This window comes from Bradyrhizobium sp. dw_78, from assembly GCF_018449525.1.
In the GTDB taxonomy this organism is placed as follows: domain Bacteria; phylum Pseudomonadota; class Alphaproteobacteria; order Rhizobiales; family Xanthobacteraceae; genus Bradyrhizobium.
This window is the reverse complement of record NZ_JAAVUS010000004.1, coordinates 1-56098: the sequence shown is the minus strand read 5'-3', so window position 1 is coordinate 56098 and position 56098 is coordinate 1. Positions and strand designations below refer to the sequence as shown.

The following is a 56098-nucleotide window of genomic DNA, read 5'->3' as shown; positions in this document are numbered from 1 at the left end:
ATCACCCCCCTTCAGTGCGCTGCCTTCGACGCGGGACAGCCCGGCTTCCTCGGGCGTCACCTCGAAAGTGCGGATATTGCCGTTTTCGAGGCTGGCGATGAAGGTCGGGCCGGTGAGGGTGATCTCATCGAGGCCGTCCGAGCCGTGTACCACCCAGACCGATTTCGAGCCCAGATTTTTCAGCACCTGCGCCAGCGGCTGGACCCATTGCCGGGAAAAGACTCCAACCATTTGCCGCTTCACGCCTGCCGGGTTGGAGAGCGGACCCAGCAGATTGAAGATGGTGCGGGTGGCAAGCTCGACGCGGGTCGGACCGACATTCTTCATGGCGGGATGGTGCGAGGGCGCGAACATGAAGCCGATTCCGGCTTCGGCGATACAGCGGCCGACATGTTCGGGCGCAATATCGATCTTGACCCCGAGCGACGACAGCACGTCGGCGGCGCCCGAGCGCGACGACAGCGCGCGGTTGCCGTGCTTGGCGACGGGCACGCCACAGCCGGCGAGGATGAACGAGGCGCAAGTCGAGACGTTGACCGATCCGGAGCCGTCGCCGCCGGTGCCGACGATGTCAACGGCGTCGGCGGGGGCGTTGACGCGCAGCATCTTGGCCCGCATCGCCGATACCGCGCCGGTGATTTCGTCGACGGTCTCGCCGCGGACGCGAAGCGCCATCAACAGTCCGCCCATCTGCGAGGGCGTCGCCTCGCCGGACATTACGGCGTTGAAGGCGGAAGCGGCCTCATCGCGTGACAAGGTCGCGCCGGTGGCTACTTTTCCGATGATCGATTTGAGGTGGTCCATCGCGCGCTTTCAGGAAAACGAGGAAACCGGACGGCTCGGCTCAGTTGCTGCCCGCGCCGGTCACCTGCGCGAAGGCGTTTTCGTTGATCGAGGTTCCGATGTCGGACTGGAGCTTCATGACATATTCCGAGATCTGCTCGTCTTCCAGGCTGTGTTGAAGCGAGTCCTTCATCTTCTTGACGTCGTCGGACGCGAGATCGACCGGCGGCACGTTGATGTCGGTCAGCCGAAACACGATCCACTGATCGACGCCGGCGGGAGTCTGGCCGGCGCCGTCCTTGGCGGTGCGAAAGGCGGCGGCGACCACGCTGGCGGGAACGCCGGGCGGGGAGTCCTCGCGTTTGAAATTGGCGGCGGTTTCGACCGCGACGCCGGCGGCGGCCGCCTCGTCGGCAAGCTTGCCGCCCTGTTCGAGCTTTTGCACCATGTCGGTGGCCTTGGCGCGTAACCGGTCGGCGATCTGGTCTTCGCGCCATTTCGCCTCGACCTGGTCCTTGACGTCGTCAAGGCTGCGGTCGCGTGATGGGGTGATCGCCAGTACGTCGTACCAGACATAGCCGCCGTTATACGAAATCGGATCGTTGTCGACGCCGACATCGCTGCTGAAAGCCTGGGTGACGACGTCGAGACCGGGGGGAATGTTGATCGCCGTCTCGCCGTTGGGCTGCCGCCCGGAACGATCGATAGCGTCGATCGTGACGACGGCGAGCTTCAGTTTCTGGGCGGCCTCGGTCACGCTGGCGCCGCCGGCACGCTCGTCTTCCATCTTGTCGCGGAGATCGGCGACCGATTGGCGCGCGCGATCGGCGGCGATTTCCCTCTTCAGGTTCTGGGCGACGCTTTCATAGGATACCGCGGTCCCCGGCTCGATCTTGCCGACCCTGACCAGGGCAACGCCGAACCTGCCTTGCACCGGCTGGCTCACCTCGCCGGATGGTAGCTTGAAAGCCGCCTCGGCGACCGCCGGGTCGAGGATTCCGGATTTCGCGATCAGGCCGAGCTCGACATCGGATGGCTTAAGCGCGCGTTCCTTGGCCAGATCGTCGAACGACGTTCCCGCGGCGATACGGCTGCGCGCGGCATCGGCCTCTTCCACGGTCGGAAACACCATCTGCGAAACCTCGCGCTTTTCCGGGGTTCCGAGTTGGTCGCGGCGCGCCTCGAACAGCTTCTTGGCGTCCTCGTCCGAGACTTCCGACCATTTGCCGATTTCTTCCGGCGTGACCACGACAAAGGCGATCTTGCGATATTCGGGCGCGCGGAACTGGATCTTGTGATCGTCGAAATAAGCGGCGAGCGCTTCCGGCGACGGCGGGTCGATCGTCCCGGCCTGCGCGGCGCCGAGCTTGACGTATTCGATCGACCGTTGCTCGTTCTGGAAACGGCTCAGCGCTTCGATCATGGCCTTGGGCGGCTCGATCCCGGCCGAGATGGTGCCGGCGAGTTGGCGGCGGAGCGAAACCTTGCGCTGGTCGGCGATGTAGCGCTGCTCGGTATAGCCGAATTGCCGGATCGCAGCGGCGAAACGCGCCGGATCGAACGCGCCGTTGGTTCCCTTGAAGTTAGGATCGCTGAGGATCATGCGCATGGTTTCTTCGTTGGATTGTCCGAGCCCGAGGCGCTGCGTCTGCTCGTCAAGCGCGGCCTCGGCGATCGTCTGCTGCAGCACTTGGCGATCGATGCCGAAGGCGCGGGCCTGCTCCGCCGTCAACGGGCGGCCGAATTGGCGGCCGATCTGTTGCAGCCGGTCGGTATAGAGCTGGCGGAAATCATTGAGAGAGATCTCGGTGTGACCGATCTTGGCGACCGTCGATTCTCCGAATCCCCGGAAGATGTCGGCGATGCCCCAGATGCCGAAGCTGACAATCAGCACGCCCATCACCACGGCCATTATGGTTTTGCCGAGCCAGTTTGATGAGGCTTTTCGTAATCCTCGAAGCATGGGTCCAACTTATTTGCAGGAGGGGAACCGGTAGGCCCAAAAGCAATTCGGAGGAATTCAACTCCGAATTCGGCAAAAGGGCATCACCGGGCTGATAAAGCATCATAAAGTGGCAGTCACCCCGTCGCAACCTCGCAGGGGTGGGCCGGTTGACGCGGTTAACGGCTTGACGGCCGCAAAAGCCGGTCTCTGGAACTGGCGCGCGGGCTCTGCTAGCGCATATTCACAAACTGTTGCGGGAATTTCATATGACCGACGCCATTCGGCCGCTGATCGCCGGCAATTGGAAGATGAATGGCCTCAGGGCCTCGCTGACCGAGTTCGAAGCCATGCTGGCGGGCGCGGCCACGGTGGCCGCCAAGACCGATCTTTTGGTTTGTCCGCCCGCGACGCTGATTGCGATTTTCGCCGAAAAGGCGCGCGGCGGCGCCCGGACGATTGCCCTCGGCGCCCAGGATTGCCATCCCGAGGCATCCGGCGCCCATACCGGCGATCTTTCGGCGGAAATGCTGGCGGATGCCGGCGCCACCGCCGTCATTGTCGGCCATTCCGAGCGGCGCGCCGATCATGGCGATAGCGACGCACTGGTCCGGTCGAAGGCGGAGGCCGCCTGGCGCGCCGGCCTGACCGCCATTGTTTGTATCGGCGAAACCCGGGAGCAGCGCGACCGGGGCCAAACCCTCGACATTTGCGGCGGGCAGCTTGCTGGATCGCTGCCGGAGCGGGCTATCGCGGCCAATCTGGTCGTGGCCTATGAGCCGGTCTGGGCGATCGGCACCGGCCTGACCCCGACGGTAAAAGATGTTGAGCAAGTTCATCGGTTTATTCGGGATTCTCTCGTCTCCCGGTTTAACGGGGAGGGGGCCAGGATCCGCATTCTTTACGGGGGGTCCGTCAAACCCTCGAACGCGGCCGAATTGATGGCGGTTGCCAACGTCAATGGCGCCCTGGTCGGCGGCGCCAGCCTGAAGGCTGTGGATTTTCTTGCGATTGCGGCGGGATGTCCCTAGCTAGGGATCTGCCGGCATCGGGGGTGACACAACCCCGTCCGATCGTGTAACACCCGCGCGACTTCAAAAAACCTCGTAAGCCGACGCGCCGCCGCCGGAACTCCGGTTCCCGAAGGTTCGTGACGGAAGGTAAAGATGCAAACTGTCGTTATCGTCATTCACCTCATGATTGTCGCGGTCCTGATCGCGACGGTGCTGCTGCAGAAATCCGAGGGCGGCGGCCTCGGCATGGGTGGAGGCGCCGGCTTCATGTCGAGCCGCGGCACGGCCAATCTGCTGTCGCGCACGACGGCTATTCTCGCGGCCGGCTTCTTCGTGACCAGCCTGTTTCTGTCCTGGCTCGCCAGTTACAACCGTGTGCCGACCTCGATCCTGGGCACGCCGGCCTCGCAGTCGCAGCCAGTGGGTGGCGCCACGCCGGTCGCACCGCCAACCAGCGGCGGTATCCTGGATTCGCTGAAGAAGTCGGACCAGCAGCAGAATCTACCCGCGCCAGCCGTGCCGCAGGCGCCGCAGTCGCAATAACGCGGGGTGGCCATGCAGGATGGCATCTGGCATCCTGCATGAGCGGTCCCCATCAATGCACTGATAATACTTCATTTTCCACGTCACCCACAGCCATGCAGAATGTTTGGCGAGGGGTGCGATTCGTTTTGGCGAATCACAGCACTAGGCTTAAAGGTTGAGTCCCATGGCGCGGTACATTTTCATCACCGGCGGCGTGGTTTCCTCGCTCGGAAAGGGTCTGGCATCGGCGGCGCTTGGCGCCCTGTTGCAGGCACGGGGCTACAAGGTCCGCCTTCGCAAGCTCGATCCCTATCTCAATCTCGACCCCGGAACGATGTCGCCGTACCAGCACGGCGAAGTATTCGTGACCGATGACGGCGCCGAGACCGACCTCGATCTCGGCCATTACGAACGCTTCACCGGCCGTCCGGCCACCAGGGCCGACAACATCACCACCGGCCGTATCTACCAGGACATCCTGACCAAGGAACGGCGGGGCGATTATCTTGGCGCCACCATCCAGGTGGTGCCGCATGTCACCAACGCCATCAAGGAATTCATCCTCGACGGCAATGAAGGCTATGACTTCGTGCTGGTCGAAATCGGCGGCACCGTCGGCGACATCGAGGGATTGCCGTTCTTCGAGGCGATCCGCCAGCTCAAGAACGATCTGCCGCGTGATCATGCGGTCTATATTCATCTCACGCTGCTGCCGTTCATCCCGAGCGCCGGCGAGTTGAAGACAAAACCGACGCAGCATTCGGTCAAGGAATTGCGCTCGATCGGTATCCAGCCGGACATCCTGCTGTGCCGCACCGACCGGCCGATTCCCAAAGAGGAGCGGCGCAAGCTCGGCCTGTTCTGCAACGTGCGCGAAAGCGCCGTGATCGAGGCGCGCGACGTCGACAACATCTATGCCGTGCCGGAGGCCTATCACGACGCAGGCCTCGACGACGAGGTGCTGGCGGCGTTCGGCATCGCGCCCAAAATTCCGCCGGCGCTGCAAAGCTGGCACGTCATCAACGAGCGGGTCCGCAATCCCGAAGGCGATGTCACCATCGCCATCGTCGGCAAATATACCGGCATGAAGGATGCGTATAAATCGCTGATCGAGGCACTGTCGCATGGCGGCATCGCTAACAAGGTCAAGGTCAATCTCGACTGGATCGAGAGCGAGGTATTCGAAAACGAGGATCCCGCGCCGTTCCTCGAACACGTCAACGGCATTCTGGTGCCCGGCGGGTTCGGCCAGCGCGGCGCCGAGGGCAAGATCCGCGCGGCGCAATTCGCGCGCGAGCGCGACGTACCTTACTTCGGCATCTGCTTCGGCATGCAGATGGCGGTGATCGAGGCCGCGCGCAATCTGGTCGGCATCGAGGAGGCGAACTCCACCGAGTTCGGCCCGACGCCGGAGCCGGTGGTCGGCCTGATGACGGAATGGCTGCGCGGCAACGAGTTGGAGAAGCGCTCCCAGGCCGGCGATCTCGGCGGCACCATGCGGCTCGGCGCCTATCCCGCGGCGCTCAAGCGCGGCAGCCGGGTGTCGGGAGTTTATGGCGGCGCCACCGAGATTTCCGAGCGCCACCGTCACCGCTACGAGGTCAACACCGCCTACAAGGACCGGCTGGAACAGCACGGCCTGCGGTTTTCAGGCCTTTCGCCCGATGGCGTGCTGCCGGAAATCGTCGAATATGAGGATCATCCATGGTTCATCGGCGTGCAATTCCATCCCGAACTGAAGTCGCGGCCGTTTGAGCCGCATCCGCTGTTTGCGTCCTTCATTCAGGCGGCGATGGTGCAGAGCCGGCTGGTATAAACTTCAGCTTGGCTCAAGCTGGCTTCGAGGCCAAGCGTCCAGTCATGCGCTTACGTCGTAAAGACGTGCATGACTCACCCAAGACAGCCTTCCGTTCAGCGGCTATAAACGCCACGCAAGAACAGGGAGGCTATCCATGATTTATGAAACCCGCGTCTATCGTTGTCTGCCGGGCCGGCTGCCGGCGCTGTTGAAGCGCTTCGAGACCATCACGCTGAAACTATGGGAGAAGCACGGCATCAAGCAGGCCGGGTTCTTCACCACGCTGGTTGGCGAATCCAACCAGGAACTGACCTACATGCTGGCGTGGGAGTCGCTTGCCGATCGCGACAAGAAATGGACCGCGTTCCAGGCCGATCCGGAATGGATCACGGCGCGCGCCAAGACCGAGGAGGACGGCCAGATCGTTGCCAATATCGTCAACCAGCTGCTGGTGCCGACCTCGTTCTCGGCGGTGAAGTGATCGATCGCGTTTTGCGCGAATTGCAGCGGATGGAGCCCCGGCTTTGATGCCATCAGAGCCGGGCCACGGTCACGGCTTTCGGCTGATCTCACCCTGTGAGGCAAGCCTGATATTCGAAGCCGCCAAAGAGGGTTGATCCCTCGCGCGCCGCCCGGCATGGTCGCGCTCAAAGAGGACGCTAGCTTGAACGCAAACATTTCAGCCGCGCCGGTCGTCAGCGTCGGATCCGTCAAATTCGGCAATGATCTGCCGATCTCGCTCATTGCTGGCCCCTGCCAGCTCGAGAGCCGTGCGCATGCGCTTGAAGTCGCCTCCGCGCTGAAGGAAATCTCGGCCCGGCTGAAGATCGGCCTCGTCTACAAGACCTCGTTCGACAAGGCCAACCGTACCAGCGCTTCCGCCGCGCGAGGCATCGGATTGAGGCAGGCGCTGCCGATCTTCGCTGAAATCCGCTCGTCGCTCGGATTGCCCGTTCTCACCGACGTCCACGAGATTTCGCAATGCGCCGAAGTCGCGGAAGCCGTGGACGTCTTGCAGATTCCGGCATTCCTGTGCCGGCAGACCGATCTGTTGCTGGCGGCGGCCGCGACCGGCAAGGTCGTCAATGTCAAGAAAGGACAGTTTCTGGCGCCCTGGGATATGGCGAATGTGGTCGCCAAGATCACAAGCGCGGGCAACGCCAGCGTGCTGGTCACGGAACGTGGCGTTTCCTTTGGCTACAATACGCTGGTGTCGGACATGCGCGCGCTGCCGATCCTGGCGCGGACCACCGGCGCGCCGGTCATCTTCGATGCGACGCATTCGGTGCAGCAGCCGGGCGGCAAGGGCGCATCCTCGGGCGGCGAACGTGAATTCGTGCCGGTGCTGGCGCGCGCCGCGGTCGCGGTCGGCGTCGCCGGCGTGTTCATCGAAACCCATCCCGATCCCGACCGCGCGCCCTCCGACGGTCCCAACATGGTGCCGCTGCGCGAGTTCGAAGGCCTGGCACGGACGCTGATGGCGTTCGACGCGCTCGCCAAGGCAGCGGACAAAGGCACGGACAAGAATCCAGCAGAGAACGTCGGGCGCTGATGCCGCAGCCAGGTTCGCGGCCCGACGACACACGCCTGCCTGCGGCGATCAATATCATTGCGCTCGCGAGCTTTGCGGCCAGCCTGTCGACGCGGGCGCTCGATCCGGTGTTGCCGCACATCGCCAGCGATTTCGCCGTCAGCATCACGGCGGCGGCGGGCTTTGCTTCCGTGTATGCATTCACCTTCGCTATCGTCCAGCCGGCGCTAGGAGCGGCCGCTGACCTGCTCGGCAAGGTGCGGCTGATGATGGGCTGCCTCGTGCTGCTCGGCCTCGCCAGCATCCTCGGCGCGATGTCGACGTCGTTCTCGCTGCTGTTCGCGACACGGATTCTCGCCGGCATCGCTTCGGGCGGGGTATTTCCGATTGCGTTGAGTTTGACCAGCGACCTCGTCGCGCCGGAAAAGCGGCAGGTCGCGATCAGCCGCACGCTGGCGGGCACGATGACCGGCAATTTGCTGGGCGCCTCGGTGTCCGGCCTGATCGGCGATATGCTTGGCTGGCGCGGCGTTCTCGTCGTGATCGGCGGCATGGTCATTCTGGCGTCGATCGCGGTGGTTGCCGGTTTTCGGGGCACCGATTTGAAGTCGCCGCCGCGAACGAATTTTTCGGCGCTGAAACAGGGCTACCGCACCATCTTCAGCAACCCGAATGCGCGGGTCTGCTACTCGGCCGTGTTCGTCGAGGGTTGCTGCGTGCTTGGATTGTTTCCCTATATCTCCTCGTTCCTGCGCGAAACAGGCGAGACCAGCCTGTCGATCGCCGGCATCGTGATCGCCGGCTTTGCGGTTGGCGGGCTATTCTACACGCTGACCGTTTCGCGTTTCCTGCCGCGCCTCGGCGTCGGCGGGATGATGATCGCGGGCGCGTCGCTGGTGGCGCTGCAACTGGCCGTCGCCGCATCAGGTCCCCACTGGAAATTCCAGTTATTGAGCCTGCTTTTCATGGGCTGGGGCTTCTACATGATCCACGGTTGTCTCCAGGTATTCGCCAGTGAGCTCTCCGTGGAGGCGCGCGCCACAGCGATGTCGCTGCATTCGTTTTTCTTCTTCATGGGACAGACCATCGGTCCGATGGCGTACGGGTTCGGTATCGCGCATACCGGCAAGCTGCCGACCTTGCTGACAGGCGCCGTCGTGATGGTCGTGCTCGGATTTGTTTGCGCGGGGCTGTTGCGGCAGCGGCAGCCCGCGGACGCTTTGGCAAGGCCGGATGTCCAGCCTTAACCCCGCCCGCGATAGGGCGCGACGCCCTGCTCGGGCACCCACATTCCCTTCGGCAGCTGGCCGGTCTGCCAGAACACGTCGATCGGAATGCCGCCGCGCGGATACCAGTAGCCGCCGATCCGCAGCCATTTCGGCTTGATCTCGGATGCGATCCGCTTGCCGATCATCACTGTGCAATCCTCATGGAACGCGCCGTGGTTGCGGAAGCTCGCGACATAGAGTTTCAGCGATTTCGACTCCAGTAGCCACTGGCCCGGCACATAGTCGATCACCAGATGCGCGAAATCCGGCTGGCCGGTGACCGGGCAGAGCGAGGTGAATTCGGGCGCGGTGAACCGCACCACGTAATCGGTATCCCTCTGCGGGTTGGGAACACGGTCGAGCTTGGCCTGTTCCGGCGTCTCGGGCCACTTCACGGCGCGGCCGAGTTGCAGGCCTTCCGATTTCGGCGCGGGCTTCGACGATTTGCGGGGTTTGCTGATCTCCATTGCGCCGTCTTAGAGCTTTTTCGTTTCTGATTGAATCAGAACCGAAGCTCTATCCTCTTTATTTTGACGCGTTTTCTTTACGCGAACCGGTATCCACTTCGCTCGAAAACGCTATAGCCCGTCATGCTGTCCCCGTCACCGGCCTTTTCCGTTTCCATCCGTTGCGGTAGAAGCGGCGCCAACCGCCCCAGATCCCTGATATTTTTCAAAAGAGGCTCCCATGACCGCCATCGTCGACATCATCGGCCGCGAAATCCTCGACAGCCGCGGCAACCCGACCATCGAAGTCGATGTGGTGCTGGAAGACGGCTCGGTCGGCCGCGCCGCGGTGCCGTCGGGGGCCTCGACCGGGGCCCATGAGGCGGTGGAATTGCGCGACGGCGACAAGAGCCGCTATCTCGGCAAGGGCGTCCAGGCGGCGGTTGGCGCCGTGAACGGCGAAATTTTCGAAGCGCTGAGCGATATGGCGGTCGAGGAGCAGGTGCAGATCGACCAGGTCATGATCGATCTCGACGGCACGCCGAACAAGAGCCGGCTCGGCGCCAATGCCATTCTCGGCGTGTCGCTGGCCTGTGCCAGGGCGGCCGCGGAATCCTTCGACATGCCGCTCTATCGCTATGTCGGCGGCACCTCGGCGCGGACGCTGCCGGTGCCGATGATGAATATCGTCAATGGCGGCGTGCATGCCGACAATCCGATCGACTTCCAGGAATTCATGATCCTGCCGGTCGGCGCCGCAACCTTCGCAGAAGCGCTGCGTTGTGGTTCGGAGATTTTCCACACGTTGCGCGGCGAACTGAAAAAGGCCGGCCACAACACCAATGTCGGCGACGAGGGCGGCTTTGCGCCGAACCTGCCGTCGGCCGACGCCGCCCTCGAGTTCGTCATGGCTGCGATCGGCAAGGCCGGTTACAAGGCGGGCGGTGATGTGATGCTGGGGCTGGATTGCGCCGCGACCGAATTCTTCAAGGACGGCGCTTACGTCTATGGCGGCGAGAACAAGACCCGTTCGCGCTCCGAGCAGGCGAAATATCTGGCTGACCTGGTGTCGCGCTATCCGATCGTCTCGGTCGAGGACGGCATGGCCGAAGACGACATGGAAGGCTGGAAAGAGCTGACCGATCTGATCGGCGGCAAGTGCCAGCTGGTCGGCGATGATCTGTTCGTCACCAACGTGATCCGGCTCGCCGACGGCATCAAGAACGGCCGCGCCAATTCCATCCTGGTCAAGGTCAATCAGATCGGCACCTTGACGGAGACGCTGAGTGCGATCGAGATGGCCTACAAGGCCGGCTATACCGCCGTGATGTCGCACCGCTCCGGCGAAACCGAGGATTCCACCATCGCCGATCTGGCGGTCGCCACCAATTGCGGGCAGATCAAGACCGGCTCGCTGGCGCGCTCCGACCGCACCGCCAAGTACAACCAGTTGCTGCGGATCGAGCAGGAATTGGGAAGCCAGGCGAAATATGCCGGCAGGGCCGCGCTGAAAGCGCTTGCGTAACCGGGAGACACCGTCCGATCATTGCCGTTGACGCTGCCGCCAGAGAGTGAACGCGATGACCCAGCCGATGTTGTTTTCTCCGCTCCAGATCCGGGGCCTGCGGCTGAAGAACCGTATCGTCGTGGCGCCGATGCACCAATATTCGGCGGTCGAGGGCTTTGCGACCGACTGGCATCTCGTCAATGCCGGCAAATATGCCCAAGGCGGCGCGGCGCTCGTCATCATGGAATCGACCAAGGTGGCGCGCAACGGCTGCGGCACGGTCGGCGATACCGGCCTCTGGAACGACGCATTCATTCCGAACCTCGCGCGTTGCGCCGCTTTCATCAAGGTGCATGGCGCGGCTGTCGGAATCCAGCTCGGTCATTCCGGCCGTAAGGCGCGGCTGTCGCGGCCGTGGGAAGGCGGCAAGCCGCTGCGCGGCGACGAGCCCGAGATCTTCGACTGGGAAGGCTGGGAATTGGTGGCGCCCAGCGCGGTGCCGCATACCGAGAAATCGCCAGTGCCGCGCGCGCTGTCGCATAACGAGGTGCGGGATCTCGCGGTCAAATGGGGCGAGGCGGCGGTGCGCGCCGACGCCGCGGGCTTTGACGTGCTGGAGATCCACGGCGCGCATGGCTATCTGATCCATCAGTTCCTGTCGCCGGTCGCCAATGTCAGAACCGACGAATATGGCGGCTCCGAACTCAACCGGATGCGGTTCGCGATCGAGGTCGCCGAATGCGTGCGCGCGGTCTGGCCGGCGGAAAAGCCGTTGTTCATGCGGCTGTCCTGCGAGGACGACGCAGGGTGGGGTCCCGACGAAAGCGTGCGTTTGGCGAAGCTGCTCAAGACCAAGGGCGTCGATGTCATCGATTGCTCTTCCGGCGGTACGCTCGCTTATTCGCCGATGGACGGCGTGCGGTCGCAGAAATACGGCTACCAGGTGCCTTACGCCGAGAAGATCCGCAAAGAAGCTGACATCATGACCATGGCGGTCGGACATATCGTGCATGCCGATCAGGCCGAGGCGATCCTGCAGGAGGGCCGCGCCGACCTGACCGCGCTTGCGCGCGAGATGATCTACAATCCGAACTGGCCGATGGACGCGGCGCAGAAGCTCAGTGCCGATCCCGATTTCAAGCTGGTGGCGCCGCCTTATTCCTACTGGCTGGCCAAGCGCGCCAAATCCGCCTTCGAGGGCAACCCGCCGGCACGGGTTGCGGGATCTGACGATCACGCCGCGACAAAGTCTTGAGAAGGAACGGCCGAGGCCGGGACAGGGAGGTTCGCCGTGAATTCCAACGTGCCTAAAACCGGTCTTCAGCTGCGTTCGCTGATCACAAAGAACGGCGAACTCGAAATATCCCTCGTCGAGGTGCCGACGCCCGAGCCTGCGGCGGATGAAGTCGTCGTCCGCGTCGAGGCCACGCCGCTCAATCCGTCCGATATCGGGCTCCTGACCGGCGCCGCCGACATGGCGACGGCAAAGGCATCAGGCACCAGAGAGAGCCCGGTGATCACCGCGAAAGTCCCGCAAGCGGCGATGGGCGCCATGGCCGGACGGCTCGACCAATCCATGCCGGTCGGCAATGAGGGGGCGGGCGTCGTTGTCAGCACCGGTTCGTCGGAAGCGGCGGGGGCGCTGATGGGCAAGACAGTGGCGATGAGCGGCGGCGCGATGTATGCGCAATACCGTTGCCTGAAGGCGCGCGACGTTCTGGCGTTGCCGGAAGGAACGACGGCGGCGGAAGGCGCCTCCTGCTTCATCAATCCGCTGACGGCGCTCGGCATGATCGAAACCATGCGGGGCGAAGGCCACAAGGCGCTGGTTCATACCGCCGCCGCATCCAACCTCGGACAGATGCTCAACAGGATCTGCCTCAAGGACGGCATCGGCCTCGTCAACATCGTTCGCAGTCCGCAGCAGGCGGATATCCTGCGCAAGATCGGCGCCAAGCATGTCGTCGATTCTTCCGCGCCGTCATTCCAGGACGATCTGACCGGCGCGATTGAAGAGACCGGCGCGACGCTCGCGTTCGATGCGATCGGCGGCGGCAAGCTCGCCGGCCAGATTCTGACCTGCATGGAGATTGCCGCCAACAGGAACGCCAAGGTCTACAGCCGTTACGGGTCGAGCGTACACAAGCAGGTTTATATCTACGGCAGCCTCGATCCCGGCCCGGTCGAATTGAACCGGGCGTTCGGCATGGCCTGGGGCGTCGGCGGCTGGCTGCTGTTTCATTTCATGCAAAAGATCAGTCCTGCCGATAGCGCGCGGCTGCGCCAGCGCGTGGTCGCTGAGCTCAAGACCACTTTCGCCAGCCATTACACCCAGGTGGTGTCGCTGCAGGAGGCGTTGCAGCTTGCAAACCTGGCCGCCTATGGCAGGCGCTCGACCGGCGAGAAATTCCTGATCAATCCGAACAAAGCCGTGTGAGATTCGGCTCGCGGCATACCGATCCATGTCGCGTAGCAATTTCACGTAAGTCTTACTTGCGTGCGCGACGAGGCGGCTTGCCTTCCGCCCTCAACGAGGGGACATTCGCGGGCCGCGAACGCGCCTAAATGCGACGCGTGGAGGATGGGAGAAATTCATCATGACTGATTTGAACCGCCGTCATCTGTTGACCGGTGTGGCCGCGATGGGTGCGGCAAGCGTTTTGGGGCCGCTGGGGACACCGGCGCGCGCTGCGGAGCCGCCGGCCGGGGCGCAGGCGCCCGGTTTCTACCGCTACAAGGTCGGTGCTTACGAATGCACCTCGATCAATGACGGTGCGCGATCGTTTCCTCTGCCGGATACGTTCGTGACCAATGTCCCGAAAGCCAAGGCGACGGCGGCTGCGGAGGCGGCCTACATGCCGCAGGGCATGGTGACGGTGCCGTTCAACCCGCAGCTCATCAACACCGGCAGCAAGCTGGTGCTGATCGATACCGGCAACGGCGTCGCCAATCTTGGGCCGACCAAAGGCGCGGTCGGCCGCACGCTGCAAAACCTCGCCGCCGCCGGCGTCGATCCCAAGAGCATCGACATCGTGCTGCTGTCGCATCTGCATCCGGATCACACCAATGGCATCCGCGCCGCCGATGGCTCGATGGCGTTCCCGAATGCGGAGATCATGGTGCCGTCGGTCGACTGGGCGTTCTGGACCAGCGACGAGAACGCCGCCAAGGCCAAGACGGACGTGATGAAGAACTACTTCGCCAATGTGAAGAAGACCTTCGCCGGCATCGAGTCCAAGGTGGCGAAGTACGATTGGGACAAGGAAGTTGCGCCCGGCATCACCTCGATCTCGACGCCGGGACATACGCCCGGCCATACCAGCTTCGTCATCGCTTCCGGCAATTCCAAAATCCTGATTCAGTCCGATGTCACCAACATCCCCGAGTTTTTCCTGCGCAATCCGGACTGGCACGTGATGTATGACGAGAATCCGGAGCTCGCGCAGAAAACGCGTCATAAATTCTATGACATGGCGGCCGCGGAGAAAGCGACGGTGGTGGGCTTCCATTTCACCTTCCCGTGCATCGGCCATGTCGAGAAGGACGGCGCGAAATATCGCCTGGTGCCGTCGGCCTGGAATCCGGTGATCTGATCGTCACGGCGAAGCTTGCGAGAACAGGCTGTCCGGATGGACGGCCTGTTTTTTATTTAAGGCGCTTTCGCCTTTAATTTGCGCGTCCATGCACTTGCATCTTCATCCGATCCGGCTAGGTTGAGCGCCGACCGTTCTGCGTTCGCGCCAACAAGGAAATCCCATGTCCACCCCTCATCACATTGTCGTCATCGCCGGCAGCCTTCGCAAAGAGAGCTTCTCTCTCAGGATCGCCAATGCCTTGACCAAGCTTGCGCCCGACACGTTGAAGCTCGAGGTCGTTACCCTGAACGGCATCTCGTTCTTCAATCAGGATCTGGAAGCTGCGCCGCCGGCCGACTGGCTGGCGTTCCGCGAAAAGATCCAGAAATCGAACGGCGTCCTGTTCGTCACGCCGGAATACAATCGCTCGATCCCCGGCGTGTTGAAGAACGCCATCGATGTGGCGTCGCGCCCCTATGGCAAGAGCTCGTTCCTTGGCAAGCCGGTCGGCATCATCAGCAATTCGCCGGGTCCGCTCGGCGGGATTGCCGCTGCCAAGCACCTGCAGAACATCCTGCCGGGCATTTCCGGCCCGATCCTCGGCCAGCCTGAAATCTACCTGAACGGTGTCGGCGACGCGTTCGATGACAAGGGCGAGTTGATCAAGGAATCGCTACAGGCGGTGTTGAAGCAATATATCGATGCCTACGCGGCCTTCGTGGGCAAGTATCATAAATAGTCATAAATAGACGGGGCCGGCGCACCGCGCTGGCCTTTAGGATTCCATTAACCGGGTGGTTGCATCCTCCCGGTCATGGTCTCTCGCAGCCGACTCAAATCCGTGCTTACCGGTCTCGCCCTCTATGCGATGGCGGCGGCGCTGATCGGCTATTTTGGCGTCAATGCCTATACCGGCAAGTATGGGTTGAATGCGCAGCAGGAGCTCGACCAGGAGATCATCGGTCTGACATCCGAACTGGCGCGCCTGAAGCAGGAGCGCGCCGAGGGCGAGCAGCGCGTCTCGCTGTTGCGGTCGGACCGGGTCGATCCCGACATGCTTGACGAGCGGGCCCGCTATCAGCTCGACTACGTCAATCCCCACGACCTGGTCCGGATCAATCCGAACTAGGGTTTCGTGGCACATTCATCCCTTGCCTCGCTTACACATTTTACTGAACGAAGCTGCCACCCCTGCGTAAGCCGCGGGGCTGGCTTTCGTCGGCCGCGTTTATCGGCGTCAAATTTCAAAACACCGCGAAATCGATCACGAAAATTTCGTGCTACATTGCACTGCGGCATAGCGGAAGTTTCGCAGGCGCACGCAATCCTTTCATGGCGGTTTGACTTGGGCTAGAGAGGGCCAACTTTTCTCTCTCATCCGGAATTGCTATGGCCGCACCCAAGAAAACCGCCGCAAAAGACGCAGGGCAGGACAAAGGCATCGATTCCCCGCCGGAATTCACCAAAGAGCAGGAATTGGCCGCGTTGCGCGACATGCTGCTGATCCGGCGGTTCGAGGAAAAGGCCGGCCAGCTCTATGGCATGGGGGCGATCGGCGGCTTTTGCCATCTCTATATCGGCCAGGAAGCGGTCGTGGTCGGCATGCAGATGGCCCTGAAGCTGGGCGATCAGGTCATAACGGGATACCGCGACCACGGCCACATGCTGGCCACGGGAATGGAAGCCAAGGGTGTGATGGCCGAACTGACCGGCCGTCATGGCGGCTATTCCAAGGGCAAGGGCGGCTCCATGCACATGTTCAGCAAGGAGAAGAATTTCTTCGGCGGTCATGGCATCGTCGGCGCGCAGGTGTCGCTCGGCACCGGGCTGGCCTTCGCCAACCGCTATCGCGGCAATGATTTCGTCAGCATCACCTATTTCGGCGACGGCGCCGCCAACCAGGGCCAGGTCTACGAAAGCTTCAACATGGCGGAGTTGTGGAAGCTGCCGGTGATCTACGTCATCGAGAATAACCGCTACGCCATGGGTACGTCGGTGACGCGCTCTTCGGCCCAGACCGATTTTTCCAGGCGCGGCCTCTCCTTCAATATTCCGGGCAAGCAGGTCGATGGCATGGACGTCCGCGCCGTCAAGGCCGCCGGCGAGGAAGCGATTGCGTGGTGCCGCGAGGGCAAAGGGCCCTATATCCTGGAAATGCAGACCTACCGCTATCGCGGCCATTCGATGTCGGATCCCGCGAAGTACCGAACGCGCGAAGAGGTCGAGAAGGTTCGTCACGACCACGATCCGATCGAGCAGGTCCGCAACCGGCTGCTGGCGGCGGGCGAGAGCGAGCAGAATCTGAAAGCCATCGACGCCGAGGTGCGCGAGATCGTCAACAACGCGGCCGATTTCGCGCAGCACGATCCCGAGCCGGCCGCGTCCGAACTCTACACCGATATTTACCGCTAAGAGCGCAAGCTGACTTCCGGAGCTGTTATGCCAATTCAAGTGTTGATGCCTGCGCTGTCGCCCACCATGGAAAAGGGCAATCTCGCCAAATGGCTGAAGAAGGAAGGCGAGACCATCAAGTCGGGCGATGTCATCGCCGAGATCGAAACCGACAAGGCGACGATGGAAGTCGAGGCCACCGATGAGGGCACGCTCGGCAAGATCCTGATCCCCGAAGGCACCGCCGACGTTGCCGTCAACACGCCGATCGCGACCATCCTCGCCGACGGCGAGAGCGCCTCCGATCTCGGCAAGGTACCGGCAAAGGCCGCCGAATCCGCGCCGCCGGCAGCCGCCAAGGCTGAAGCGCCCGAACCCAAGGTCGAGGCGAAAACACCGTCCGCGCCCAGGGCCGTCACCGATCCCGAAGTGCCGGAAGGCACCGAGATGGTGACGATGACGATCCGCGACGCACTGCGCGATGCGATCGCCGAAGAGATGCGGCGCGATCCCGACGTATTCCTGATGGGCGAGGAAGTCGCCGAATATCAGGGCGCCTACAAGGTCAGTCAGGGTCTGTTGCAGGAATTCGGCGCCAGGCGCGTGATCGACACGCCGATCACCGAGCATGGCTTTGCCGGCATCGGCGTCGGCGCTGCGATGTCGGGCCTGAAGCCGATCGTCGAATTCATGACCTTCAACTTCGCCATGCAGGCGATGGACCAGATCATCAATTCCGCGGCGAAGACGCTGTATATGTCGGGCGGACAGATGGGCTGCTCGATCGTATTTCGCGGGCCGAACGGGGCCGCCGCGCGCGTCGCCGCCCAGCACAGCCAGGATTATTCGGCCTGGTATTCGCAAGTCCCGGGACTGAAGGTCGTCGCGCCGTTCTCGGCCGCCGATTACAAAGGATTGTTGAAGGCCGCGATCCGCGACCCCAACCCGGTGGTCTTTCTCGAAAACGAAGTTCTCTACGGCCATTCCGGCGAGGTGCCGAAGCTGGACGATTACGTCGTGCCGATCGGCAAGGCGCGCGTGGTGCGCTCGGGCTCTCACGTCACCGTCATTTCGTGGTCGAACGGCATGACCTACGCGCTGAAGGCGGCCGAGGAACTGGCCGGGGAAGGCATCGAGGCCGAAGTGATCGACCTGCGCACGCTGCGCCCGATGGATACCGACACCCTGGTTGCTTCCGTGAAGAAGACCGGCCGTGCCGTGACCGTGGAAGAGGGCTGGCAGCAAAACGGCGTCGGCGCCGAAATTGCGGCGCGGCTGATGGAGCACGCATTCGATTATCTCGATGCGCCGGTGGCGCGGGTATCGGGCAAGGACGTGCCGATGCCCTATGCGGCCAACCTCGAGAAGCTGGCCTTGCCCTCGGTGGCCGAGGTGGTCGAGGCCGCCAAAGCCGTCTGTTACCGGTGAAGCATGGCCGGGCCCAAGGAACAGCCATTACCTCCAGATGTCATCGGTCGCGATGATGCCACCGAGGTGCTGCGTGCGTTCGTCCTTGATGGTGGTCTTTCCATCGCTTTCACCCGTGCGTTCGAAGAGCCGGATCTGTGGGGATTGCTGCTGGTCGACATCGCGCGCCACGCCGCCCGCGCCTATGCGCGCGAGAGCGACTACACCGAGGATCAGGCGCTGACGCGTATCGTTGATATGTTCGAAGCCGAAATCGCGCGGCCGACCGACATGGGTAGCACCACGCCGCGGTCGCAACAGGGTCACTGAACGTGGCAATTGAGCAATATCACTTCGATTTCATGGGCGAAGCGATCCGCGAAGCCGAGCTCAGCATCTCGCAGGGCGGCTTGCCGATCGGCGCCGTGCTGACGCGAAACAACCAGATTATCGCCCGCGGTCATAACCGACGGATGCAGGAGAACAACGTCATCCTGCATGGCGAGATGTCCTGCCTGCGCGACGCCGGGCTGACCTCGTTCCATGATACGGTCATGTATACGACGCTGTCGCCGTGTTCGATGTGCGCGGGTGCGGTCGGGCTGTTCAAGCTTTCGCTGCTGGTGATCGGGGAGTCCGTCACCTTTCCCGGCAGCAAGGACATCCTGACCCAGTTCGGTATTCCCTTCATCGACCTTGCCGATGATCGATCGATCAACATGATGAAGTCATGGCGCTCGAATCCAGGCAATGAGCGCCTGTGGCAGGGTGATATCGGTAATTGAACGGATCGGTGATCCAAATCGGGCACGGCGGTGCCCAAACAAGTCTGGTTGGCTTCCTCCACGGTTCGAAGCCAACGCGCAAGAAATAGCTTTTTGAGGTCAGCATGCCGATCAATATCCTGATGCCCGCGCTGTCGCCGACGATGGAAAAGGGCAACCTTGCCAAGTGGCTCAAGAAAGAGGGCGACAAGGTCAAGTCCGGCGACGTGATCGCCGAAATCGAAACCGACAAGGCGACCATGGAGGTCGAAGCGGTCGACGAGGGCACGATCGCCAAGATCGTGGTGCCCGAGGGGACGCAGGATGTCGCGGTCAACGACGTGATCGCGGTGCTCGCCGGCGACGGCGAGGACGTCAAATCGGCCGGCGCCACGCCGCAGCCGCCAAAGGTGGAAGCCAAACCTGAGCCGAAGGCAGAGACCAAGGCGGAGGCGCCGAAGCCGCAACCTGCTGCCGCCAAAGCGCCGGCCTCCGTTTCAACTCCGCCCATTCAGGCAAAGCCGGCCGGTCCGCAAGCCAATGGTCATGACCGTATCTTCTCGTCGCCGCTGGCCCGGCGGCTCGCCAAGGAAGCCGGCATCGAGCTTGGGCGCATCAGCGGCACCGGCCCGCATGGCCGTATCGTCGCGCATGACGTCGAGGAAGCCAAATCCGGCAAGGGGCTGAAGGCGCCGGCAGCCGCGCCCGCCGGTTCACCGGCGCTGGCGCCTTCGATGTCGGACCAGCAGATCCTGGCGCTGTTCGAGCCCGGCTCTTACGAGATCGTGCCGCATGACGGCATGCGGCGCACCATTGCCCAGCGCCTGACCGCGTCGGTGCAGACCATTCCGCATTTCTACCTGACCATCGACTGCGATATCGGCAAGCTGCTTGCGGCGCGCGAGGACATCAACGCCTCTGCGCCCAAGGATGCCGAGAAGAAGCCGCTCTACAAGCTTTCGGTCAACGACTTCGTCATCAAGGCGATGGCGATTGCGTTGCAGCGAATTCCCAATTGCAATGTGAGCTGGACCGAAGGCGGGATGGTGAAGCACAAGAATTCCGATATCGGCGTGGCAGTGGCGATGCCCGGTGGCCTGATCACCCCGATCATCCGCAAGGCCGAGACCAAATCGCTCTCGACCATTTCGGCCGAGATGAAGGATTTCGCCACGCGGGCGCGGTCGCGCAAACTCAAGCCGGAGGAATATCAGGGCGGCACCACGGCCGTTTCCAACCTCGGCATGTACGGGATCAAGGATTTTACCGCCGTGATCAATCCTCCGCACGCCACCATCCTCGCGGTCGGTACCAGCGAGGAGCGGCCTGTGGTTCGTAGCGGCAAGATCGAGATCGCGCATATCATGAGCGTGACACTGTCCTGCGATCACCGTGCGGTCGACGGCGCGCTCGGCGCGGAATTGATCGGTGCCTTCAGGCTGCTGATCGAAAATCCGGTCATGATGATGGTCTAGGCGCCAATTGTCTCATCGATAGCGAAGGCGATCATGCGGCTCGCGGGGGTCTTCATCCTGGCTTTTGTCGCTTCCGCGGTTGCCGGCATGCTGGCCTATGCGGCGGTGTCGCTTCTGCCGGATTGGGACGATGCCGCTGGCCGCGGTCTCGGCGAGGTGTTCCGTCTGCTGTTGACCGCCGGCTATGTGATCCTGGGAATGATCCTCTACGGCTACGCGGTCTGGCGCCGGGCGCGTTCGCGGCGGCTGAAGCGCATGCTTTATGTGCTGTTTCTGGTGCCGTTGATGGTCGTCGTGCTCGGCCTCCTCGATAATGGTGTCCGCCACATCGACTGGCTGCGTGAGGGCGTCGGCCTGGTGCAGATGTTCGCGCCGCTATGGACCGTCGCGCTGGCACAATGGCTGATCCTGCATATATTTCTGTCGCGGCAGACCACGCTTGCGAAAGCCGCTTCCACATGAACATTGAGCACCTTGAATCGGCGCGGCCGTCGCACGACGATCGCTTGAGCTAAATGGAGCCCGTAATGGCCGACACTTCCTTCGACATCGTCATCATCGGCTCCGGCCCCGGCGGCTATGTCGCCGCCATTCGTGCCGCCCAGCTTGGTTTCAAGACCGCGATCATCGAGAAATCCTATCTCGGCGGCATCTGCCTGAACTGGGGCTGCATCCCGACCAAGGCGCTGCTGCGCTCGGCGGAAATCTATCACTACATGCAGCACGCCAAGGATTACGGGCTGTCGGCCGACAACGTCGCATTCGATCCGAAAGCGGTGGTGCAGCGTTCGCGCGGCGTCTCCAAGCGCCTGAACGACGGCGTCGGCTTTCTGATGAAGAAGAACAAGGTCACGGTGATCTGGGGCGAGGCCACGATCGATGCGCCCGGCAAGATCACGGTGAAGAAGTCCGCCGCCGAGGCGCCGAAGGGCGCGCTGGGTGAGGGCGTCTACCAGGCCAAGCACATCATTCTCGCCACCGGCGCGCGGCCACGCGTGCTGCCGGGGCTTGAGCCGGACAAGAAGCTGGTCTGGACCTATTTCGAGGCGATGGTGCCGGACAAGATGCCGAAATCGCTGTTGGTGGTGGGCTCCGGCGCGATCGGCATCGAGTTCGCCTCGTTCTTCCATACCATGGGCGCCGACGTGATCGTGGTCGAGGTGCTGCCGCAGATTTTGCCCGTCGAGGACGCGGAGATCGCCGGCCTGGCGCGCAAGCGGTTCGAGAAGCAGGGCATCAAGATTCTCTCCGGCACGAAAGTCTCGAAGTTGGAGAAGAAGGCCGACAGCGTCGTCGCCACCATCGACGACGGCAAGGGCAAGCCGCAGACGGTCGAGTTCGACCGGGTGATTTCGGCGGTCGGCGTGGTCGGCAATATCGAGAATCTGGGGCTGGAAAAGCTCGGCGTCAAAACCGATCGCGGCTGCGTCGTGATCGACGGCCACGGTAAGACCAATGTGCCGGGCATCTACGCCATCGGCGACGTCGCCGGCCCGCCGATGCTGGCGCACAAGGCGGAACATGAGGGCGTGATCTGCGTCGAGGCAATTAAGGGCCTGCATCCGCATCCGATGGACAAGCTGCTCATTCCGGGCTGCACCTATTGCAACCCGCAAATCGCTTCCGTGGGCCTCACCGAGGCCAAGGCGAAGGAGGGTGGCCGCGAAATCCGCGTCGGCCGTTTCCCGTTCGTCGGCAACGGCAAGGCGATTGCGCTTGGCGAGGATCAGGGACTGGTCAAGGTGATCTTCGACAAGAAAACCGGTCAATTGCTCGGCGCGCACATGATCGGCGCCGAGGTCACCGAATTGATCCAGGGCTATGTGGTCGCGATGAACCTCGAGACGACGGAAGAAGAGCTGATGCATACCGTGTTCCCGCATCCGACCTTGTCGGAAATGATGAAGGAAGCGGTGCTGGATGCCTATGGACGGGTGCTGAACATCTAGCGCCCTATCGGTTCTGATTGAAGAGGGCCGGGCTCTAACATTTTGTTTTGACGCGTTTTCTTCACGTGAACCGGAGCCACTTCGCTCGAAAACGCTATCGCGGTAGAGACCAAAATCTCCCCTCGTCATGCGCGGGCTTGACCCGCGCATCGATCGCCCTTCACAAGAGTCTCGAAAAGAGCGATGGATTGCCGGGGCATAGGCGAGCGGAAGCGACGCCGTTCTTCGAACGGCTATGCCCGGCAATGACCGCGCCAACAGGCCGGCAGCGAATGCGGGCACAGGGAAGAGGCGATCCATGAAGAGCAACGACAATCTGACGATCGATCGCCCGACATTCGTGACCCACCTCGAATGCGCGCTGGAAGGCGATCGCTATGCCGCCGATCAGGTCCACAACCTGTCGAAGGCCGGCAAGCCGCTGTTGGTGCGTTACGATCTGGCCGGTGTGAAGAAAGCGCTGACCAAGGACGCGCTGGCGCAGCGTCCGGCCGACCTGTGGCGCTATCGCGAGATGCTGCCGGTGCGAAAAACCGCCGACATCGTCAGCCTTGGCGAGGTCATGACGCCGCTGATCCGTCTGCCCAAGCTGGCCGGAAAACTTGGCGGCGGTGAAATCATCGTCAAAGACGAGGGGCGGCTACCGACCGGCTCGTTCAAGGCGCGCGGCCTGGTGATGGCGGTGTCGATGGGCAAGGCGCTCGGCATCAGGCACATGGCGATGCCGACCAATGGCAATGCCGGGGCGGCGCTTGCGGCCTACGCGACTTCGTGCGGCATCAAGACCACGATTTTCTGTCCCGCCGATACGCCGGAGGTGAATGTCAGCGAGATCGAGTTGCAGGGCGCGACCGTCTATCGCGTTAACGGCCTGATCGACGATTGCGGCAAGATCGTCGGAGAGGGCAAGGCCAAGGCCGGCTGGTTCGACACCTCGACGCTGAAGGAGCCCTACCGGATCGAGGGCAAGAAGACCATGGGGCTGGAACTCGCCGAACAGCTCGGTTGGGACGTGCCGGACGTGATCTTCTATCCGACCGGCGGCGGCACCGGCCTGATCGGCATGTGGAAGGCGTTCGCCGAACTCGAAGCCATCGGCTTCATCGGCGCCAGGCGGCCGCGGATGGTGGCGGTGCAGGCGGCCGGTTGTGCGCCGATGGTGCGCGCCTTTGAAAACGGCACCGAACATGCGTCGCGCTGGGAGGACGCCCATACCATCGCGTCCGGCATTCGGGTGCCGCAGGCGATCGGTGATTTCCTGATTCTGCGCGCGGTGCGCGAGAGCAAGGGTTTCGCGATCGCGGTGCCGGACGATAAAATTTCCGTCGCGCTGAACGAGGTCGCGCGCGAAGAGGGCCTGTTGCTGTGCCCCGAGGGGGCAGCGACCTATGCGGCCTACAAGCAAAGCCTGGCCGACGGCCGCGTCGACAAGAACGACCGCGTGATGCTGTTCAATTGCGCGACAGGGCTTAAATATCCACTGCCGCCGGTCACGCGCACGCTCGACCGTCATCAGCCGATCGACTACGCCAAGTTATAAGCGGCGCGAGCCAACGCGTCGGATGCTGCGGCTGCGCGGCCGACAGGGAGGAATGCGATGCGCAGGGCGGTGTTCACCGTGTTTCTGGCGCTGCTGGCGTTCGCCGGCACCGCGCGCGCCGACGATTTTCCGTCCCGTCCCATCACTATCGTGGTGCCGTTCTCTGCAGGCGGCCCGTCCGATGCGATGGCGCGGATCATGGCCGAGCATATGCAGCGGACGCTTGGACAGACCATCGCCATCGAGAACGTCACCGGCGCCGGCGGATCGCTCGGGGTCGGGCGCGTGGTGCGCGCGCCCGCCGATGGATACACCGTTGGCTTCGGCCATCTCGGCACCAATGTCTGCAACGGTGCGATCTACAACCTCGGCTACGACCTCGTGACCGACCTTGCGCCGGTGGTGCTGCTGCCGAGCAACCCGATGATCATCGTCAGCAAAAACGCGATACCGGCCAGAACCCTCACGGAGTTGCTGGCCTGGCTGAAGGCGAAGCCGACGCCGCCGACCGCCGGCACCGCCGGGGCCGGGTCGGGAAGCCACATCGCCGGGCTCTATTTCGAGACCATCACCGGCATCAAGCTGCAATATGTGCCTTATCGCGGCACGGCGCCGGCGCTGAACGATCTTGTGGCCGGACAGATCGACATCATCGTCGACCAGACCTCCAATTCGATCGGCCAGGTCCGCGCCGGAACGATTCGCGCCTATGCCGTCACCGCCGGCAGGCGCGTCGAATCGGCAGCCGATATTCCGACCACGGACGAGGCCGGCCTGCCCGGATTTCATATGACGCTGTGGTCCGGCCTGTGGGTGCCGAAGGATACGCCGAACGACGTTATCGTCCGGCTCAACGGCGCCGCCGTGGAAGCCCTGAACGATCCGGCCGTCCAGAAAAAGCTCGGTGGTCTCGGGCTGGATCTGCCGCCGAAAGACCAGCTCTCGCCGGAAGCGCTTGGCGCGTGGCAGAAGGCCGAGATCGCGAAATGGCGGCCGATGATCAAGGCCGCGAAGGTCAAAATCGACTGAAATTCGGGCAGGGATGGCTGGAGTCCGCCGCAAAATGGTTGCCGCTGCGACACGATTGTTGCCGATGTGCAACGGTAAATGAAGATTTAACCCTCATCCCAGACCGCTCTTGCATCCGCCGCTTTTTAGCCACACCCCTCCTTGAAATCTTCTTTCGCAGGCTACCAAAAACAGCCTCGGCGTTTACCGAGGAAACAGGGTCGCGATGGACGCCAGGACCAACATCAAAGACAGGCTGCCCAGCCGTCACGTGACCGAGGGTCCGGAGCGCGCGCCGCATCGCTCGTATCTTTATGCCATGGGATTGACCACCCAGCAGATCCACCAGCCGTTCGTCGGTGTGGCGTCGTGTTGGAATGAAGCGGCGCCCTGCAATATCTCGCTGATGCGCCAGGCCCAGGCGGTCAAGAAGGGCGTAGCCTCCGCGGGCGGTACCCCGCGCGAATTCTGCACCATCACCGTGACCGACGGCATCGCCATGGGCCATGACGGCATGCGCTCGTCGCTGCCGTCGCGCGAATGCATCGCCGATTCGGTCGAGCTCACCGTTCGCGGCCATGCCTATGACGCGCTGGTCGGTCTTGCCGGCTGCGACAAGTCGCTGCCGGGCATGATGATGGCGATGGTCCGGCTCAACGTGCCGTCGATCTTCATCTATGGCGGCTCGATCCTTCCCGGCAATTTCCGTGGCCAGCAGGTCACGGTGCAGGACATGTTCGAAGCCGTCGGCAAGCATTCGGTCGGCGCGATGTCCGATGCCGATCTCGACGAAATCGAGCGCGTCGCCTGTCCGTCCGCCGGCGCTTGCGGCGCACAATTCACCGCCAACACGATGGCGACGGTGTCCGAGGCGATCGGGCTCGCCTTGCCCTATTCCGCAGGCGCGCCGGCGCCCTATGAGATCCGCGACGCCTTCTGCACCGCTGCCGGCGAACAAATCATGCAGCTGATCGTGGCCAATATCCGGCCGCGCGACATCGTGACACGAAAGGCGCTGGAAAATGCAGCCGCGGTGGTGGCGGCGTCCGGCGGCTCGACCAATGCGGGTCTGCATCTGCCGGCCATCGCCAACGAATGCGGCATCAAATTCGACCTGTTCGACGTCGCGGAAATCTTCAAAAAGACACCCTATATCGCCGATTTGAAACCGGGCGGCCGTTATGTTGCCAAAGACATGTTTGAAGCTGGTGGCATACCGCTTCTGATGAAGACTTTGCTCGATAATGGCTTCCTGCACGGCGACTGCTTGACCGTCACGGGCCGCACGATCGCCGAGAATCTCAAAAGCGTAAAATGGAATCCGCACCAGGATGTGGTGCGCCCCGCGGATAAGCCGATCACCGTTACCGGTGGTGTTGTCGGCTTGCGGGGGAATCTTGCGCCTGAAGGGGCGATCGTGAAGGTCGCGGGGATGTCGAACCTGAAATTTAGCGGTCCTGCCCGTTGCTTCGACCGCGAAGAGGACGCCTTCGAGGCGGTCCAGAAGAAAACCTACAAAGAGGGCGAAGTCATCGTGATCCGCTACGAGGGTCCGCGCGGCGGTCCCGGCATGCGCGAAATGCTTTCGACCACGGCGGCGCTGACCGGGCAGGGCATGGGCGGCAAGATCGCGCTGATCACCGACGGCCGGTTCTCGGGCGCGACTCGCGGCTTCTGCATCGGTCATGTCGGGCCGGAGGCGGCGGTCGGCGGCCCGATCGCGCTATTGAAGGACGGCGACCTCATCGAGATCGACGCGGTGGCAGGAACCCTTAACGTGAAGTTGACCGACGCCGAGCTCGCCGGCCGTCGAACCAAATGGAAGCTGCGAGAGACCAACCATACGTCGGGTGTGCTGTGGAAATATGCCCAGCAGGTCGGGCCGGCGGTGGGTGGTGCTGTGACCCATCCAGGTAGTGCGCACGAGAAGCAGTGTTATGCGGATATCTAAGCGTATCATTGTTGCGTTGATGTTGGGGGTCACTCCGGTGGCCTCGCCCGGATTCGCCTTTGATGGCGCGCCGGCTAATCAGGATGCCGCGATCCCGGTCGCGGCGGCCCAGCCCGGTGCGGCGATCGCCCTGAAAAAGGCGCTTCCGCCGTCGCAGCCGGAGGCTTCGTTGACCGCGCTGCAATATCAGGCGGAAGGCGGCCATACCGGCGCCCAATGGACGCTGGGCCGGATGTACGCCGACGGCAATGGCGTCATGCAGGACGATGTCCGTGCCTTCGATTATTTCAGCCGCATCGCCAACGCGCATGCGGAAGACAACCCGTCTGCGCCGCAATCCTCGATCGTCGCCAATGCTTTTGTCGCGCTGGGGCGCTACTATCTCAACGGCATTCCGAACTCGAAGATCTCGCCGGATCCCGAGCGGGCCCGGGAGATGTTCTCCTATGCGGCGTCCTATTTCGGCAATGCGGACGCCCAATATGATCTGGCGCGGCTGTATCTCCATGCCGGCTCGTCGCGGGACGATTTACGCTATGGCGCCCGCTGGCTCGGCCTCGCCGCCCAGAAAGGCCAGCATCAGGCGCAGGCATTGCTCGGTCAGATGCTGTTCAACGGCGATCAGTTGCCGCGTCAGGCCGCCCGCGGGCTGATGTGGTTGACGCTGGCGCGCGACAGCGCCGGGCCGGATGAAACCTGGATCAAGGAAAGCTACAACAAGGCGATCACGAAGGCGTCCGACGACGACCGCGCGATGGCGCTTGAGATGCTCGAACATTGGGTGCAAGGCCGCAAGGACTGATTTTCGTCTTTGCAATTGGGGTGGGCTTCGCGCAGCGGGCCCATCGACCAAAACAATTCAAGCCAACCGGCATGAGCCTCGGCCGCTGGCGCCAACAACTCCACATCCTCATCGCGTTGCAGCGTCTCGACCGCAAACCGCTGGCCCGGTATCTGGCGCAACGCTGCCTCACCGACCTCCGGTATCTTTGAACGATTCCAACAGTGCTGACCTGAAATCGCAATAGGTTGTCCCGTTTGCGTAATGCGGTCATTGCGTGGATTTCGTATTCTGGCTCCGACACTTGGCGCGTTCTATGGGGCCCGACGTGGATTCACTCAGTATCGAGCCCCTGGCGGTTATCTCGTTTATGTCCGCGCCTCCAAACGGCTTCTGCTCCCTCGATGAGGAGCGGGGCAAAAAGCTTGCGCTCGTGACGCGCCTGCTCGCTTAAGAGGATTACCCATGGCTCGCCCTCCCTATAGCCTCTTTCGCGTCGCCGCCGAACGCGTCGAATTGGTGACGCCGCACATGAAGCGGATCACCGTCGACGGGAGCCATTTGCCGGCGTTCCGGGCTGGATTGCCCGCCCAGTGGCTCAAGGTTTTCGCGCCTGGCGGCAACGAGCAGGCCATTGCGGGGCGCGCATATACGGTCCGACGTTTCGATCCGTTGTCGAAGAAGCTCGAACTCGACTTCGTCCTTCACGGAGACAACGGTCCAGTCTCGGCATGGGCGGCGCGTGTCAAACCCGGTGATCCGTTCGAGATCAGCGCCACACATCCGCGCAGCGGCTTTGCCGTCCAAAATTCAACGGAACACTATCTGCTGTTCGGCGACGAGACCGCGCTGCCGGCGATCGGGGGGATTCTCGAAGCTCTTCCGGCGCATGCGCGGGCAGACGTCTTCGTGGAAGTTGACGACGTCGGCGATGAACAAACCATCGACACCGTCGCTGCGGTCAATTTCAATTGGCTGCACCGCAAGGGCGGCGGACGATCTCTGTCCGGGAGTTTAGTGGAAGCCGCAAAAACTCTGGGGAGGCCCGACGAAAATACGGTCATCTGGATCGCGGCGGAGTCGTCAATCGTGACGTCGCTTCGCAAGCAGGCCTTGTCGGATTGGGGTGCTGATCGCCGACGCCTCCACGCTGCCGGCTATTGGAAGCGGGGCGAATCCGATCACAAGGATGATGAAGCCTTCGGGTGATCCGCGCGCAGCGTCAGCCATCGGACAAGATCGCGTCGCTTCGATTCTGATTCAATCAGAACCGAATTTCTAGGCCGCTTCCAGATCCAGATCGGCCCATACCGGCACATGGTCGGATGGTTTTTCCCAGGCGCGAACGTAGCTGTCCACGCCGACATCGATCAGCCGGTCGCCGGCCTGCGGCGACAGCAACAGATGATCGATGCGCAAGCCTGCGTTTTTCTGCCAGGCGCCGGCCTGATAGTCCCAGAACGTATACTGCCCGGGCGCGTCGGTGACGGCGCGCAGGGCGTCGGTCAAACCAAGCCCCAGCAGCGATTGAAAAGCCTCGCGGGTAACCGGGCGGAACAGGGCGTCGTTGGTCCAGGCCGCCGGATTATGAACGTCCGCCGCGGCTGGAATGACATTGAAATCGCCGGCCAGAATAAGTGGCTCTTCCGCTTTAAGCCGTTGCTTCGAGTATTCAAGAAGCCGCGACATCCATTTGAGCTTGTAGGGATATTTCTCTGTTTCCGGCGGGTTGCCATTGGGCAGGTAAAGACAGGCGACGCGCAGCACGCCCTGCTTCAGCGTCACCACGCCTTCCAGGAAGCGCGCATGCGCGTCCTCGTCGTCGCCGGCGAGGCCGGACTTGGTCTCGTCGAACGGCAGCTTCGATAGCAGCGCGACGCCGTTGAAGGTCTTCTGGCCGTGGGTGACGACGTTGTAGCCAAGTTCCTCGATCTCAAGCCGCGGAAACGCCTCGTCCACGCATTTGATTTCCTGCAGGCAGACGATGTCGGGCGAGCATTCCTTCAACCAGCTCAACAGATGTTCGAGCCGCTGCCGGACCGAATTCACATTCCAGGTCGCGATCCGCATGAACGCCCGCGTTTCTAGACGGAGAAGCTGGTGCCGCAGCCGCAGGATGCGGTGGCGTTGGGATTGACCACGCGGAACGACGCCCCGATCAGGTCATCGACAAAATCGACTTCCGAGCCGGCCAGGAACGGCACCGAGGCCGGGTCCACCAGCACCACGGCGCTGTCGCGTTCGATCACCAGATCGTCCTCGGCCTGCGCGCGCTCGACGCCGAACTTGTATTGAAAGCCCGAGCAACCGCCGCCCTCGACGCTGATCCGCAGCATGGCACCGTCGCCCTCGGTCTTGAGGATTTGCCCGATTCGGCGGGCGGCCCGCTCGGTGATGGTGACGGCTGTTGTCATCGCAAGGTCTCCACTGGAGCATGACCCGGAAAAGGCGGGAACCGGCTTTCCGAAAGGAGCATACTCAAACAACGAGATGAGATCATGATCCGGGTTCGCGTCATACCCAATTCATTTGTAACCGGCGCCTGACATAGTTAAGTGCGTAATCTCGTGGAATCAAATGGATAAGGACTAAAAATACCGTGTCGGTCGGAATGGCTGCTCCTCGTTCGGCCTATGCCTGCGACCCCGATCGCAGCCGCGGCCGGCTGTTTGACGAGCCGCCGAGCAAGACCCGCAGCCCGTTCCGGCGCGATTGTGACCGGGTGATCCATTCCACCGCTTTCCGCCGCCTGAAATACAAGACCCAGGTATTCGTGTTCCATGAAGGCGACCATTACCGCACCCGGCTCACCCATACGCTGGAAGTGGCGCAGATCGCCCGCGCGCTTGCCCGGCAGCTCGGCCTCGACGAGGACCTCACGGAAACGCTGGCGCTGGCTCATGATCTCGGCCATCCGCCATTCGGCCATGCCGGCGAGCGGGCGCTCGATGCCTGTCTGCGCGATGACGGCGGGTTCGATCACAACGCGCAGACCCTGCGGGTTGTGACCGCCCTGGAACATCGCTATCCCGAATTCGACGGGCTCAATTTGACCTGGGAATCGTTGGAGGGAATCGTCAAGCACAACGGCCCGCTCGCCGCGCGAAACGGCGATGCGCTCGGACGCTATCGCGAGCGCGGCGTCCCGGTCGGGATTTCGGATTTTGTCGGCGCCTATGACCTGGAATTATGGAGTTTCGCGTCGCTGGAGGCGCAAGTGGCCGCCATCGCCGACGACATCGCCTATGACGCCCATGACATCGACGATGGCCTGCGCGCCGGATTGTTTGAGGTCGACGATCTCAAGGTGATGCCGCTCACGGCCGAGATCATCGCCGGGATCGACCGGCGTTATCCCGGGCTCGATCATGACAGGCGCGGCGCGGAGCTGGTGCGGGAGCTGATTTCCCGTTTCATCGGCGCGGTGGTGTCGGAGGCCGGGCGGCGGCTCGACGCCGCGCAACCCCGGTCGGCCGACGAGGTCCGTGGCTATGGCGAGGCGCTGATCGCGTTTTCGGCGCCGGTGGCGCAGGCCGAAGCCGAGATCAAATCATTCCTGCACCATCGGATGTACCGGCATCCGCGGGTGATGCGGGTGATGGGCGAGGCCGAGACCATCCTGTTCGATCTGTTCGCGCGCTATCAGAACAACCCCGGCGATCTGCCCCGCGAATGGACGCCGCCCGGCGGTCCGGAGGCCGAATCCGGCACCGGGCGCGCCCGGCGGATCGGCAATTTCATCGCCGGGATGACCGACCGTTTTGCCCTGACCGAGCACCAGCGGCTTTTTGACTCGACCCCGGATTTGCGTTAGGCGGCGGCTTATGGCCGAAAAACCCTCTCCCCAGCATCTTTTTGCCGACGTGCTTTCGCGCGTGCATGCGGTTTGCGGCGCGCTGGCCGCCGAAGCCGGATGGCCCGCGGGCATCGATCTGTCGCGCGTGGTGGTCGAGCCGCCGCGCGATGCGGCGCATGGCGACATGGCGACCAACGCGGCGATGGTGCTGGCCAAGGAAGCCAAGGCAAAGCCGCGCGATCTCGCCGAGCAGATCGCAGCCCGGTTGCGCAACGACGATCTGGTTGCCTCGGTCGATGTCGCCGGTCCCGGCTTCATCAATCTCACCTTGAAGCCGTCGGCCTGGTCGGACGCGTTGCGTACGGTGCTGCGCGCGGGCGCTTCCTACGGCCGAAGCGCGGCAGGGGCTATCGGCAAGATCGATGTCGAATATGTTTCCGCCAACCCGACCGGTCCGATGCATGTCGGCCATTGCCGCGGCGCGGTGTTCGGCGATGCGCTGGCGAGCCTGCTGGCGTTTGCCGGTTATGACGTCACCCGCGAATATTACATCAACGACGCCGGCGCACAGGTCGACGTGCTCGCGCGCTCGGCGTTCCTGCGCTACCGCGAGGCGCTCGGCGAGACCATCGGTGAGATTCCGGAAGGGCTTTATCCCGGCGACTATCTGAAGCCGGTCGGGCAAGCACTCGCGGTCGAACATGGCGACAAGCTGCTGGCGATGGCGGAAGCCGCGTGGCTGCCGATCATGCGCGCCAAGGCGATTTCGATGATGATGGCGATGATCAAGGAGGATCTCGCCGCGCTCAACATCAAGCATGATGTTTTCTTCTCCGAGCGCTCGCTGATCGAAGGCGGCAACAACCGCGTCGCCGAGACGATCGATTATCTCCGTTCCAAAGGCGATGTCTACGAAGGACGCCTGCCGCCGCCGAAAGGCGCGCCGGTCGACGATTATGAAGACCGCGAGCAGACGCTGTTTCGCGCCACCGCCTATGGCGACGATGTCGACCGGCCGCTGCTCAAGTCCGACGGCAGCTACACTTATTTCGCGTCCGACATCGCCTATCACAAGGACAAGTTCGATCGCGGCTTCGGCAACCTCGTCGATGTCTGGGGCGCCGATCATGGCGGCTATATCAAGCGCATGCAGGCTGCGGTCAAAGCCGTCACCTCGGGCCAGGCGGCGCTGGATGTGAAGATCGTCCAGCTCGTCAAGTTGCTGCGTAACGGCGAGCCGGTGAAGATGTCGAAGCGGTCCGGCGATTTCGTTACGCTGCGCGAGGTGGTCGACGAGGTCGGTTCCGACGCCGTGCGCTTCATGATGTTGTTCCGCAAGAACGATGCGGTGCTGGACTTCGACCTCGCCAAGGTTCGTGAGCAGTCCAAGGACAACCCGGTGTTCTATGTGCAGTATGGACATGCCCGCGGCTATTCGATCTTCCGCAACGCCCGCGAGGTGATCCCGGACCTGCCGGACGAGATCGATGCGCGGGCCGCCTTCCTGGGCGAATCGGCGCTGGAGCGGCTGACCGATCCGGCGGAACTCAGCCTGCTCAGGCAGCTTGCTTTGTACCCGCGATTGATTGACGCAGCGGCCGCGGCCCACGAGCCGCACCGAATCGCCTTTTATCTATATGATTTGGCCAGTGAATTTCATGCACTTTGGACGAAAGGCCGCGATTTGCCCTATTTACGCTTCATTATCAATAATGATGCAGAAATCACGAAGGCGCGACTGGCCATGGTCCAGGGCGTCGTCTCGGTTCTGGCATCGGGGTTGGCCGTTCTTGGCGTCCATGCCCCGGACGAGATGCGGTAGGCGGGGGCAATTCCCTCAGATGGGGGTCTGTGGGGGTATCTGGCGGCCGTCGACCCGTCTGCTATGACGGGTTGTCGGCTTTCCTTTCCCGAGGGGACGCATCATCACGATGGCTGATCGATATCAGAACAGACCTTTTCCCGGCGGCGACAACTATCATCGCGGCGACGATCCTCATGAGTCGTCACGGATCGAGAGCGATCCGCTGGCCGAGCTTGCGCGCCTGATCGGCCAGACCGATCCGTTTGGCAGCGCCGCCACGGGCCGGAGCCAGCCGCCGCCGAGAGCCGTCGCGCGGGAGCCTTACTATCCCCCGGCAGACTATTCCCCGGCAGAGCCGGAAGATCCGCCTCCGGCGGGGCCTCCGCCCTGGATGCAGCGTGCGACACGGCAGGAAGCGACGACGCAGAACTATACCAGCCAGAACTATCCGGATCAGGACGATCTGAATCAGCATGACCCGAATCAGCGCTACGCGGGTCAAACCTACCCGGCGCAACATCATCCGGCTCAGCACTACCCCGCTCAGCATTATCCGGATCCGGGTCGAAACTATCCACGCGAGGATCATCCCGGAGCTGAGCATCCGCTGCGCCGATATGCGGCCCAGCATCCCGAGCCCGCGCAGGGCTACGATCCGGCGCCGGCTTTCGCCCCGGCTGAGCCGCAGCTTGATCCGTCCCGGTACGACGAGGCGCTGTTTGGCCAGATCGAGACCGGCAGACAGGAAGCGCAGTACGGGCAGGCCTATTCGGACGACCCGTACGTCTATCAGGACGGCTACGACGACAGCGTCGAGGAGGAGGCCCCGAGACGTCGCGGCGGTCTTGCCACCGTCGTGGCGGTTCTCGTCCTGGCGGTGGTCGGGACGGGCGCCGCGTTCGCCTATCGCACCTATCTCGGATCGCCGCGCAGCGGCGAGCCTCCGGTCATCAGGGCGGATACCAGCCCGACCAAGATCATCCCGGCGCCTTCCGACGGAAGCGGCAAGATGCCGGATCGTCTCGCCTCCGCCGACAGTTCGGAAAAGATCGTCCCGCGCGAGGAAGCGCCGGTCGACGTCAATGCCAACGTCAATTCCGGGGCGCGGATGGTGTTCCCGCCGCTGAACCAGAATCCGAATCCGCCGCCGGTCGCGAGCGTGACTTCAAGCGCGCTGCCGCCGAATGCCGGAAATGGCACGGTCGCGAACAGCCAGCCGCGCAAGATCAAGACGTTGTCGTTTCGGGGGGATGACACCGACGCTTCCACGGCGCCCGCGACGCCGCCGCCTGCGCCGGAGCCTTCTGCGGTAAGGTCGATTCCCGTCACGCGTCCGGCGGCCATTCCGAGAACCCCGGCGGCAGCGGCCAACGCCAATGCTTCGGCTTCCAATGCGCCGCTGTCGCTGGCGCCGCAGCCGGCCCAGACGGCTCCTGCACCGGCGCCGCGTACCCAGGTCGCGACCAGCACTCCGGAGCCGATCGCGCCCAGCAGCGTGCCGGGCGCGGTCGCGAGCGGCTACATGGTGCAAGTCTCATCGCAGCGCAACGAGGCCGATGCGCAGACCTCCTACCGGGTGCTGCAAGGCAAGTTCCCTGCCGTGCTGGGATCGCACTCGCCCGTGATCCGGAAGGCTGATCTCGGCGACAAGGGTATCTATTACCGCGCCATGGTCGGGCCGTTCGGGTCGTCCGAGGAGGCGTCGCAGTTCTGCGGCAGCCTCAGAAGCGCGGGCGGCCAATGCGTCATCCAAAGGAATTGATGGCGGTTTCCTTGACCCCTCAGGGCGCGCGGGCTAATCGGCCGCATGAGCACGCGCGCTTTCATCACAGGCATCTCCGGGATGGAATTGAGCGCTGCCGAGCGCGAATTCATCCGCTCCGAACGGCCCTGGGGATTTATTCTTTTCCGGCGAAACGTCGAAGAGCCGCGGCAAGTCGCTAAACTGGTTCAAGAATTACGGGATGTTGTCGGCCATCCGGACGCACCGGTCCTGATCGATCAGGAGGGCGGCCGGGTGCAGCGCCTGCGCCCACCGAGCTGGCCGGCCTATCCGGCAGGCGCGGTCTTCGGCGCGCTCTACGACATCGATCCCGCGCTCGGGCTGCTGGCGGCGCGGTTGAGCGCCCGGCTGATTGCGGCCGATCTGGCCGATCTCGGAATCACCGTTGATTGTCTGCCGCTGGCGGATGTGCCCGTCGATGGCGCCGACAGTGTGATCGGCGATCGGGCCTATGGAACCGAGCCCGGCAAGGTCGCAGCGATCGCGCGGGCGGTCGCCGAAGGCCTGGAGCAGGGTGGTGTATTACCGGTACTCAAGCACATTCCGGGACATGGCAGGGCTACGGCGGACAGCCATCTCAGCCTTCCGACGGTCGATACGCCTAAAATGGAGCTGGAACGGACCGATTTTGCCGCGTTCCGGCCATTGGCGGACTTGCCGATGGCCATGACCGCACATGTTGTGTTTAGCGCGCTGGACCCCGCCCATCCGGCGACGACTTCTGCGACAATCATCGAGCAGGTGATTCGCGGCGGTATCGGGTTCCAGGGTTTGTTGATGAGTGATGACGTGTCCATGAATGCGCTGGCGGGGTCGATCGCCGAGCGGACCCGGTCTATCATCACCGCAGGCTGCGACATGATCCTGCATTGCAACGGCCTATTGGATGAAATGCGGGCGGTCGCCGGCGAAGCGCCGGAATTGTCCGGCAAGGCGCTGCAGCGGGCCAGGCGGGCGCTGGCGTCGCGCAAGGCGCCGCAACCGTTCGACCGGCTCGCCGGGCGGGCGCAACTGGATGCCCTGATTGATCGGGCAGGGATGAATAGCGCATGAGCGCGGAAATTCTGTCATTTGAAACCGGGCGGCCCGCCGCCGAGCTTGCCGAAGGCGAGCCGTCGCTGGTCGTGGACGTTGAGGGCTATGAAGGCCCGCTCGATCTGTTGCTGGCGCTGGCCCGGCAGCAGAAGGTCGATCTCGCCAAGATTTCCATCCTGGCGCTGGCGGATCAGTATCTGGCGTTTATCGAAGAGGCCCGAAAAATCCGCCTCGAACTCGCCGCCGACTATCTGGTGATGGCGGCGTGGCTGGCGTTCCTGAAATCGCGCCTGTTGCTGCCCGAACCCGCAACCCCTGACGGTCCCAGCGCCGAGGAAATGGCGACCGCACTCGCCAATCGCCTGCGCCGGCTCGAAGCGATCCGTGAAGCCGCCAACCGGCTGATGAATCGTCCGCAGTTTCAGCGCGATATTTTCCCGCGCGGCTGTCCCGAGTCGATCGCGGAAATCAAGCACCCGAAATTCACCGCGACCCTGTTCGATCTGCTCTCGGCCTATGCCGTGCAACGCCAGCAGAATGTGCTGACGACGGTGCATCTGGCCAAACGCACGGTGTGGTCGCTGGCCGAAGCGAGGGCCACGCTCGAGCGTCTCGTCGGGCTGGCCGAGGACTGGGGTTGCCTCGACGACTATCTGATGAGCTACGTCGCCGACTCCTCGCAAAAGGCCACCGTATTTGCCTCGAGTTTCGCCGCCGCGCTGGAACTGGTGCGGGAAGGCGAAATGGAACTGAACCAGAAAGAGGCGTTCGCGCCGCTCTATTTCCGGAAGCGTGTGGCGCAAGCATCCGGCGCAATGTCGGCGCCCGATGTGACGGCTGAGTAAAGTGGAAGGAGACCAAGCCATGGCAAGCCTGGCGGAAAAACGCATCGAAGACGCGGAGGAGCGGCCTGTTGATCCGCAGGCGCGGCCCGAGGAATTGCGGCTCCTGGAAGCGTTGCTGTTTGCCTCCGCCGAACCGCTCGACCAGGCCGCGCTTGCCAAACGGATGCCCGAGGGCGTCGATATCAAGGCGGCGCTGTTGCAGTTGCAGGCGGACTATGCCTCGCGGGGCGTCAATCTCGTGCGTGTCTCCAACAAATGGACGTTCCGCACGGCGGGCGATCTCGCTTGGCTGATGACGCGTGAAAGCACCGAGACGCGACGGCTGTCGCGTGCCGCGATCGAGGTTCTGGCGATCATCGCCTATCACCAGCCGGTGACGCGTGCCGAGATCGAGGAAATCCGCGGCGTGATCACCTCGAAGGGAACGCTGGACGTGCTGCTCGAAACCGGCTGGATCCGGCCGCGCGGTCGCCGCAAGACGCCGGGCCGTCCGCTGACATTCGGAACGACGGAGGCCTTCCTGTCGCAGTTCAGCCTGGAGGCGCTCGGTGACCTGCCGGGGCTGGAAGAGCTGAAGGGGACGGGATTGTTGGATTCCCGGTTGCCGACCGGCTTTACGGTGCCCAATCCGTCGGATGATCCGTCCTTGCGGGAGGACGAGGATCCGCTGGAGCCGGGCGATGATCTGGAACTTGCGCTGGCGCCGGCTGTCGAACCTGAAAAGGGCGAGGGAAGCTAGTTTCACGGGGGCATGTCCCTGGCCCGTAGCCACACCGTTCCAGGTTAACAATAGCGAACGGGAGGTCGTCCCGAGCTGGATTTGCCGCGGCTTAAGTCCTTGTTTTTGACACCTCCGGAGCCTACTTTGCGGTGAGGGCGAGGCTGGGCGGTTCGCCCGGACGTTTGGAGGATTGCAGGATGGGTTCGCTTAGCATTTGGCACTGGATCATTGTGATCGCAGTCGTCCTGCTGTTGTTCGGCCGCGGCAAGATCTCGGATCTGATGGGCGACGTCGCGCAGGGCATCAAGGCATTCAAGAAGGGCATGCAGGACGATGACACGACTGCGGAAAAGCCCGAGCCGGTGAAGTCGATCGATCATGGCGCGGCATCTTCCACGGCGGCGCGGACGGACGTCGGCAGCAAGGCTGTCTGAACGGGACTGCGGCAAAGCCGTCGCGGCGGGTGATCGCCTCGCGTGAGCGGAAATTTCCATGTTTGACATCGGGTGGAGTGAACTGGCCCTCATCGCGGTTGTCGCGCTGATTGCCATCGGCCCGAAGGAATTGCCCGGTGTGCTGCGTACGGTCGGGCAGTGGGTGGGCAAGGCGCGGCGGATGGCCGCCGAATTCCAGGGCCAGTTCCAGGAAGCCATGCGCGAGGCCGAAATGGCCGACCTCAAGAAAAGCTTCGACGAAGTGAAGGAGGCCGCGAGCGGCTTCACGAAGGGCGGTATCATGACGTCGCTGCAAAAGGACGTCACTAGCGCCCTGCGTATCGACGATTTCGACAAGCCGCTGGATTCCCAGTCGGCGCCGGCCTCATCGGATGCCGGCGCGTCGGCAATTCCATCGATGCCGCCCCCGGGAGTTTCCCCTGAAGCCGAGGTCCGCGCGACCGCTGGCGAACCGCTGGCGATCACGCATGACGCCGAGCCTCCATCCGCGCCGCAGGATAGCCCGCCTGCCGAGCCTGACGCCCTCAAGGACGCCCGCGCGTCATGAGCGCCGAAGATATCGAGGCCAGCAAAGCACCGCTGATGGACCACCTGATCGAGCTGCGTTCGCGGCTGATCAAGGCGCTGCTCGGCTTTGGCGTCGCCTTCATCTTCTGCTTCTTCTTCGCCAAGCAGATCTACAACGTGCTGGTGTGGCCCTTCGTCTGGGTCGCGGGTCCGGAAAACTCCAAATTCATCTACACCGCGCTGCTCGAATATTTCATTACCCAGTTGAAGCTGGCGCTGTTCGGCGCGGGCTTCATCTCGTTCCCGATCGTGGCGACGCAGATCTACAAATTCGTGGCGCCCGGCCTCTACAAGCATGAACGCGGCGCGTTCCTGCCCTATCTGATCGCGACCCCGATCTTCTTCGTGGCGGGCGCGATGCTGGTCTATTTCGTCGTATTCCCGATGCTGATCCGCTTCTCGCTCGGGATGCAGCAGGCCGGCGGTCCGGATAGCGCGCAGATCCAGTTGCTGCCGAAGGTCGGTGAATATCTGTCGCTGATGATGTCGCTGATCTTCGCCTTCGGCATCGCGTTCCAACTGCCGGTGATCCTGACGCTGTTGGGACGGATCGGCATCATCACTTCCAAGCAATTGCGCGACAAGCGCCGTTATTTCGTCGTGGTTGCCTTCGTCATTGCTGCCGTGCTGACACCGCCCGATGTGCTGAGCCAGGCCTCGCTCGCGATCCCGCTGCTGGCGCTCTACGAAGGCTCGATTATTTCCGTGCGCATCGTGGAGAAGAGGGCCGCTGCCGCCAACGCCGCTGCCGCTTCGCCGCCCCCCGCGACCCCGCCGCCACCGGCCGCCGATCCCGCGGAGTAGGGCGGACGGGGAGCGCCTAGCGGCCTCACGGTTCTACCGCTGACGCTCTGGAATACTGGATCACCCGCCTTCGCGGGTGATGACGGATATGGTACTGCAAGCCCGCTGTAAAATGTCAACGTATACGTCGTTTGACGACTAAGGGCTCAGGACTGAACCGCCATGCACGACATCAAATCGATCCGCGAGAACCCCGAGGCTTTCGACGCGGCGTTGAAGCGGCGCGGGCTGAAACCTTTGTCCTCGTCGCTGCTGGCGATCGACGAAAAGCGCCGCGCGGCGATCCTGGCGTCCGAACAGGCGCAGGCGCGGCGAAACGCGGCATCCAAGGAAATCGGCGACGCCAAGAAGGCAAAGGACGAGGCCCGCGCCGCCAAGCTGATGGCCGAGGTCACCGAACTCAAGACCACGATGCCGCAGCTCGAACAGGCGGCGAAGGCGGCCGACGAGGAGCTGGCGAAAGAACTCGCCGCGATTCCGAACCTGCCGGCCGACGACGTTCCCGAGGGCGCCGACGAGCACGGCAATGTGCAGCGTCATATCTTCGGGGCCAAGCGGCATTATGCCTTCACGCCGAAGCTGCACGACGATCTCGGCGAAGCGCTCGGCTACATGGATTTCGAGAGCGCCGCAAAACTGAGCGGCGCGCGTTTTGTGGTGCTGAAAAAAGATCTGGCAAGGCTGGAACGCGCGATCGGCCAATTCATGCTCGATCTCCATACCAATGAGCATGGCTATACCGAAATCAATCCGCCGTTGCTGGTGCGTGACGATGTGATGTTCGGTACCGGGCAATTGCCTAAGTTTGAAGACGATCAATTCTGGGCCATCAAGGGTGAATTGCTGGCCGCTGCTGACGGCAGATTGCGTACCGAGCGCCTCGGTCTTATTCCCACCGCCGAGGTACCGCTGACAAATCTCGTCCGCGAATCCATCGTCGACGAAAAAGAATTGCCGATGCGCCTGACCGCGCTGACGCCGTGTTTCCGCGCCGAAGCGGGCGCGGCGGGGCGCGACACCCGCGGCATGATCCGCCAGCATCAATTCACAAAAGTCGAGCTGGTTTCGGTCACTACGCCGGAGGCGAGCAAGGATGAGCATGAGCGGATGCTGGCCTGCGCCGAGGAAGTGTTGCGGCAGCTCGATCTGCATTACCGGGTGATGGTCCTGTGCTCCGGCGATATGGGTTTTTCGGCGCAGAAGACCTACGACATCGAGGTCTGGATGCCGGGCCAGGGCGAGGGCGGGGCGTATCGGGAAATCTCGAGCTGCTCGGTGTGCGGCGATTTCCAGGCGCGCCGGATGGATGCGCGCTATCGCGGCAGCGACGGCAAGCCGCGCTTCGTCCACACGCTGAACGGTTCCGGCACCGCGGTCGGCCGTGCCTTGATCGCGGTCATGGAGACCTATCAGCAGCAAGACGGCTCGATCGCCGTGCCCGATGTGTTGCAGCCCTATATGGGCGGGCTGAAAGTGATCTCCAGGGAAGACTCGAAGTAGGGATCATCCCCGCCGGTCTGAACCGGCGGGTCGTTGTCGAGGAAAATCTATCCGCAGAGCTGAACGGGCCGAATGCGCCAGCCGTGGCGGGTCCGCACCCGGCGACGAATGACGTAGCAGTCGTCATCATCATAGTCGTTATAGGCGTAGGGATAGTAGTCGTCGTAATACGGGCCGAAGCCCAGCCCTATGAACGCATGCCGGCGGAAGCCGCCATGAAAGCCGCCACCGTGGAATCCGCCGCCGTGAAACCCTCCGGCGAAGCCACCGTGAAAGCCGCCGCCAAAGCCGTGGCCTCCGCCGCCACCATGACCGCCGCCGCCGCCGCGGGCTGAAGCTGCTGTCGGTTGAAGCAAGCCGACGGCTGCCGCCGCCAACAGCACCAGTATCGATTTCCGCATCGTAAGTTCCTCCACCTTTCGGAAGACGTCGCTCCCGAGATTGAGGACACTTGTCCCCCGCGATTATTCGAGCGCCCGACAGTCAACTGAGCGTGACACAATCCGCGCGCGAGCAGCTCCGAACGCATGGTTTCGGAACGCGTGGCTTGGGCAATCATGGCTTCGGCAATATCGGCTTGCGAGTGGGTTCGCTGTTGCGAAGGCGCGGCCTCGCGCTATCCTTGGCGTCGGCCTGCGGCGAATATTTTGCAGGAAACGAAGTTTTTTGAAAAATGCCTTTGCACCGCGACATCTATTGGCTCGGCCGCCAATGGGCCGTGACCGGCTACGGCATGCAGGCGGTCAACCAGAAGCGGCATGGCAGCTTCGACGTCGAGGCCTCGCGGCTTTGGGACGATGCCGTGCTGGAACGGTTGCGCACGGAAGATTGGTTCAACGCCGAGGACTTCAACAAGGGGCTGACCATTGCCCGGGCGCGTCATCCGCAACCGCTGCGGCAGGCCGAGCCGCCGCGAGATTCCGTTCCGCCACCGGAGCAGGGCGCCCACGCGCCGCCGAAAGCGGAGGTCACACCCGGGCCGCCGGCACAGGCCGCCGCGAAATTCGACTGGCGCGTTGGCAGCTGGCCGGCGAAATTCACCTCGCTCTGGCGCGTTCGCGCCAAAGGCTGACCGGACGCTCCTGCGCCCGCGCCGGTCGCGGATGGCTGTTCTGCCGGTATTTTCAGGGTTTGCCTCGGCCGCGCGGGGCGGATAAGACGGCACAGCGGCCATTCGTGGAATCGATCGAAAAGGGCATTCATCGGGATGCGAATCCTCTGCACCAACGACGACGGCATCCACGCCCCCGGTTTGAAGATCGTCGAGCAGATCGCGCGCGAACTGTCCGACGACGTCTGGGTGGTGGCGCCCGAGCTCGATCAGTCCGGCGTCTCGCATTCGCTGTCGCTGAACGATCCGCTGCGGCTGCGCGAAGTCGGCCCGCGGCATTTCGCGGTGCGGGGCACGCCGACCGACTGCGTGATCATGGGGGCGCGTCATATCCTCGGCGAGACCCGGCCGGATCTCGTGCTGTCGGGCGTCAACAGGGGCCGCAATGTCGCGGAGGACGTGGTTTATTCCGGTACCATTGCCGGCGCGCTCGAAGGCACGATACTGGGGCTGCCGTCATTCGCGCTGTCGCAGGAATTCAGCCTGGAGACCCGCAACGCGCCGCTATGGGATACCGCGCTGAAATTCGGCCCCGAGATCCTGCGCAAGGTGATCGCCGCCGGCGTGCCCAGGGACACCGTGATCAACGTCAATTTCCCGTCCTGCGCGCCCGATGAGGTCGTTGGCGTACGGGTGACGCGGCAGGGCAAGCGCAATCTCGGTTTCCTGAAGATCGACCAGCGCCGCGACGGCCGCGGCAATCCGTATTTCTGGATCGGGTTCGAGCGTTTGACCAAGGCCGACACGCCGGCTCCGGGCACCGACCTCGCCGCGCTGGCCGGCCGTTACGTGTCGGTGACGCCGTTGCGGCTCGATCGCACCGACGAGGCGTTTTCCGAAGCGCTGGCGGCGACGCTGAAATAGGCCTGTTCCGTCGTTGCGGGGAGCCGCAGCAATCCAGTCTTTCTCTGGCTTTGGATTGTACTTCGCGAAGCCTGTCATCGGACGGCGCTTCGCGCCGACCCGTTGGCTCACAATGACAAGGGCGTTCGTCTAAGCCGCGTGGCTTGCCAGCACCGTATCGATCGCCTTCGCCAGGGTTTCGATCGGGAACGGCTTTTGCAGCGCAGGACGGTCGCGATATTCCTCGGGAAGGCCCGACGAGCCATAGCCGGTCGCGAAGATGAAGGGGCGATTGCGTGCCTTGATCAGGTCGGCGACGGGGGAAATGACCTTGCCGTTGACATTGACGTCGAGAATGGCGAGGTCGAATTCAGCGGATTGAGCGAGCTTCATGGCTTCGCCGATCTCGCCGGCTTCGGCCGCAACGCGATAGCCCAACTCTTCCAGCATGTCGGCGACCATCATTCTGATCATCACCTCGTCTTCGACGAGGAAGACAGAACCGCCGGGTGACCGCGTCGCAGTCATGATACTATCCTCGCCCCATCCATAAATAGAGGTTGGCAAATAACACCGATTTCCGCAACGTCAACGTAGGCCGGCGGGACCTGAAAAGGCAGCCGCCGCACGCGATTTTGTCCGATTATAGGGGTGTAGCTCAAGCCAGGGGCAAGGTCCCGGCACTTCGAGGTTCCGCTGCGGGAATGCTCATTTGAGGAAATTTATTCCTTAATCGGGCGGGCCATGCTGCATCGGCCCGATCTGGTTTGAGTTGCACGAGCCTGTTTAACGCGCCTGTTTCCCACGAGAGCGAGATGTCCGCTGTGCAAAATCCGCCGGAAAAGATGATGTTTCAACTCACGCTGCGGCGGCGTGGGATCAGCGATCAGGCGGTGCTGCGCACCATGGAGGAGGTCCCGCGCGAGCTATTCGTCGAGCCGGGCGATCGCGAGGACGCCTATCGCGACAGCGCGCTTGGCATCGCCTGCGGACAGACCATCAGCCAGCCCTTCGTGGTGGCTTACATGACCGAGCAGTTGAAGCTTCAACGAAATCACCGGGTGCTGGAAATCGGCACCGGCTCCGGTTACCAGGCCGCCGTGCTGTCCCGGCTCAGCCGGGAGGTGCTGACGGTTGAGCGTTACCGGACGCTGGCCGACGCCGCCCGGGCGCGGCTCGAGACGCAGGGTTACGACAATATCGAGGTGATGCTGGGAGACGGCTTCGACCTCGTGGGGGTGACGGGCACTTTCGACCGCATCATTGTCACCGCGGCGATGGAGCAAATTCCGGAAACGCTGACGGACCTGCTTGAGTCCGATGGCGGCATCCTGATCGCGCCGATCGGCCCGCAGCATGGCGCCCAGACCCTGGTCCGCATCGTCAGGACGGCCAGCGGTTTGGAGCGCAAGGACTTGGTGGACGTACGTTTTGTACCCGCTTTGCCGGGTATCGCCCGTGAGTTGTAAATCTCGAGGATCGGCTGTCCCGCCAACATCTTATTCGCAGGGTTAAGCGGTTGTTTACTGGCGACGTGTTTACTCAAAACCGTATTTAGTTGCGTACAAGTGAGTAACCATGTCCCGTGTCGTCGAGTTGCTTAGCTCGCGCCGCGTACCGCAGGTCGCGGCACTGGCGCTGATGTCGATCGGTGTGGCCGGCTGTAGTGCCGACATGTCGACTCGCCTGTCGCAAAGCTCCTTTTCCAATGCATCGCAGTCGGAAGCCACGGGTTCGGTGCCGCCGGCCTCGGTCGGGCCGCGTGACCTCCCGCAATATTCGCGTCCGCCATACCAGTCGTCGGCGCTGCCGCCGGCGGTTTCGGCGCCACAATCCTATCCGGCGCGGCAATCCTATTCTTCGTCGGCCGAGGGCGTTTCCGGAGGAGGGCGCGGAATAGGCTCCTACGCGCCGCCCGCCCGGCAGCCGCTGGAGTCGACCGGCAGCGTCGCGCCGCGCTCGGTCGCGGCCGTTCACAAGCCGGAACAGGGCGGCATCAAGATCATCGTCGGCACCAGCGATACACTCGACGTGCTGGCGCGCCGCTACAATGTTTCGCCCGCCGCCATCATGCAGGCCAATGGCTATAAGGGGCCGCGCACGTTGTCGCCGGGCCAGCAACTGATCATTCCGCGACCGATGGCGACCGCAGTCGCCGCACCTGCCTTGGCCGTTCCGGCCAGCAGGCCCGTTGCGGTCGCAGGCGCGGCGTCGTCCGTCCATTTCGTCAACCGGGGCGATACGCTGATGAGCATCGCCCGCCGCAATCATGTGTCGCTAACTGAACTGGCCAGGGCGAACGGCCTGGAGCCATCCGCCAAACTCAGGCTCGGCATGAAGATCATGGTGCCCGCCAGGTCGGCCGCGATGGCGCCGCCGCCCGCGCAGCCGATGGCTGTCGCGACCGCTCAACCCATTGCCGCGCCGGTGCCTCCCGTCACCAGGGTGGCGGCCGTGGCCGGCGAAACCCCGCAAAAGGCGCGGTTGGCACAGTCCGCGCCGTCGCCCGAAGAGCCCGCGGTCGAAACGCCGGTCAAGGCCGCGGAAGCGACCGGGGCGCTGCCCACGTTCCGCTGGCCGGTGCGTGGCAAGGTCATTACCGCTTACGGCGCCAAGACAAATGGCAAGGCCAATGATGGCATCAATCTGGCTGTTCCCGAGGGCACGCCGATCAAGGCCGCCGACGATGGAGTCGTGGCCTATTCGGGCAATGAGCTCAAGGGCTACGGCAATCTGGTCCTGATCAGGCACGCCAATGGGTATGTCACCGCCTATGCCCATGCGAGCGAACTGATGGTGAAGCGCGGCGACACCATCAAGCGCGGCCAAGTCATTGCTAAATCGGGCCAGTCGGGCGAGGTACAGTCGCCGCAGCTTCACTTCGAGATCCGCAAGGGATCCTCGCCGCTCGATCCGCTGCAATTCCTCAACGGGGCGTGAAGCGCTGGTTCGTCATTGCCGGGCTCGACCCGGCAATCCATCTGCAAAGATGGCTTTCTTCGAAGACCGATGGATACGCGGGTCCAGCCCGCGTATGACAAATTGGTTGCTGCTACTTCCCGCTCAGCCTCACGCCCAGCCGTCCGGCCAGTTCCTGCGTGAACTGCCAGGCGACGCGCCCCGAGCGCGAGCCGCGGGTGGTTGACCATTCCAGGGCTTCGCGTTCAAGTTCTTCTTCCGCGAGCTTGATGCCGAAATGGCTGCAATAGCCTTTCACCATTGCGAGGAATTCATCCTGGCTGCAGCGATGAAAGCCGAGCCACAATCCGAAGCGATCGGACAACGATACTTTTTCCTCGACGGCTTCGCCGGGATTGATCGCCGTCGAGCGCTCGTTTTCGATCATCTCGCGCGCCAGCAAATGGCGGCGGTTGGAAGTGGCGTACAGGATCACGTTGTCGGGACGCCCCTCGATGCCGCCTTCCAGGACCGCCTTCAGCGATTTGTAGGAAGCATCGTCGCCGTCGAACGAAAGATCGTCGCAGAACACGATGAAGCGGAAACGGGAGCTGCGCAGCAACTCCATCAGTTTCGGCAGGCTTTCGATATCCTCGCGATGAATTTCGATCAATTTCAGCCGGTCCGCGGCTTTGCGGTCGGCATTGATGTTGGCGTGCGTGGCCTTCACAAGCGAGGATTTTCCCATGCCCCGCGCGCCCCAGAGCAGCGCGTTATTGGCCGGCAGTCCGTCGGCGAAGCGCTCGGTATTCTCGATCAGGATATCGCGCATCCGCTCGATGCCCTTGAGCAGGCCGAGGTCGACGCGGCTGACGCGCGGCACCGGCGCAAGCCGTCCCTCGGGGTGCCAGACAAAGGCGTCGGCGCTGTCAAAGGGCGCGGTTGGTTCGGGCGCCGGTGAAGCGGCCGAAAGATGCGCTGCGATCGCCTCGAGCGCGCGCGCAATCCGTTCCTCGGCACCTTGTTTCGGTGGCGTGGGGAGGCGTTTTGTCGCCGCGACCGGTGTTTTCCGCGCGGCCATTTTGGTGGCGGCACGAGAGGCGGCTTTATTAGGCTTTTTTGACATTTTGGGGGTTCCTCATGGCGCACCCATATCGGGCCTTTCCGGAGGCCGCAAGTTACTCAAAGGAATGGTAAATGAACGGGTTGGCGGCGTTGCAATTGGGACCGCGGCCGCTATAGTCCGCGCGAATTTGCCCGGACCGGCCAGGCGCCATTGCGTCGCCGGTTCATTCCCTACGCCCGCCTTACGAGGATTGTCCGCATGCTGATTACCCCTGCGTTTGCCCAGACCGCGGGTGGCGGCGATACCAACAGCATGTTGATGTCGCTTTTGCCGTTCGCTCTGATCTTCGTCATCATGTATTTCCTGATCCTGCGGCCGCAGCAGAAAAAAGTGAAGGACCACGCCGAGCTGGTAAAGAACATCCGCCGCGGCGACACCGTGGTGACGACCGGCGGTCTGGTCGGCAAGGTGACCAAGGTGGTCGACGACGACCAGATCGAGTTCGAGATCTCCGACGGCGTCCGGGTGCGGCAAATGCGTCAGATGATCTCGGGCGTGCGCACCAAGGGCGAGCCGGCCAAGGGTGACAGCGCCAAGGAAGATAGCTCGGCGGGTTAGTGCGTTTTCGAACGACGCGCATTGCAGATTCTGACAGGTCAACTCGATGTTGTATTTCACGCGGTGGAAGGCGCTGGCGATCATCCTGACGGCGCTGGTGGTGTGCCTTTGTGCCGTTCCGAACTTCTTCCCGGAAGCCACCGTCAAGGGCTGGCCGGCCTGGGCCCAGCGCCGTCTCGTGCTTGGCCTCGATCTGCAAGGCGGCTCCTATCTGCTGCTGGAGGTCGACTCCAACTACGTCAAGAAGGATAAGCTCGACCAGGTTCGCGACGACGTCCGCCGGACGTTGCGCGAGGCCAAGATCGGCTACACGGGTCTGGCCTCGCGTCCTGACAGCGTCGAGGTGCGTGTCAAGGATACCGATCTGCAAAACGCGCTGTCGAAGTTGCAGGATCTGTCGCAGCCGCTCACCGGCCTGCTCGGTTCCAACGGCCAGCGCAGCCTGGATGTTTCCGACGCCGGCGGCGGGCTGATCCGCCTCGCCGTGCCGCAGGCCGCCATCACCGAACGGATCCGGCAGACCATCGACCAGTCGATCCAGATCGTCGAACGGCGCGTCAATGAACTCGGCACCGTCGAGCCGCTGATCCAGCGCCAGGGCACCGACCGCATCCTGGTTCAGGTGCCGGGCCTGCAGGATCCGACCCAGCTCAAGAACATCCTGGGCAAGACCGCCAAGATGGAATTCCGCATGGTCGATACCACGGTGCCGCCGGATCAGGCTTTGCAGGGCAGGGCTCCGCCGGATTCCGAGGTGTTGATGAGTTCGACCGCGCCGAAGATTCCTTATGTCATCAAGAAGCAGGTTCTGGTCTCCGGCGGCGACCTGACCGACGCGCAGCCCGGCTTCGACCCGCGCACCAGCGAGCCGGTCGTCAATTTCCGCTTCAACAGCGCGGGTTCGCGCAAATTCTCGCAGGCGACGTCCGAAAATGTCGGGCAGCCTTTCGCGATCGTGCTCGACAATGAAGTGATTTCGGCGCCGGTGATCCGCGAGCCGATCACCGGCGGTTCCGGGCAGATTTCGGGCAATTTCACCGTGCAATCGGCGAACGATCTGGCGATCCTGCTGCGTGCTGGCGCGTTGCCGGCGCCCTTGACCATCATCGAGGAGCGTACCGTCGGTCCCGGACTCGGACAGGATTCGATCGAGAAGGGCGAATTGGCCGCCTATGTCGGCTCGATCATGGTCATCGTGTTCATGCTCCTGACCTACCGGCTGTTTGGCGTGTTCGCCAACATCGCGGTTGCGATCAATGTGGCGATGATTTTTGGCCTGTTGTCGTTGTTGAGCGCGACGCTGACCTTGCCCGGCATCGCCGGCATCGTGCTGACGGTCGGCATCGCCGTCGATTCCAACGTGCTGATCTATGAGCGCATCCGCGAGGAATTGCGCGGCGGGCGCACCGCGATCTCGGCGATCGACGCCGGCTTCAAGCGGGCGCTGTCGACCATCCTCGATTCCAACATCACCACTTTCATCGCCGCGGCGGTGCTGTTCTATATCGGCACCGGCCCGGTGCGCGGCTTCGCCGTGACGCTCGGCATCGGCATCATCACCACGGTCTTCACCGCGTTTACATTGACCCGGCTGATCGTCGCGGGCTGGGTGCGTTGGAAGCGGCCGCAAAGCGTGCCGATCTAGGGCATGATCCCGAAAAGTGGATACCGGTTTTCGGACGAGATCATGCCCTCACACAATAAAGCGAGGCATATGACCCAGCGTGGCTGGATCATATGCCAGGGAATGCGGAGCCGGTCGTGACACATTTCGTTTTGCTGGGGCTGGGCGCCCTCATCGTCGTGCTGACGGTCGTCAGTTGTTTCGGCTGGCTGCCGTCGCTGCGGATCGTGCCGGACAACACCCATTTCGATTTCACCCGTTTCCGCCGCATCAGTTTTCCGATTTCGGCTGTGCTTTCGATCGTCGCCATCACGCTGTTCTTCACCCACGGCCTGAATTTCGGCATCGACTTCAAGGGCGGCACGCTGCTGGAAGTTCGCGCCAAATCGGGCACGGCCGATATCGCCGCGATGCGCGCCAGCCTGTCGACGCTTGGGCTCGGCGACATCCAGTTGCAGCAGTTCGGCGGTCCCGACGAGGTATTGATCCGGGTTGCCGAACAGCCGGGCGGTGATGCTGCTCAGCAGGATGCGGTGCAGAAGGTCCGCGGCGCGCTCGGCGATGCCGTCGACTACCGCCGCGTCGAAGTGGTGGGACCGCGCGTATCAGGCGAATTGCTGGCCTATGGCATGCTCGGGCTGATGCTCGCGATCTTTGCGATCCTGATCTATCTCTGGTTCCGTTTCGAATGGCAGTTCGCGCTGGGCGCCATGATCGCCAACGTCCACGACATCGTGCTGACCATCGGTTTCATGTCGGTCTCGCAAGTCGATTTCGACCTCACCAGCATCGCGGCGCTGCTGACGATCCTGGGTTACTCGCTGAACGACACGGTCGTGATCTACGATCGCATCCGCGAAATGCTGCGGCGCTACAAGAAAATGCCGATGCCCGAATTGCTTAATGAATCCATCAATTCGACATTGTCACGCTCGATCATCACCCACGTCACCGTGACGCTGGCGCTGCTGGCGCTGCTATTGTTCGGCGGCAACGCCATTCACAGCTTCACCGCCGTCATGATGTTCGGCGTGGTGCTGGTCGGCACCTATACCTCGATCTTCATCGCGGCGCCGATCCTGATCTATCTTGGCGTCGGCAGTCACCGGGAAGACGCGCCGGAAAAACCATCGAAGAAGTGATCCATGCCCGACCGTTCGGACGCTCCGCATCTTCCGAGATCGGCGCCGATCGAGGCCTACGGCAAAGGCGGGTTCGCCTTTGACGATATGTCGCATCGGGGCTCGCTGCTGTGCCTGCCGGATGCGATCTGGGCCTGGCCGGTCACCAAACCCGAGCAGATCGACCGGGATTCGCTGCAGCGTGTGTTCGCGGCGGCCAACAGCATCGATACGTTGATCGTCGGCACCGGCACTGAGGTCTGGCTGGCTCCATCGGAGCTTCGCGAGGCGCTGCGTGCGGTGAAGGTGGTGCTGGACACGATGCAGACCGGGCCTGCGATCCGTACCTACAACATCATGATGGGCGAACGGCGTCGCGTCGCGGCGGCGCTGATCGCGGTGCCATGACGGATACTGCTGCGGCCACGGATGCACCGGCCTTCTGCGCCGAACTGGTCCGGGCCCATGATTTTGCCCGCTACGCCTCGACGCTGTTCGTACCGGCCAACCAGCGCCGATCACTGCTCGCGCTCTATGCCTTTGACATCGAGATCGCCCGAATCCGCACCCAGGTCACCCAGGCGTTGCCGGGCGAAATGCGCCTGCAATGGTGGACCGACATGCTGGCCGGCGCCGGCCACGGCGGCGTCGAGGGCAATCCGGTCGCGGCTGAATTGCTGCTGGCGATCCGCAGCACACGTCTGCCGGCCGAGCGGCTGTCGCGCCTGATCGAGGAGCATCAATTCGATCTGTACAACGATCCGATGCCGACGGTTGCGGCGCTGGAAGGCTATCTCGACGACACGGTGTCGGTGATGTTTTCGCTCGGCGCGCAGATCGCCGGCTGGCAATCGGAGGAGATCGAGCACCTCGCAAGCCACGCCGGACTGGCGCAGGGCATGATGCAGGTGGTTGCGGCGCTGCCGTTTGACGCGTCGCGGCGTCAGTTGTTCCTGCCGATGCAATGGTTGCAACAACATGATGTGACGACGGAAGAGGTGTTCGCGGGTAAGCAGACGCCGAAGCTTCGTGCCGTGCTCGATCAACTCGTCTCTGACGCGCAGAAGCATCTTAAGACGGCGCTCTCGCTGCTGGAGAGCGTGCCGCCGGAGATCAAGCCGGTCTTCCTGCCGCTGGCGCTGGTCCGCCGCGATCTCGAACGGATGTCGCGTCCGGACTTCGATGCCTTCGTGCCGCGCGCGCCGTCGCGGCTGCGCACGCTATGGACGCTGTGGCGCGCATCAAAGTCGCGGGTGTTTTCGTAGCAGCGGATCAGTGCGACGGCGTCGGGATGTCGCCGGCCTCAAAATTAAACCGGTCGCGCAAGTTCTTGCGCGATTCGAGGATGCTCTTCAGAAACGCGCGGTCGGTCTCATTGGCTATCATCGGCTCGATCAGGTCGATCTGGTTCATCGCCACGAGCTGCAGGATCTCGGTACGCGGCTTGCCGCTGCTGTCGCGCGGTAATGTCCGCACCACCTGGATATGTTCCGGCGGCTTTGGCCCTTTGGCTGCGGCAAGCTCGTTGTGCAGTTGCGCCTCCAGCGTGGTCCGGTCGGCTTCGACGAAGGCATAGAGCCCGACGCCGGCGCGCCGGTCGGCGAACGCCACAATGGCGGTGTCGCGAACATCGGGATTGCGTTTGATCAGATCGACCAGAACCGGGGCATCATTGACCAGTCTTCGGCCGCCGCCTTCGCGGTCGGTAAAATTGAACACGCCGCGGGTGATGGCGCGGTAGACCTTTTTGCCGGTCATCAGCCAGAGCCGCGCCGCAAAGGATTTGCGCGCGAGAATCTTGCGCTCCATCGGCGTCAGCGCTTCCGGCGCGTAGCTGCGCTTGTGCTTCAGCAGATGCCGGAGATCCTCATAGGCCGCGATGCGAAACAGCCGGCTCCGCGTCCGAAAGCAGGCTGCGAGCTGGAAGTCGGTGAGATAGGCGCGCCCGTCAGTGCCGCGCAGCCAGTTCTGTTCTTTCGCAAGATCGTTATGGCAGATGCCGGCGCGGTGCAGCTTGCGCAGCGCCTGCTTGGCCGAGCGGAAATAGGCGACATCGCCGACCGGCTTGGCGAGATGCAGCGCCACGCCGTTGATGAATCCGCGCACCAGCGCCCGCCGGCCGGCCCATAGCAGTTCCGGTCCGACATGCAGGTCGCGCGCGAGCGCGAGGGCGCGGCGCTCGCGTGCGAACAAATGGTGCGCGAGAATAAAGGACCACCACGGCACCTGATCGAGCCGGCGCAGCACCGCATCGGCCTCGCCATTGTCGCCGCGAAACCGGCCGCGCTCGACGGTTGAAAACACGTCGCGCTTCAGCAGCACGCCTTCGGTCCATCGCGCCGTCAGCACAGCGACATCCTCTTTGGGCAGTTTCATGGAGAACTCACGCCGCCGCTTGAACGTGCAGGCTGTCCGCGATCCAGCGATCGAGATCGGCCAGCGCGCGGGCGCTGATGGCCTGTTTCTTGGCGACCGTCTTTTCATTGCCGCGCAGCCGGCTGCCATCCGGATTTTTGGTCGGCGGATTGGCAAGTGGCGGAAACAGCCCGAAATTGACGTTCATCGGCTGGAACGAACGTGGGCCGGCGTCGATAGTTTCGATATGGCCGCCGGTGATATGGCCGAGCAGCGATCCGATCGCCGTGGTTGCCGGTGGCGGAGCCAGCTCCCGCGAACGGGCTTCCGCGGCGGCGTAGAGGCCGGCGATCAGGCCGATGGCCGCCGATTCCACATAGCCTTCGCAACCGGTGACCTGTCCGGCAAAGCGCAGCCGTGGCTGCGTCCGCAGCCGCAACCGGGTGTCCAGGAGCTTTGGCGAGTTCAGGAAAGTGTTGCGATGCAGGCCGCCGAGCCGGGCGAATTCGGCGTTCCCAAGCCCGGGGATGGTGCGGAAGATACGCTGCTGGGCCCCGTGCTTCAGCTTGGTCTGGAAGCCAACGATATTGTAGAGCGTGCCGAGCTTGTTGTCCTGACGCAGTTGCACGATCGCATGGGCCTTCACAGTGGGGTTGTGCGGATTGGTGAGTCCGACCGGCTTCATCGGGCCATGGCGCAAGGTCTCTGGCCCGCGCTCGGCCATCACCTCGATCGGCAGACAGCCGTCAAAATAGGGCGTATCGGTTTCCCATTCCTTGAAGTCGACCTTCTCTCCCGTCACCAGGGCGTCGACGAAGGCGTCGTATTGCTCCTTGGTCATCGGGCAATTGATGTAATCGGCGCCGGTACCGCCGGGACCGACCTTGTCGTAGCGCGACTGAAACCACGCCACCGACATATCGATCGAGTCCTTGTGTACGATCGGTGCGATCGCATCGAAGAATGCCAATGCATTTTCGTCCGTCAATTCGCGAATCGCTTCCGCGAGCGGCGCGGAGGTGAGGGGCCCGGTGGCGACGATGACGTGGCGCCATTCGGCCGGCGGCAGGCCGGCGACCTCGGTGCGGTCGATCTCGATCAGGGGATGGTCGGTAAGGGCTTTGGTGACGGCGGCGGAAAATCCGTCGCGGTCCACTGCCAAGGCGCCCCCGGCCGGCACCTGGTTGGCGTCGGCGGCGCGCATGATCAGCGATCCCAGGCGCCGCATCTCGGCGTGCAGCAAGCCCACGGCATTGTTGGCGGCGTCGTCGGAGCGAAACGAATTGGAACAGACGAGTTCGGCTAGTCCATCGGTCCGATGGGCTTCGGTCATTCGTTCGGGGCGCATCTCGTGCAGGACAACGCGGCTGCCGGCGCTGGCGGCCTGCCAGGCTGCTTCCGAGCCGGCCAGGCCCGCGCCGATGATATGCAGGGGTTCAGAGGGGTTGATGCCAGTCATCGCGCAGGGTTAGCGCTTTTTCCTGCGCAGTGGAATGCGCGAACGCCGAATACGACAACGCCCGCGCGGGGCGGGCGTTGTCCGTCGGTCAGTCAGCGAAAATTGGGTCAGCCGTTATAGGTGCCGGCTGCAACGCGCTGAATGTCCGAACGATCCAGGCCGATATCGGCCAGTTCGCGATCACTGAGCGCAGCCAGTTCAGCGAAATTGCGCTGATAGTCGCGGAACGCACGAATCATACGGATGAGCGAGAGCAACATCGATTATCTCCTTCGTCTAAGCGATTCAGCGCTTGGAGGAACGCTTCATCGTTGAAATGAATATAGACGATTATATCGCACTGCAACAGAGTTTAATGTTGCGATGCAGCTAGGCTGGAAATGCATAACAAGGACAGGAAGTGATTAACCCTCCGGCACAGCCGCCTCGACCTTGAGCGACAGAAGCTCCTTCGCCTGGAGATCTCAATAAAAGTCCTGTAAAATCAATTGAATAAGGCGATAGTGACGTGCGCCGTCGCCTCCTGCGGGAGGTGGGAATTCTGGGCAACGAATTCCAGGGGGGAAGCTATTCTCCAGGAACCGGGTAAACCGAGGTCCTTATGCGCTGACCGCATACGACGGTTAATGAATAAAGAATCAGATCTTAAGAATCGGATGTCATCCATTATCTGGAATACCGAATCGGAATCTGGCGGAACCTTCGTTAACCTGCGACGGCAAAGGCACGAAGCCGCGCGTCCCGAAACATCAATAGCCTGGATGGGAGGTTTTACGGCGCGTGCGAAAGCTGGGTCGCGAAATAGGCGATCGTTCGCGCGTAGACATCGCTCTTGTTCCATTGCTGGATCACGCTGAAGTTCGGGCTGCCGGGCTCCCAGCCCTTGCCGCGTTGCCAGCCGTAAGAAGCGAGATAGTTCGCCGTAGAGGCCAGCACATCGGGGGCGCTATGCAGGAGATCGCGGCGGCCGTTGCCGTCGAAATCGACCGCGTATTTGAGATAGGACGACGGCATGAATTGGGTCTGGCCGATTTCGCCGGCCCAGGCGCCGTGCATTTCCGAGGCGGCGAGATCGCCGCGGTCGATGATGCGCAACGCGTCCAAAAGCTGCGCGCGGAATTCGTCCGAGCGGCGGCAATCATAAGCCAGCGTCGCCAGCGAACGCAGCGTCGGAAACTTTCCGATATTGACGCCGAAATCGGTTTCCAGGCCCCAGATCGCGACCAGCACTTCGCCCGGCACGCCATAGGCCTCCTCGATGCGCCCGAGCACCGATCCATACTGCTTCATCATGTTGCTGGCGCGCGTCAGCCGCGGCGGCACCATGCGGCCGGAGAATTCCTCAAAACTCTGGTTGAAGACGCCTTGCGAATGATCCCGGGCAATCACCGACTTGTCCAGCGTCACGCCGTCCAGGCCGGACGCGATCGCTGGCTGAGAAATACCCTTGGCGGCGGCGTCGCTCTTGAAGTCGCTGAGCCAGGTCTCGAAGTTGCCGGTGTCGCAGGACGCGGCCAAGGCGGCGGCCGGCGACAGCATCAAGGCGCTGGCCGCCAATGCTCCTAAAAGAAATCGGGAGGTCAGCAAAGATCGCACGGAAATCGCTTCGCCGTTGAAGATAAATCGCAGAATCCATGAAATGCCCGCGGCAACCGCGGCCAAAACAAGGCCCGCCCGATCAGAGTGCAACGGACAGGGCGGAGAAGCAATCCACGGACCGGATGGCTTCTCTCATTATCATCAGGATTTGATCGCCGCCGGCCGGCCACAATAACCTGCTGGCTCGACGTCAGGCGTCGCGGCTCTTCCTGCACGTCATTCCTCCGTCATTTCGCTGCGGCTAAGTTGGTTCCGGCGTCCTGGTGCCGCATTGGCAACCAGATTCGAGGCGATAAACTCGTGGCGGCCGGGCTGGCACGTTTGTCCGCCAACGGCGTTGTTGTTCGGTCCTTCGCCGGATCCTTGTCTTCATTGCATTGGGAGCAAACGATGAGCATTTTCGGAAAAATCATGGGCGCGATCTTCGGCTCGCACGCCAG

Annotated in this window: 56 protein-coding genes (1 of these 56 cut by a window edge); 44 read left to right on the top strand and 12 right to left on the bottom strand. The window is 62.9% G+C overall.

Going from position 1 to position 56098, the window contains the following annotated elements; genetic code table 11:
- Both trpD and HB630_RS12080 read right to left on the bottom strand, forming a co-directional pair.
- On the bottom strand, window positions 1-804 hold the 5' portion of the coding sequence (trpD, locus tag HB630_RS12085) for an anthranilate phosphoribosyltransferase (protein ID WP_213772492.1). It extends 210 nt beyond the left edge of the window; the window shows 804 of its 1014 coding nt (coding positions 1-804); it begins with the start codon at window positions 802-804; its stop codon lies off the left edge, out of view.
- Between the two features lie 40 nt (window positions 805-844).
- Window positions 845-2746 carry a peptidylprolyl isomerase gene (locus tag HB630_RS12080; protein ID WP_213772491.1) on the bottom strand — a complete coding sequence of 634 codons (1902 nt, stop codon included), beginning with the start codon at window positions 2744-2746 and terminating at the stop codon, window positions 845-847.
- A gap of 248 nt (window positions 2747-2994) precedes the next feature.
- Here HB630_RS12080 and tpiA point away from each other — a divergent pair, with 248 nt between their 5' ends.
- The 6 genes from tpiA to HB630_RS12050 all read left to right on the top strand — a co-directional run bounded on the left by tpiA (window position 2995) and on the right by HB630_RS12050 (window position 8839).
- Window positions 2995-3756 carry a triose-phosphate isomerase gene (tpiA, locus tag HB630_RS12075; RefSeq protein ID WP_213772490.1) on the top strand — a complete coding sequence of 254 codons (762 nt, stop codon included), beginning with the start codon at window positions 2995-2997 and terminating at the stop codon, window positions 3754-3756.
- Between the two features lie 135 nt (window positions 3757-3891).
- Window positions 3892-4281 (top strand): preprotein translocase subunit SecG, encoded by a 390-nt coding sequence (gene secG, locus HB630_RS12070; protein WP_213772489.1) that lies wholly within the window; start codon window positions 3892-3894, stop codon window positions 4279-4281.
- Window positions 4282-4447: 166 nt separating this feature from the next.
- Window positions 4448-6079 carry a CTP synthase gene (locus tag HB630_RS12065; RefSeq protein WP_213772488.1) on the top strand — a complete coding sequence of 544 codons (1632 nt, stop codon included), beginning with the start codon at window positions 4448-4450 and terminating at the stop codon, window positions 6077-6079.
- 136 nt (window positions 6080-6215) lie between these two features.
- Window positions 6216-6542: an NIPSNAP family protein gene (locus tag HB630_RS12060; RefSeq protein WP_213772487.1), complete on the top strand. Its 327-nt coding sequence runs from the start codon at window positions 6216-6218 to the stop codon at window positions 6540-6542.
- Between the two features lie 183 nt (window positions 6543-6725).
- Window positions 6726-7613: a 3-deoxy-8-phosphooctulonate synthase gene (gene kdsA, locus HB630_RS12055; protein ID WP_213772486.1), complete on the top strand. Its 888-nt coding sequence runs from the start codon at window positions 6726-6728 to the stop codon at window positions 7611-7613.
- The gene (locus HB630_RS12050; RefSeq protein ID WP_213772485.1) at window positions 7613-8839 is read left to right on the top strand and encodes an MFS transporter; all 1227 of its coding nucleotides are present in this window, start codon (window positions 7613-7615) and stop codon (window positions 8837-8839) included. The genes kdsA and HB630_RS12050 overlap by 1 nt, the downstream gene beginning before the upstream one ends.
- Here the strand turns inward: HB630_RS12050 and queF are convergent.
- Window positions 8836-9321, bottom strand: coding sequence for a preQ(1) synthase (gene queF / locus HB630_RS12045; protein ID WP_213772899.1), 486 nt, complete (start codon window positions 9319-9321; stop codon window positions 8836-8838). The two genes, HB630_RS12050 and queF, sit on opposite strands and share 4 nt — an antisense overlap.
- Window positions 9322-9547: 226 nt before the next feature.
- Here queF and eno point away from each other — a divergent pair, with 226 nt between their 5' ends.
- The 18 genes from eno to HB630_RS11955 all read left to right on the top strand — a co-directional run bounded on the left by eno (window position 9548) and on the right by HB630_RS11955 (window position 28863).
- On the top strand, window positions 9548-10831 hold the full coding sequence (gene eno, locus HB630_RS12040) for a phosphopyruvate hydratase (protein ID WP_213772484.1): 1284 nt from the start codon (window positions 9548-9550) through the stop codon (window positions 10829-10831).
- 55 nt (window positions 10832-10886) lie between these two features.
- Window positions 10887-12068, top strand: coding sequence for an NADH:flavin oxidoreductase/NADH oxidase (locus HB630_RS12035; protein ID WP_213772483.1), 1182 nt, complete (start codon window positions 10887-10889; stop codon window positions 12066-12068).
- Between the two features lie 48 nt (window positions 12069-12116).
- The gene (locus HB630_RS12030; protein WP_213772898.1) at window positions 12117-13250 is read left to right on the top strand and encodes a zinc-binding dehydrogenase; all 1134 of its coding nucleotides are present in this window, start codon (window positions 12117-12119) and stop codon (window positions 13248-13250) included.
- A 160-nt stretch (window positions 13251-13410) separates the two neighbouring features.
- A complete protein-coding gene (locus tag HB630_RS12025; protein WP_213772482.1) occupies window positions 13411-14406 on the top strand; it encodes an MBL fold metallo-hydrolase in 996 nt (331 codons plus the stop codon).
- A gap of 163 nt (window positions 14407-14569) precedes the next feature.
- Window positions 14570-15127, top strand: coding sequence for an NAD(P)H-dependent oxidoreductase (locus HB630_RS12020; RefSeq protein ID WP_213772481.1), 558 nt, complete (start codon window positions 14570-14572; stop codon window positions 15125-15127).
- 75 nt (window positions 15128-15202) lie between these two features.
- Window positions 15203-15517: a septum formation initiator family protein gene (locus HB630_RS12015; RefSeq protein WP_213772480.1), complete on the top strand. Its 315-nt coding sequence runs from the start codon at window positions 15203-15205 to the stop codon at window positions 15515-15517.
- A gap of 260 nt (window positions 15518-15777) precedes the next feature.
- Complete coding sequence (pdhA, locus tag HB630_RS12010; RefSeq protein WP_213772479.1) at window positions 15778-16800, top strand: pyruvate dehydrogenase (acetyl-transferring) E1 component subunit alpha; 1023 nt, start codon at window positions 15778-15780, stop codon at window positions 16798-16800.
- A 27-nt stretch (window positions 16801-16827) separates the two neighbouring features.
- Window positions 16828-18207: a pyruvate dehydrogenase complex E1 component subunit beta gene (locus HB630_RS12005; protein WP_213772478.1), complete on the top strand. Its 1380-nt coding sequence runs from the start codon at window positions 16828-16830 to the stop codon at window positions 18205-18207.
- A gap of 3 nt (window positions 18208-18210) precedes the next feature.
- On the top strand, window positions 18211-18516 hold the full coding sequence (locus HB630_RS12000; protein WP_213772477.1) for a DUF5076 domain-containing protein: 306 nt from the start codon (window positions 18211-18213) through the stop codon (window positions 18514-18516).
- A gap of 2 nt (window positions 18517-18518) precedes the next feature.
- Window positions 18519-18971, top strand: coding sequence for a deaminase (locus HB630_RS11995; protein WP_213772476.1), 453 nt, complete (start codon window positions 18519-18521; stop codon window positions 18969-18971).
- A gap of 104 nt (window positions 18972-19075) precedes the next feature.
- Entirely contained in the window at window positions 19076-20425 is a 1350-nt protein-coding gene (locus tag HB630_RS11990) for a pyruvate dehydrogenase complex dihydrolipoamide acetyltransferase (RefSeq protein WP_213772475.1), read from the top strand.
- Window positions 20426-20458: 33 nt separating this feature from the next.
- Window positions 20459-20887 carry a hypothetical protein gene (locus HB630_RS11985; RefSeq protein ID WP_213772474.1) on the top strand — a complete coding sequence of 143 codons (429 nt, stop codon included), beginning with the start codon at window positions 20459-20461 and terminating at the stop codon, window positions 20885-20887.
- A 65-nt stretch (window positions 20888-20952) separates the two neighbouring features.
- On the top strand, window positions 20953-22374 hold the full coding sequence (lpdA, locus tag HB630_RS11980) for a dihydrolipoyl dehydrogenase (RefSeq protein ID WP_213772473.1): 1422 nt from the start codon (window positions 20953-20955) through the stop codon (window positions 22372-22374).
- Between the two features lie 298 nt (window positions 22375-22672).
- Complete coding sequence (locus HB630_RS11975) at window positions 22673-23914, top strand: threonine synthase (protein ID WP_213772472.1); 1242 nt, start codon at window positions 22673-22675, stop codon at window positions 23912-23914.
- Window positions 23915-23971: 57 nt separating this feature from the next.
- Window positions 23972-24943, top strand: coding sequence for a tripartite tricarboxylate transporter substrate-binding protein (locus HB630_RS11970; RefSeq protein ID WP_213772471.1), 972 nt, complete (start codon window positions 23972-23974; stop codon window positions 24941-24943).
- Between the two features lie 205 nt (window positions 24944-25148).
- Complete coding sequence (gene ilvD, locus HB630_RS11965; RefSeq protein ID WP_213772470.1) at window positions 25149-26873, top strand: dihydroxy-acid dehydratase; 1725 nt, start codon at window positions 25149-25151, stop codon at window positions 26871-26873.
- Entirely contained in the window at window positions 26860-27675 is an 816-nt protein-coding gene (locus HB630_RS11960) for a tetratricopeptide repeat protein (protein WP_213772469.1), read from the top strand. The genes ilvD and HB630_RS11960 overlap by 14 nt, the downstream gene beginning before the upstream one ends.
- Window positions 27676-28185: 510 nt before the next feature.
- Window positions 28186-28863, top strand: a complete 678-nt coding sequence (locus HB630_RS11955; protein ID WP_213772468.1) for a siderophore-interacting protein — start codon at window positions 28186-28188, stop codon at window positions 28861-28863.
- A gap of 69 nt (window positions 28864-28932) precedes the next feature.
- Here HB630_RS11955 and xth read toward each other — a convergent pair whose 3' ends face one another.
- Window positions 28933-29724 (bottom strand): exodeoxyribonuclease III, encoded by a 792-nt coding sequence (xth, locus tag HB630_RS11950; protein ID WP_213772467.1) that lies wholly within the window; start codon window positions 29722-29724, stop codon window positions 28933-28935.
- Between the two features lie 14 nt (window positions 29725-29738).
- On the bottom strand, window positions 29739-30068 hold the full coding sequence (gene erpA / locus HB630_RS11945) for an iron-sulfur cluster insertion protein ErpA (RefSeq protein ID WP_213772466.1): 330 nt from the start codon (window positions 30066-30068) through the stop codon (window positions 29739-29741).
- A gap of 185 nt (window positions 30069-30253) precedes the next feature.
- Here erpA and HB630_RS11940 point away from each other — a divergent pair, with 185 nt between their 5' ends.
- The 10 genes from HB630_RS11940 (at window position 30254) to serS (ending at window position 40964) form a co-directional block, all read left to right on the top strand.
- Window positions 30254-31468, top strand: a complete 1215-nt coding sequence (locus HB630_RS11940; RefSeq protein ID WP_346656080.1) for a deoxyguanosinetriphosphate triphosphohydrolase — start codon at window positions 30254-30256, stop codon at window positions 31466-31468.
- Window positions 31469-31478: 10 nt separating this feature from the next.
- Window positions 31479-33272, top strand: a complete 1794-nt coding sequence (argS, locus tag HB630_RS11935) for an arginine--tRNA ligase (RefSeq protein ID WP_213772465.1) — start codon at window positions 31479-31481, stop codon at window positions 33270-33272.
- Window positions 33273-33381: 109 nt separating this feature from the next.
- Complete coding sequence (locus tag HB630_RS11930; protein ID WP_213772464.1) at window positions 33382-35016, top strand: SPOR domain-containing protein; 1635 nt, start codon at window positions 33382-33384, stop codon at window positions 35014-35016.
- Window positions 35017-35061: 45 nt separating this feature from the next.
- Window positions 35062-36090: a beta-N-acetylhexosaminidase gene (gene nagZ, locus HB630_RS11925; RefSeq protein ID WP_213772463.1), complete on the top strand. Its 1029-nt coding sequence runs from the start codon at window positions 35062-35064 to the stop codon at window positions 36088-36090.
- Window positions 36087-36917 (top strand): ScpA family protein, encoded by an 831-nt coding sequence (locus HB630_RS11920; protein ID WP_213772462.1) that lies wholly within the window; start codon window positions 36087-36089, stop codon window positions 36915-36917. Before nagZ ends, HB630_RS11920 begins: the two co-directional genes overlap by 4 nt.
- 19 nt (window positions 36918-36936) lie before the next feature.
- Window positions 36937-37656 (top strand): SMC-Scp complex subunit ScpB, encoded by a 720-nt coding sequence (gene scpB / locus HB630_RS11915; RefSeq protein ID WP_213772461.1) that lies wholly within the window; start codon window positions 36937-36939, stop codon window positions 37654-37656.
- Between the two features lie 179 nt (window positions 37657-37835).
- Entirely contained in the window at window positions 37836-38072 is a 237-nt protein-coding gene (locus tag HB630_RS11910) for a twin-arginine translocase TatA/TatE family subunit (protein ID WP_213772460.1), read from the top strand.
- 58 nt (window positions 38073-38130) lie between these two features.
- Window positions 38131-38640, top strand: a complete 510-nt coding sequence (tatB, locus tag HB630_RS11905) for a Sec-independent protein translocase protein TatB (protein ID WP_213772459.1) — start codon at window positions 38131-38133, stop codon at window positions 38638-38640.
- Entirely contained in the window at window positions 38637-39464 is an 828-nt protein-coding gene (tatC, locus tag HB630_RS11900; protein ID WP_213772458.1) for a twin-arginine translocase subunit TatC, read from the top strand. Before tatB ends, tatC begins: the two co-directional genes overlap by 4 nt.
- Before the next feature lie 162 nt (window positions 39465-39626).
- Entirely contained in the window at window positions 39627-40964 is a 1338-nt protein-coding gene (gene serS, locus HB630_RS11895) for a serine--tRNA ligase (protein ID WP_213772457.1), read from the top strand.
- 47 nt (window positions 40965-41011) lie between these two features.
- Here the strand turns inward: serS and HB630_RS11890 are convergent, their stop codons facing one another.
- Entirely contained in the window at window positions 41012-41365 is a 354-nt protein-coding gene (locus tag HB630_RS11890; RefSeq protein WP_213772456.1) for a hypothetical protein, read from the bottom strand.
- Window positions 41366-41637: 272 nt separating this feature from the next.
- On the opposite strand from HB630_RS11890, the gene HB630_RS11885 reads away from it, so the two are divergent.
- Together HB630_RS11885 and surE are read left to right on the top strand one after the other, a co-directional pair.
- Window positions 41638-42036 (top strand): hypothetical protein, encoded by a 399-nt coding sequence (locus HB630_RS11885; protein ID WP_213772455.1) that lies wholly within the window; start codon window positions 41638-41640, stop codon window positions 42034-42036.
- 135 nt (window positions 42037-42171) lie between these two features.
- Window positions 42172-42939: a 5'/3'-nucleotidase SurE gene (gene surE / locus HB630_RS11880; protein WP_213772454.1), complete on the top strand. Its 768-nt coding sequence runs from the start codon at window positions 42172-42174 to the stop codon at window positions 42937-42939.
- Between the two features lie 129 nt (window positions 42940-43068).
- On the opposite strand, the gene HB630_RS11875 is transcribed toward surE, so the two are convergent.
- A complete protein-coding gene (locus HB630_RS11875; protein WP_213772453.1) occupies window positions 43069-43446 on the bottom strand; it encodes a response regulator in 378 nt (125 codons plus the stop codon).
- 287 nt (window positions 43447-43733) lie between these two features.
- On the opposite strand from HB630_RS11875, the gene HB630_RS11870 reads away from it, so the two are divergent.
- Window positions 43734-44387, top strand: a complete 654-nt coding sequence (locus HB630_RS11870) for a protein-L-isoaspartate(D-aspartate) O-methyltransferase (RefSeq protein WP_213772452.1) — start codon at window positions 43734-43736, stop codon at window positions 44385-44387.
- A gap of 109 nt (window positions 44388-44496) precedes the next feature.
- Window positions 44497-45858 carry a LysM peptidoglycan-binding domain-containing M23 family metallopeptidase gene (locus tag HB630_RS11865; protein ID WP_213772451.1) on the top strand — a complete coding sequence of 454 codons (1362 nt, stop codon included), beginning with the start codon at window positions 44497-44499 and terminating at the stop codon, window positions 45856-45858.
- Between the two features lie 112 nt (window positions 45859-45970).
- Here the strand turns inward: HB630_RS11865 and HB630_RS11860 are convergent, their stop codons facing one another.
- Window positions 45971-46942, bottom strand: coding sequence for an ATP-binding protein (locus HB630_RS11860; RefSeq protein ID WP_213772450.1), 972 nt, complete (start codon window positions 46940-46942; stop codon window positions 45971-45973).
- A gap of 198 nt (window positions 46943-47140) precedes the next feature.
- Here HB630_RS11860 and yajC point away from each other — a divergent pair, with 198 nt between their 5' ends.
- The 5 genes from yajC to HB630_RS11835 all read left to right on the top strand — a co-directional run bounded on the left by yajC (window position 47141) and on the right by HB630_RS11835 (window position 51510).
- Window positions 47141-47500, top strand: a complete 360-nt coding sequence (yajC, locus tag HB630_RS11855; RefSeq protein ID WP_213772449.1) for a preprotein translocase subunit YajC — start codon at window positions 47141-47143, stop codon at window positions 47498-47500.
- Between the two features lie 46 nt (window positions 47501-47546).
- A complete protein-coding gene (gene secD, locus HB630_RS11850; RefSeq protein WP_213772448.1) occupies window positions 47547-49145 on the top strand; it encodes a protein translocase subunit SecD in 1599 nt (532 codons plus the stop codon).
- Between the two features lie 116 nt (window positions 49146-49261).
- Window positions 49262-50266 carry a protein translocase subunit SecF gene (secF, locus tag HB630_RS11845; RefSeq protein ID WP_213772447.1) on the top strand — a complete coding sequence of 335 codons (1005 nt, stop codon included), beginning with the start codon at window positions 49262-49264 and terminating at the stop codon, window positions 50264-50266.
- A gap of 3 nt (window positions 50267-50269) precedes the next feature.
- Window positions 50270-50653, top strand: coding sequence for an Mth938-like domain-containing protein (locus HB630_RS11840; protein ID WP_213772446.1), 384 nt, complete (start codon window positions 50270-50272; stop codon window positions 50651-50653).
- Window positions 50650-51510 carry a phytoene/squalene synthase family protein gene (locus tag HB630_RS11835; protein WP_213772445.1) on the top strand — a complete coding sequence of 287 codons (861 nt, stop codon included), beginning with the start codon at window positions 50650-50652 and terminating at the stop codon, window positions 51508-51510. Before HB630_RS11840 ends, HB630_RS11835 begins: the two co-directional genes overlap by 4 nt.
- A 7-nt stretch (window positions 51511-51517) precedes the next feature.
- Here the strand turns inward: HB630_RS11835 and HB630_RS11830 are convergent, their stop codons facing one another.
- From HB630_RS11830 to HB630_RS11815, 4 genes are all read right to left on the bottom strand, one after another.
- Window positions 51518-52621 carry a serine/threonine protein kinase gene (locus HB630_RS11830; RefSeq protein WP_213772444.1) on the bottom strand — a complete coding sequence of 368 codons (1104 nt, stop codon included), beginning with the start codon at window positions 52619-52621 and terminating at the stop codon, window positions 51518-51520.
- A gap of 7 nt (window positions 52622-52628) precedes the next feature.
- Window positions 52629-54059 (bottom strand): methylenetetrahydrofolate--tRNA-(uracil(54)-C(5))-methyltransferase (FADH(2)-oxidizing) TrmFO, encoded by a 1431-nt coding sequence (gene trmFO, locus HB630_RS11825; protein ID WP_213772443.1) that lies wholly within the window; start codon window positions 54057-54059, stop codon window positions 52629-52631.
- A 107-nt stretch (window positions 54060-54166) separates the two neighbouring features.
- Entirely contained in the window at window positions 54167-54319 is a 153-nt protein-coding gene (locus tag HB630_RS11820) for a DUF1127 domain-containing protein (RefSeq protein ID WP_213772442.1), read from the bottom strand.
- Between the two features lie 511 nt (window positions 54320-54830).
- A complete protein-coding gene (locus tag HB630_RS11815) occupies window positions 54831-55598 on the bottom strand; it encodes a lytic murein transglycosylase (protein WP_213772896.1) in 768 nt (255 codons plus the stop codon).
- On the opposite strand from HB630_RS11815, the gene HB630_RS11810 reads away from it, so the two are divergent.
- Window positions 55558-55833 (top strand): hypothetical protein, encoded by a 276-nt coding sequence (locus HB630_RS11810; RefSeq protein WP_213772938.1) that lies wholly within the window; start codon window positions 55558-55560, stop codon window positions 55831-55833. The genes HB630_RS11815 and HB630_RS11810 overlap by 41 nt on opposite strands.
- The last annotated feature ends 265 nt before the right edge of the window (window positions 55834-56098 follow it).

What these genes read in the sequence shown, in the direction of transcription:
- HB630_RS12080 (WP_213772491.1), bottom strand. Translation starts at nt 2,746, where the DNA reads ATGCTTCGAGGATTACGAAAAGCCTCATCAAACTGGCTCGGCAAAACC.
- tpiA (WP_213772490.1), top strand. Translation starts at nt 2,995, where the DNA reads ATGACCGACGCCATTCGGCCGCTGATCGCCGGCAATTGGAAGATGAAT.
- secG (WP_213772489.1), top strand. Translation starts at nt 3,892, where the DNA reads ATGCAAACTGTCGTTATCGTCATTCACCTCATGATTGTCGCGGTCCTG.
- HB630_RS12065 (WP_213772488.1), top strand. Translation starts at nt 4,448, where the DNA reads ATGGCGCGGTACATTTTCATCACCGGCGGCGTGGTTTCCTCGCTCGGA.
- HB630_RS12060 (WP_213772487.1), top strand. Translation starts at nt 6,216, where the DNA reads ATGATTTATGAAACCCGCGTCTATCGTTGTCTGCCGGGCCGGCTGCCG.
- HB630_RS12050 (WP_213772485.1), top strand. Translation starts at nt 7,613, where the DNA reads ATGCCGCAGCCAGGTTCGCGGCCCGACGACACACGCCTGCCTGCGGCG.
- eno (WP_213772484.1), top strand. Translation starts at nt 9,548, where the DNA reads ATGACCGCCATCGTCGACATCATCGGCCGCGAAATCCTCGACAGCCGC.
- HB630_RS12035 (WP_213772483.1), top strand. Translation starts at nt 10,887, where the DNA reads ATGACCCAGCCGATGTTGTTTTCTCCGCTCCAGATCCGGGGCCTGCGG.
- HB630_RS12025 (WP_213772482.1), top strand. Translation starts at nt 13,411, where the DNA reads ATGACTGATTTGAACCGCCGTCATCTGTTGACCGGTGTGGCCGCGATG.
- HB630_RS12020 (WP_213772481.1), top strand. Translation starts at nt 14,570, where the DNA reads ATGTCCACCCCTCATCACATTGTCGTCATCGCCGGCAGCCTTCGCAAA.
- HB630_RS12015 (WP_213772480.1), top strand. Translation starts at nt 15,203, where the DNA reads ATGGTCTCTCGCAGCCGACTCAAATCCGTGCTTACCGGTCTCGCCCTC.
- pdhA (WP_213772479.1), top strand. Translation starts at nt 15,778, where the DNA reads ATGGCCGCACCCAAGAAAACCGCCGCAAAAGACGCAGGGCAGGACAAA.
- HB630_RS12005 (WP_213772478.1), top strand. Translation starts at nt 16,828, where the DNA reads ATGCCAATTCAAGTGTTGATGCCTGCGCTGTCGCCCACCATGGAAAAG.
- HB630_RS12000 (WP_213772477.1), top strand. Translation starts at nt 18,211, where the DNA reads ATGGCCGGGCCCAAGGAACAGCCATTACCTCCAGATGTCATCGGTCGC.
- HB630_RS11990 (WP_213772475.1), top strand. Translation starts at nt 19,076, where the DNA reads ATGCCGATCAATATCCTGATGCCCGCGCTGTCGCCGACGATGGAAAAG.
- HB630_RS11985 (WP_213772474.1), top strand. Translation starts at nt 20,459, where the DNA reads ATGCGGCTCGCGGGGGTCTTCATCCTGGCTTTTGTCGCTTCCGCGGTT.
- lpdA (WP_213772473.1), top strand. Translation starts at nt 20,953, where the DNA reads ATGGCCGACACTTCCTTCGACATCGTCATCATCGGCTCCGGCCCCGGC.
- HB630_RS11975 (WP_213772472.1), top strand. Translation starts at nt 22,673, where the DNA reads ATGAAGAGCAACGACAATCTGACGATCGATCGCCCGACATTCGTGACC.
- HB630_RS11970 (WP_213772471.1), top strand. Translation starts at nt 23,972, where the DNA reads ATGCGCAGGGCGGTGTTCACCGTGTTTCTGGCGCTGCTGGCGTTCGCC.
- ilvD (WP_213772470.1), top strand. Translation starts at nt 25,149, where the DNA reads ATGGACGCCAGGACCAACATCAAAGACAGGCTGCCCAGCCGTCACGTG.
- HB630_RS11960 (WP_213772469.1), top strand. Translation starts at nt 26,860, where the DNA reads ATGCGGATATCTAAGCGTATCATTGTTGCGTTGATGTTGGGGGTCACT.
- HB630_RS11955 (WP_213772468.1), top strand. Translation starts at nt 28,186, where the DNA reads ATGAAGCGGATCACCGTCGACGGGAGCCATTTGCCGGCGTTCCGGGCT.
- xth (WP_213772467.1), bottom strand. Translation starts at nt 29,724, where the DNA reads ATGCGGATCGCGACCTGGAATGTGAATTCGGTCCGGCAGCGGCTCGAA.
- erpA (WP_213772466.1), bottom strand. Translation starts at nt 30,068, where the DNA reads ATGACAACAGCCGTCACCATCACCGAGCGGGCCGCCCGCCGAATCGGG.
- argS (WP_213772465.1), top strand. Translation starts at nt 31,479, where the DNA reads ATGGCCGAAAAACCCTCTCCCCAGCATCTTTTTGCCGACGTGCTTTCG.
- HB630_RS11930 (WP_213772464.1), top strand. Translation starts at nt 33,382, where the DNA reads ATGGCTGATCGATATCAGAACAGACCTTTTCCCGGCGGCGACAACTAT.
- nagZ (WP_213772463.1), top strand. Translation starts at nt 35,062, where the DNA reads ATGAGCACGCGCGCTTTCATCACAGGCATCTCCGGGATGGAATTGAGC.
- HB630_RS11920 (WP_213772462.1), top strand. Translation starts at nt 36,087, where the DNA reads ATGAGCGCGGAAATTCTGTCATTTGAAACCGGGCGGCCCGCCGCCGAG.
- scpB (WP_213772461.1), top strand. Translation starts at nt 36,937, where the DNA reads ATGGCAAGCCTGGCGGAAAAACGCATCGAAGACGCGGAGGAGCGGCCT.
- HB630_RS11910 (WP_213772460.1), top strand. Translation starts at nt 37,836, where the DNA reads ATGGGTTCGCTTAGCATTTGGCACTGGATCATTGTGATCGCAGTCGTC.
- tatB (WP_213772459.1), top strand. Translation starts at nt 38,131, where the DNA reads ATGTTTGACATCGGGTGGAGTGAACTGGCCCTCATCGCGGTTGTCGCG.
- tatC (WP_213772458.1), top strand. Translation starts at nt 38,637, where the DNA reads ATGAGCGCCGAAGATATCGAGGCCAGCAAAGCACCGCTGATGGACCAC.
- serS (WP_213772457.1), top strand. Translation starts at nt 39,627, where the DNA reads ATGCACGACATCAAATCGATCCGCGAGAACCCCGAGGCTTTCGACGCG.
- HB630_RS11890 (WP_213772456.1), bottom strand. Translation starts at nt 41,365, where the DNA reads ATGCGGAAATCGATACTGGTGCTGTTGGCGGCGGCAGCCGTCGGCTTG.
- HB630_RS11885 (WP_213772455.1), top strand. Translation starts at nt 41,638, where the DNA reads ATGCCTTTGCACCGCGACATCTATTGGCTCGGCCGCCAATGGGCCGTG.
- surE (WP_213772454.1), top strand. Translation starts at nt 42,172, where the DNA reads ATGCGAATCCTCTGCACCAACGACGACGGCATCCACGCCCCCGGTTTG.
- HB630_RS11875 (WP_213772453.1), bottom strand. Translation starts at nt 43,446, where the DNA reads ATGACTGCGACGCGGTCACCCGGCGGTTCTGTCTTCCTCGTCGAAGAC.
- HB630_RS11870 (WP_213772452.1), top strand. Translation starts at nt 43,734, where the DNA reads ATGTCCGCTGTGCAAAATCCGCCGGAAAAGATGATGTTTCAACTCACG.
- HB630_RS11865 (WP_213772451.1), top strand. Translation starts at nt 44,497, where the DNA reads ATGTCCCGTGTCGTCGAGTTGCTTAGCTCGCGCCGCGTACCGCAGGTC.
- HB630_RS11860 (WP_213772450.1), bottom strand. Translation starts at nt 46,942, where the DNA reads ATGTCAAAAAAGCCTAATAAAGCCGCCTCTCGTGCCGCCACCAAAATG.
- yajC (WP_213772449.1), top strand. Translation starts at nt 47,141, where the DNA reads ATGCTGATTACCCCTGCGTTTGCCCAGACCGCGGGTGGCGGCGATACC.
- secD (WP_213772448.1), top strand. Translation starts at nt 47,547, where the DNA reads ATGTTGTATTTCACGCGGTGGAAGGCGCTGGCGATCATCCTGACGGCG.
- HB630_RS11840 (WP_213772446.1), top strand. Translation starts at nt 50,270, where the DNA reads ATGCCCGACCGTTCGGACGCTCCGCATCTTCCGAGATCGGCGCCGATC.
- HB630_RS11835 (WP_213772445.1), top strand. Translation starts at nt 50,650, where the DNA reads ATGACGGATACTGCTGCGGCCACGGATGCACCGGCCTTCTGCGCCGAA.
- HB630_RS11830 (WP_213772444.1), bottom strand. Translation starts at nt 52,621, where the DNA reads ATGAAACTGCCCAAAGAGGATGTCGCTGTGCTGACGGCGCGATGGACC.
- trmFO (WP_213772443.1), bottom strand. Translation starts at nt 54,059, where the DNA reads ATGACTGGCATCAACCCCTCTGAACCCCTGCATATCATCGGCGCGGGC.
- HB630_RS11820 (WP_213772442.1), bottom strand. Translation starts at nt 54,319, where the DNA reads ATGTTGCTCTCGCTCATCCGTATGATTCGTGCGTTCCGCGACTATCAG.
- HB630_RS11815 (WP_213772896.1), bottom strand. Translation starts at nt 55,598, where the DNA reads ATGCTGTCGCCGGCCGCCGCCTTGGCCGCGTCCTGCGACACCGGCAAC.